Origin of the sequence: Paenibacillus enshidis (genome assembly GCF_042136365.1) — a bacterium.
Lineage (GTDB): Bacteria > Bacillota > Bacilli > Paenibacillales > Paenibacillaceae > Paenibacillus > Paenibacillus enshidis.
Genome location: NZ_JBHHMI010000025.1, coordinates 1 through 57,657, shown reverse-complemented (window position 1 = coordinate 57,657; position 57,657 = coordinate 1). Strand labels below are relative to the sequence as shown.

At 47.5% G+C, this 57,657-nt stretch carries 57 protein-coding genes, 1 tRNA gene, 1 rRNA gene, 1 other RNA gene and 1 riboswitch; of the genes, 14 read left to right on the top strand and 46 right to left on the bottom strand.

All coding sequences use genetic code 11. The features are described from left to right. Positions 1-282 precede the first annotated feature (282 nt). The 14 genes from ACE41H_RS20530 to rpoE form a co-directional block, all read right to left on the bottom strand. Positions 283-549 carry a pro-sigmaK processing inhibitor BofA family protein gene (locus ACE41H_RS20530; protein ID WP_375357427.1) on the bottom strand — a complete coding sequence of 89 codons (267 nt, stop codon included), beginning with the start codon at positions 547-549 and terminating at the stop codon, positions 283-285. Further along, on the bottom strand, positions 546-845 hold the full coding sequence (locus ACE41H_RS20525; protein WP_375357426.1) for a DUF2508 family protein: 300 nt from the start codon (positions 843-845) through the stop codon (positions 546-548). The genes ACE41H_RS20530 and ACE41H_RS20525 overlap by 4 nt, the downstream gene beginning before the upstream one ends. A gap of 237 nt (positions 846-1,082) precedes the next feature. Beyond that, positions 1,083-1,682 (bottom strand): recombination mediator RecR, encoded by a 600-nt coding sequence (gene recR / locus ACE41H_RS20520; RefSeq protein WP_375357425.1) that lies wholly within the window; start codon positions 1,680-1,682, stop codon positions 1,083-1,085. Between the two features lie 27 nt (positions 1,683-1,709). Continuing rightward, entirely contained in the window at positions 1,710-2,021 is a 312-nt protein-coding gene (locus ACE41H_RS20515) for a YbaB/EbfC family nucleoid-associated protein (RefSeq protein ID WP_375357424.1), read from the bottom strand. A 45-nt stretch (positions 2,022-2,066) separates the two neighbouring features. Then, on the bottom strand, positions 2,067-3,803 hold the full coding sequence (gene dnaX / locus ACE41H_RS20510) for a DNA polymerase III subunit gamma/tau (protein WP_375357423.1): 1,737 nt from the start codon (positions 3,801-3,803) through the stop codon (positions 2,067-2,069). Between the two features lie 157 nt (positions 3,804-3,960). Next, positions 3,961-4,227: signal recognition particle sRNA large type (gene ffs, locus ACE41H_RS20505), an RNA gene on the bottom strand. 134 nt (positions 4,228-4,361) lie between these two features. Then, positions 4,362-4,559, bottom strand: a complete 198-nt coding sequence (rpmE, locus tag ACE41H_RS20500) for a 50S ribosomal protein L31 (RefSeq protein ID WP_375357422.1) — start codon at positions 4,557-4,559, stop codon at positions 4,362-4,364. A 107-nt stretch (positions 4,560-4,666) separates the two neighbouring features. Then, positions 4,667-5,944, bottom strand: a complete 1,278-nt coding sequence (locus tag ACE41H_RS20495; protein ID WP_375357421.1) for a radical SAM family protein — start codon at positions 5,942-5,944, stop codon at positions 4,667-4,669. Positions 5,945-5,999: 55 nt separating this feature from the next. Next, complete coding sequence (gene rho, locus ACE41H_RS20490) at positions 6,000-7,325, bottom strand: transcription termination factor Rho (protein ID WP_375357420.1); 1,326 nt, start codon at positions 7,323-7,325, stop codon at positions 6,000-6,002. A 170-nt stretch (positions 7,326-7,495) separates the two neighbouring features. Continuing rightward, complete coding sequence (gene murA / locus ACE41H_RS20485) at positions 7,496-8,749, bottom strand: UDP-N-acetylglucosamine 1-carboxyvinyltransferase (protein ID WP_375357419.1); 1,254 nt, start codon at positions 8,747-8,749, stop codon at positions 7,496-7,498. 208 nt (positions 8,750-8,957) lie between these two features. Next, positions 8,958-9,812 (bottom strand): class II fructose-1,6-bisphosphate aldolase, encoded by an 855-nt coding sequence (gene fba, locus ACE41H_RS20480; RefSeq protein WP_375357418.1) that lies wholly within the window; start codon positions 9,810-9,812, stop codon positions 8,958-8,960. A 284-nt stretch (positions 9,813-10,096) separates the two neighbouring features. After that, entirely contained in the window at positions 10,097-10,489 is a 393-nt protein-coding gene (locus tag ACE41H_RS20475) for a response regulator (protein WP_375357417.1), read from the bottom strand. A 172-nt stretch (positions 10,490-10,661) separates the two neighbouring features. Next, positions 10,662-12,263, bottom strand: coding sequence for a CTP synthase (gene pyrG, locus ACE41H_RS20470; protein WP_375357416.1), 1,602 nt, complete (start codon positions 12,261-12,263; stop codon positions 10,662-10,664). Between the two features lie 378 nt (positions 12,264-12,641). Further along, positions 12,642-13,184 carry a DNA-directed RNA polymerase subunit delta gene (gene rpoE / locus ACE41H_RS20465; protein ID WP_375357415.1) on the bottom strand — a complete coding sequence of 181 codons (543 nt, stop codon included), beginning with the start codon at positions 13,182-13,184 and terminating at the stop codon, positions 12,642-12,644. 396 nt (positions 13,185-13,580) lie between these two features. Here rpoE and ACE41H_RS20460 point away from each other — a divergent pair, with 396 nt between their 5' ends. Continuing rightward, the gene (locus ACE41H_RS20460; RefSeq protein ID WP_375357414.1) at positions 13,581-14,738 is read left to right on the top strand and encodes a S8 family peptidase; all 1,158 of its coding nucleotides are present in this window, start codon (positions 13,581-13,583) and stop codon (positions 14,736-14,738) included. Between the two features lie 66 nt (positions 14,739-14,804). Here ACE41H_RS20460 and argS read toward each other — a convergent pair whose 3' ends face one another. The 3 genes from argS to speE all read right to left on the bottom strand — a co-directional run bounded on the left by argS (position 14,805) and on the right by speE (position 17,919). Continuing rightward, the gene (argS, locus tag ACE41H_RS20455; RefSeq protein ID WP_375357413.1) at positions 14,805-16,484 is read right to left on the bottom strand and encodes an arginine--tRNA ligase; all 1,680 of its coding nucleotides are present in this window, start codon (positions 16,482-16,484) and stop codon (positions 14,805-14,807) included. Further along, the gene (locus ACE41H_RS20450) at positions 16,481-16,906 is read right to left on the bottom strand and encodes a YwiB family protein (RefSeq protein WP_375357429.1); all 426 of its coding nucleotides are present in this window, start codon (positions 16,904-16,906) and stop codon (positions 16,481-16,483) included. Before ACE41H_RS20450 ends, argS begins: the two co-directional genes overlap by 4 nt. 185 nt (positions 16,907-17,091) lie before the next feature. Further along, the gene (gene speE / locus ACE41H_RS20445; RefSeq protein ID WP_375357412.1) at positions 17,092-17,919 is read right to left on the bottom strand and encodes a polyamine aminopropyltransferase; all 828 of its coding nucleotides are present in this window, start codon (positions 17,917-17,919) and stop codon (positions 17,092-17,094) included. A 253-nt stretch (positions 17,920-18,172) separates the two neighbouring features. Here speE and ACE41H_RS20440 point away from each other — a divergent pair, with 253 nt between their 5' ends. Together ACE41H_RS20440 and ACE41H_RS20435 are read left to right on the top strand one after the other, a co-directional pair. Continuing rightward, on the top strand, positions 18,173-20,239 hold the full coding sequence (locus ACE41H_RS20440) for a transglycosylase domain-containing protein (RefSeq protein WP_375357428.1): 2,067 nt from the start codon (positions 18,173-18,175) through the stop codon (positions 20,237-20,239). 46 nt (positions 20,240-20,285) lie between these two features. Beyond that, positions 20,286-21,008, top strand: a complete 723-nt coding sequence (locus ACE41H_RS20435) for a DNA-3-methyladenine glycosylase (RefSeq protein ID WP_375357411.1) — start codon at positions 20,286-20,288, stop codon at positions 21,006-21,008. A gap of 93 nt (positions 21,009-21,101) precedes the next feature. Here ACE41H_RS20435 and ACE41H_RS20430 read toward each other — a convergent pair whose 3' ends face one another. Then, positions 21,102-21,608, bottom strand: coding sequence for a YwhD family protein (locus ACE41H_RS20430; protein WP_375357410.1), 507 nt, complete (start codon positions 21,606-21,608; stop codon positions 21,102-21,104). Positions 21,609-21,730: 122 nt separating this feature from the next. On the opposite strand from ACE41H_RS20430, the gene ACE41H_RS20425 reads away from it, so the two are divergent. The 4 genes from ACE41H_RS20425 to ACE41H_RS20410 all read left to right on the top strand — a co-directional run bounded on the left by ACE41H_RS20425 (position 21,731) and on the right by ACE41H_RS20410 (position 26,053). Continuing rightward, complete coding sequence (locus ACE41H_RS20425; protein ID WP_375357409.1) at positions 21,731-23,695, top strand: M1 family metallopeptidase; 1,965 nt, start codon at positions 21,731-21,733, stop codon at positions 23,693-23,695. Between the two features lie 14 nt (positions 23,696-23,709). Then, positions 23,710-24,540 (top strand): hypothetical protein, encoded by an 831-nt coding sequence (locus tag ACE41H_RS20420; RefSeq protein ID WP_375357408.1) that lies wholly within the window; start codon positions 23,710-23,712, stop codon positions 24,538-24,540. A 241-nt stretch (positions 24,541-24,781) separates the two neighbouring features. Continuing rightward, positions 24,782-24,919: riboswitch (cyclic di-AMP (ydaO/yuaA leader) on the top strand. A 6-nt stretch (positions 24,920-24,925) separates the two neighbouring features. Next, positions 24,926-25,402, top strand: a complete 477-nt coding sequence (locus tag ACE41H_RS20415) for a C40 family peptidase (protein ID WP_375357407.1) — start codon at positions 24,926-24,928, stop codon at positions 25,400-25,402. A 120-nt stretch (positions 25,403-25,522) separates the two neighbouring features. Further along, on the top strand, positions 25,523-26,053 hold the full coding sequence (locus ACE41H_RS20410; protein WP_375357406.1) for a GNAT family N-acetyltransferase: 531 nt from the start codon (positions 25,523-25,525) through the stop codon (positions 26,051-26,053). A gap of 73 nt (positions 26,054-26,126) precedes the next feature. On the opposite strand, the gene ACE41H_RS20405 is transcribed toward ACE41H_RS20410, so the two are convergent. Then, entirely contained in the window at positions 26,127-26,426 is a 300-nt protein-coding gene (locus ACE41H_RS20405; protein ID WP_375357405.1) for a 4a-hydroxytetrahydrobiopterin dehydratase, read from the bottom strand. Between the two features lie 111 nt (positions 26,427-26,537). Then, a complete protein-coding gene (locus ACE41H_RS20400; RefSeq protein ID WP_375357404.1) occupies positions 26,538-26,831 on the bottom strand; it encodes a hypothetical protein in 294 nt (97 codons plus the stop codon). Between the two features lie 217 nt (positions 26,832-27,048). On the opposite strand from ACE41H_RS20400, the gene motA reads away from it, so the two are divergent. Together motA and motB are read left to right on the top strand one after the other, a co-directional pair. Next, on the top strand, positions 27,049-27,849 hold the full coding sequence (gene motA, locus ACE41H_RS20395) for a flagellar motor stator protein MotA (RefSeq protein WP_375357403.1): 801 nt from the start codon (positions 27,049-27,051) through the stop codon (positions 27,847-27,849). Next, complete coding sequence (motB, locus tag ACE41H_RS20390) at positions 27,821-28,666, top strand: flagellar motor protein MotB (RefSeq protein ID WP_375357402.1); 846 nt, start codon at positions 27,821-27,823, stop codon at positions 28,664-28,666. The genes motA and motB overlap by 29 nt, the downstream gene beginning before the upstream one ends. Before the next feature lie 54 nt (positions 28,667-28,720). Here the strand turns inward: motB and rluF are convergent, their stop codons facing one another. Continuing rightward, positions 28,721-29,425, bottom strand: a complete 705-nt coding sequence (rluF, locus tag ACE41H_RS20385; protein ID WP_375357401.1) for a 23S rRNA pseudouridine(2604) synthase RluF — start codon at positions 29,423-29,425, stop codon at positions 28,721-28,723. 381 nt (positions 29,426-29,806) lie between these two features. Here rluF and tadA point away from each other — a divergent pair, with 381 nt between their 5' ends. Together tadA and ACE41H_RS20375 are read left to right on the top strand one after the other, a co-directional pair. Continuing rightward, complete coding sequence (tadA, locus tag ACE41H_RS20380) at positions 29,807-30,268, top strand: tRNA adenosine(34) deaminase TadA (protein ID WP_375357400.1); 462 nt, start codon at positions 29,807-29,809, stop codon at positions 30,266-30,268. A gap of 40 nt (positions 30,269-30,308) precedes the next feature. Then, positions 30,309-30,875, top strand: coding sequence for a GNAT family N-acetyltransferase (locus ACE41H_RS20375; RefSeq protein WP_375357399.1), 567 nt, complete (start codon positions 30,309-30,311; stop codon positions 30,873-30,875). Between the two features lie 80 nt (positions 30,876-30,955). Here the strand turns inward: ACE41H_RS20375 and ACE41H_RS20370 are convergent, their stop codons facing one another. The 5 genes from ACE41H_RS20370 to ACE41H_RS20350 all read right to left on the bottom strand — a co-directional run bounded on the left by ACE41H_RS20370 (position 30,956) and on the right by ACE41H_RS20350 (position 34,237). Beyond that, entirely contained in the window at positions 30,956-32,032 is a 1,077-nt protein-coding gene (locus ACE41H_RS20370) for a hypothetical protein (protein ID WP_375357398.1), read from the bottom strand. Positions 32,033-32,229: 197 nt separating this feature from the next. Then, the gene (locus tag ACE41H_RS20365; protein ID WP_375357397.1) at positions 32,230-32,382 is read right to left on the bottom strand and encodes a small acid-soluble spore protein P; all 153 of its coding nucleotides are present in this window, start codon (positions 32,380-32,382) and stop codon (positions 32,230-32,232) included. Between the two features lie 48 nt (positions 32,383-32,430). After that, positions 32,431-32,607, bottom strand: coding sequence for a hypothetical protein (locus tag ACE41H_RS20360; protein WP_375357396.1), 177 nt, complete (start codon positions 32,605-32,607; stop codon positions 32,431-32,433). Positions 32,608-32,658: 51 nt separating this feature from the next. Continuing rightward, positions 32,659-33,000, bottom strand: coding sequence for a hypothetical protein (locus tag ACE41H_RS20355; protein ID WP_375357395.1), 342 nt, complete (start codon positions 32,998-33,000; stop codon positions 32,659-32,661). A gap of 415 nt (positions 33,001-33,415) precedes the next feature. Beyond that, on the bottom strand, positions 33,416-34,237 hold the full coding sequence (locus ACE41H_RS20350) for a hypothetical protein (RefSeq protein ID WP_375357394.1): 822 nt from the start codon (positions 34,235-34,237) through the stop codon (positions 33,416-33,418). A gap of 157 nt (positions 34,238-34,394) precedes the next feature. Here ACE41H_RS20350 and ACE41H_RS20345 point away from each other — a divergent pair, with 157 nt between their 5' ends. Beyond that, a complete protein-coding gene (locus tag ACE41H_RS20345) occupies positions 34,395-34,772 on the top strand; it encodes a helix-turn-helix domain-containing protein (RefSeq protein ID WP_375357393.1) in 378 nt (125 codons plus the stop codon). Between the two features lie 31 nt (positions 34,773-34,803). On the opposite strand, the gene ACE41H_RS20340 is transcribed toward ACE41H_RS20345, so the two are convergent. The 8 genes from ACE41H_RS20340 to ACE41H_RS20305 all read right to left on the bottom strand — a co-directional run bounded on the left by ACE41H_RS20340 (position 34,804) and on the right by ACE41H_RS20305 (position 45,245). Next, positions 34,804-36,291, bottom strand: a complete 1,488-nt coding sequence (locus ACE41H_RS20340) for a DUF8370 family protein (protein WP_375357392.1) — start codon at positions 36,289-36,291, stop codon at positions 34,804-34,806. A 434-nt stretch (positions 36,292-36,725) separates the two neighbouring features. Beyond that, positions 36,726-37,175 (bottom strand): hypothetical protein, encoded by a 450-nt coding sequence (locus tag ACE41H_RS20335; protein ID WP_375357391.1) that lies wholly within the window; start codon positions 37,173-37,175, stop codon positions 36,726-36,728. A gap of 452 nt (positions 37,176-37,627) precedes the next feature. Then, positions 37,628-38,821, bottom strand: coding sequence for a hypothetical protein (locus tag ACE41H_RS20330; RefSeq protein ID WP_375357390.1), 1,194 nt, complete (start codon positions 38,819-38,821; stop codon positions 37,628-37,630). 38 nt (positions 38,822-38,859) lie between these two features. After that, positions 38,860-39,729, bottom strand: a complete 870-nt coding sequence (locus ACE41H_RS20325; RefSeq protein ID WP_375357389.1) for a hypothetical protein — start codon at positions 39,727-39,729, stop codon at positions 38,860-38,862. A 652-nt stretch (positions 39,730-40,381) separates the two neighbouring features. Next, positions 40,382-41,149 carry a hypothetical protein gene (locus ACE41H_RS20320; RefSeq protein ID WP_375357388.1) on the bottom strand — a complete coding sequence of 256 codons (768 nt, stop codon included), beginning with the start codon at positions 41,147-41,149 and terminating at the stop codon, positions 40,382-40,384. Positions 41,150-41,710: 561 nt separating this feature from the next. Further along, positions 41,711-43,735 carry a hypothetical protein gene (locus ACE41H_RS20315; protein WP_375357387.1) on the bottom strand — a complete coding sequence of 675 codons (2,025 nt, stop codon included), beginning with the start codon at positions 43,733-43,735 and terminating at the stop codon, positions 41,711-41,713. 255 nt (positions 43,736-43,990) lie between these two features. Beyond that, positions 43,991-44,419 carry a hypothetical protein gene (locus tag ACE41H_RS20310; protein WP_375357386.1) on the bottom strand — a complete coding sequence of 143 codons (429 nt, stop codon included), beginning with the start codon at positions 44,417-44,419 and terminating at the stop codon, positions 43,991-43,993. Positions 44,420-44,750: 331 nt separating this feature from the next. Next, positions 44,751-45,245 (bottom strand): hypothetical protein, encoded by a 495-nt coding sequence (locus ACE41H_RS20305; protein ID WP_375357385.1) that lies wholly within the window; start codon positions 45,243-45,245, stop codon positions 44,751-44,753. Positions 45,246-45,434: 189 nt separating this feature from the next. Here ACE41H_RS20305 and ACE41H_RS20300 point away from each other — a divergent pair, with 189 nt between their 5' ends. Further along, on the top strand, positions 45,435-45,662 hold the full coding sequence (locus ACE41H_RS20300; RefSeq protein WP_375357384.1) for a helix-turn-helix domain-containing protein: 228 nt from the start codon (positions 45,435-45,437) through the stop codon (positions 45,660-45,662). A gap of 17 nt (positions 45,663-45,679) precedes the next feature. Beyond that, on the top strand, positions 45,680-45,850 hold the full coding sequence (locus tag ACE41H_RS20295) for a hypothetical protein (protein ID WP_375357383.1): 171 nt from the start codon (positions 45,680-45,682) through the stop codon (positions 45,848-45,850). 662 nt (positions 45,851-46,512) lie between these two features. Here the strand turns inward: ACE41H_RS20295 and ACE41H_RS20290 are convergent. From ACE41H_RS20290 to rrf, 12 genes are all read right to left on the bottom strand, one after another. Beyond that, entirely contained in the window at positions 46,513-46,725 is a 213-nt protein-coding gene (locus tag ACE41H_RS20290) for a hypothetical protein (RefSeq protein ID WP_375357382.1), read from the bottom strand. Further along, a complete protein-coding gene (locus tag ACE41H_RS20285; RefSeq protein WP_375357381.1) occupies positions 46,719-47,780 on the bottom strand; it encodes a tyrosine-type recombinase/integrase in 1,062 nt (353 codons plus the stop codon). Before ACE41H_RS20285 ends, ACE41H_RS20290 begins: the two co-directional genes overlap by 7 nt. Before the next feature lie 136 nt (positions 47,781-47,916). Further along, positions 47,917-48,005: transfer RNA gene (locus tag ACE41H_RS20280), tRNA-Ser, on the bottom strand. Between the two features lie 85 nt (positions 48,006-48,090). Next, a complete protein-coding gene (gene serS, locus ACE41H_RS20275) occupies positions 48,091-49,374 on the bottom strand; it encodes a serine--tRNA ligase (protein ID WP_375357380.1) in 1,284 nt (427 codons plus the stop codon). Between the two features lie 137 nt (positions 49,375-49,511). Next, on the bottom strand, positions 49,512-50,090 hold the full coding sequence (gene pdxT / locus ACE41H_RS20270) for a pyridoxal 5'-phosphate synthase glutaminase subunit PdxT (protein ID WP_375357379.1): 579 nt from the start codon (positions 50,088-50,090) through the stop codon (positions 49,512-49,514). Between the two features lie 16 nt (positions 50,091-50,106). Further along, positions 50,107-50,988 carry a pyridoxal 5'-phosphate synthase lyase subunit PdxS gene (gene pdxS, locus ACE41H_RS20265; protein WP_375357378.1) on the bottom strand — a complete coding sequence of 294 codons (882 nt, stop codon included), beginning with the start codon at positions 50,986-50,988 and terminating at the stop codon, positions 50,107-50,109. A 135-nt stretch (positions 50,989-51,123) separates the two neighbouring features. Then, on the bottom strand, positions 51,124-52,500 hold the full coding sequence (locus tag ACE41H_RS20260; RefSeq protein ID WP_375357377.1) for a D-alanyl-D-alanine carboxypeptidase family protein: 1,377 nt from the start codon (positions 52,498-52,500) through the stop codon (positions 51,124-51,126). 208 nt (positions 52,501-52,708) lie between these two features. Beyond that, a complete protein-coding gene (guaB, locus tag ACE41H_RS20255) occupies positions 52,709-54,166 on the bottom strand; it encodes an IMP dehydrogenase (RefSeq protein ID WP_375357376.1) in 1,458 nt (485 codons plus the stop codon). A 269-nt stretch (positions 54,167-54,435) separates the two neighbouring features. After that, on the bottom strand, positions 54,436-55,533 hold the full coding sequence (locus ACE41H_RS20250; RefSeq protein WP_375357375.1) for an ABC transporter substrate-binding protein: 1,098 nt from the start codon (positions 55,531-55,533) through the stop codon (positions 54,436-54,438). A gap of 76 nt (positions 55,534-55,609) precedes the next feature. Beyond that, positions 55,610-56,464, bottom strand: a complete 855-nt coding sequence (locus ACE41H_RS20245; RefSeq protein WP_375357374.1) for an ABC transporter permease — start codon at positions 56,462-56,464, stop codon at positions 55,610-55,612. Then, positions 56,461-57,210 (bottom strand): ABC transporter ATP-binding protein, encoded by a 750-nt coding sequence (locus tag ACE41H_RS20240; RefSeq protein WP_375357373.1) that lies wholly within the window; start codon positions 57,208-57,210, stop codon positions 56,461-56,463. Before ACE41H_RS20240 ends, ACE41H_RS20245 begins: the two co-directional genes overlap by 4 nt. 371 nt (positions 57,211-57,581) lie before the next feature. Then, positions 57,582-57,657, bottom strand: a 5S ribosomal RNA gene (gene rrf / locus ACE41H_RS25320); the annotation flags it as partial.

Here is a 57,657-nt window from a genome sequence, read left to right as displayed (position 1 = left end):
ACGAACCAAATGGCTTCGCGGATCGGTTTTACGATGTAAAACCTACTCACTCGTTGTTCAGTTTTCAAAGATCAAACACTTGCTTTTCATCATCACCGCATCTCAGCGGCGACTTTAATAATATAACACACGTTCCTCAGATGAGTCAACAACTTTTTTTAAAGAAATAATTTTCTTTATTCTTGCTGAGTCACTCAATGCTCAAAACAACAATGACTAATGTATCATAGATTCATTTTGCCCGTCAACTGCAGTTCTCAGATACTTGCTGACATCTTGATTTCAACTGAGTAAAACCAGCTTTAGGCCATACAGCAACCCCACGCCTGGCAGTCCCAGGATGGCCACCGTCCCTATGGTTACCGGATTAAGAGGGATATGCACCTGGGTAATCCAACCGGAGTAGTTAACGAGATAAATACCGATTGCAGCTATTGCCAAATGTGCACCAAATGCGACCAACCAGCCCGCTCTCGCTTTTTTCTTAACAAGCAAATAAGCCAACAACAGGACAGAGACCGACATGACCACCCACGCTATCGTTTTCATTCCGCTTTCCTCCCTCTGCTCAGGAAAATACCTTCTATTGCTCCCGCTTCATCAGCAGGGAGCCGAAGGCGGTGAAGCCCGCTTTGTTTGGCCTTTTTCAATTGGATCTGGTAGTTCCGCTCAGCCGCTTCGAGCACAAAAATAGCGTAATCAATCTGATCTGTTTCGACAGCTTCTTGAAACATGCGCTCTGCTCTTATCCAGTCCTCACGGGCAGCGCACACATCCGCAAACAGTTCTGTTTGAAATTCGGTGTTATCCAGCCCATTTTGTTTTCTTTTACTCCAGGTCCACACATTGCTCACTCCCAACCAATGTTACTCGGCAATAGTTCCTACCGTCTCTACATACTTATTCGGGAAATGGACAAACTTAGAACCCGTATCTGGACCCGGATCGAAATCATTTTGAAGCGCTCCTGTAATTGGTTCACAAATGCCGCCAAGTTGAAGAATTAGTTCGATCTAAGAGAGTCGCAACTATGCAAAAGGAGTGCCCCAGGTCAACGGACCTTTTGGGACACTCCCCGATCTCTAATTCAATTGGCGCCTTCCTTCAAGCGCCTTGGATAAGGTTACCTCGTCGGCGTATTCCAAATCCCCGCCCACTGGAAGCCCGTGCGCAATACGGGTAACGGTTATATCAAAAGGCTTGACCAGCCGCGAAATGTACATGGCTGTAGCTTCCCCCTCAATATTTGGGTTGGTCGCTAATATCAACTCCTTTACCCGCTCATCACTCAAACGGGTAAGCAGTTCCTTAAGCCGGATATCTTCGGGCCCTACGCCTTCCATCGGCGAAATGGCGCCCTGCAGGACGTGGTAATATCCGTCATACTCCTTCGTTCTCTCCATAGCAACAAGATCCTTGGAATCCTGAACGACGCATATGATAGACGAGTCCCGCGTTTTATCCTGGCATATTCGACATGGATCCGTATCCGTAATATTGCAGCAGACCGAGCAGTAATGGAGATTCCGTTTGACACTCACCAAGGCCTTGGCAAAATCGATCACGTGATCTTCCTGCATGTTCAACACGTGAAAGGCGAGTCGGGCGGCGGTTTTCGGACCAACCCCCGGCAGGCGGGTAAATGCATCGATCAGCTTCGCAATTGGCTCCGGATAGTACAAAGTCTGTTGCCCCTTCGTTATTCTAGATTAGAACAGGCCCGGAATTTTCATCCCGCCTGTAAATTTGCTCATATCACTGTTGGCAACCTCGTCGGCTTTGGTCAGCGCATCATTGACAGCAGTCAGCACAAGATCCTGCAGCATTTCAACATCATCAGGGTCAACAGCCTCAGGCTTGATGGCGATGGACAGGATCTTCTTGTGCCCGTTAGCCTGTACAGTTACCACTCCGCCTCCCGAAGTGCCTTCAACCGTTTTCTCCCCGAGCTGTTCCTGAGCCTTAAGCATCTGCTCCTGCATCTTCTTGACCTGCTTCATCATTTGGTTCATGTTATTCATTCATCATCATCTCCTTAAACTAAACTTTCTTTCATCTAAAACATCTCATTCCTTGATTACGATGAGGTCTTCGCCAAAGAGCTCAATCGCCTCATCAATCCATGGCTCCTTGGACTTTCCCGGCTCATCACCCTCATGCTCAAGCTTGAATTCTTCTTCCGGCTGGGCGTTAGCCCCTTCAATCGCCTCAGACCAATCCCGCTGCATCATTGTAATGAGACGAAACGGCCTGCCAAGCTGCTCGTTCAGCACCTTCTCAATCACCTGCTTGTTGGCCGGCTTCTCGGTCGTCTCCCGGTGAATATTATTTTTGAAAGCCACCAATACGGAATCCTCATACAGCGATACAGGTTCACCATCCATAAACCAGGCATGCACGGTAACCTTCTCTTCCTTAACACGCTGTAAAATCTGGCTCCACTTGCGGGCAGCCTCCAAAAATTCAGGGCTGGATTTCGCGGCTATAAATTCCTTCAGCCGGGAAGGCAGCTTGACCGGTGCCGAAATGCGCGGGGCCGGCGCCCTTGAAGCCACAGGCCGATTCCCAGCGCCCTCTTGTCCAGCTCCACCGGACAGTCCAGCCTGCAAAGCGCGCTCCAGTTTCTTCTCCATCTCCGAGAGCTGCCTCTTAAGTGCAGCAATTTCCGCGCTGTCGGCCGCGGGCACTTGCCCCTCTTGATGGGACGGGGCCTGCTTCTGCTGGATACTGCAAAGCTTCAACAAAGCTACCTCAAACAGAGTCTGGGGCTGGACGGAATATTTCATTTCACTTTGATAGCGATTCAGCGTATCAATCATCTGGAAAAGCTGCTCTTTCGTGAATACGGCAGCCACTTCCTGAAACTGGGCCGGCTCAAGCACTCTTTCCGTCAGCTTATCCGCCTGTGGCACCATTTTGATCATGAGGAGGTCACGAAAATAATACAGCAGATTCTCCATGCATTTATCGGCGCTCTTGCCTTCCTGCATGAAGCCCTCAATCATCTGCAGAACCGTAGCAACATCCTCCTGCTGCAGCGCTAAGGCAAGCTTGCTGAACTGCTCGGAAGCAATGCCCCCGGTCATATCGATGACCTGCCGGTATGTCACCCGTCCGTCCGAAAAGGACGAAATCTGATCCAGCACACTGAGCGCATCACGCATACCTCCGTCGGACAAACGCGCAATATACTGCAGCGCATCGCGATCCGCTTCGATATTTTCCTGTCTGCAAATCAACTCCAGTCGGTCCGTCTGTTCCTCCAGCGACACACGCCGGAAATCAAAACGCTGGCATCGGGAAATAATAGTGGCAGGAAGCCGGTGAGGCTCAGTGGTTGCTAAAATAAACATGACGTGCGGAGGCGGCTCTTCAAGCGTCTTGAGCAGAGCATTGAACGCTTCCGTCGTCAGCATATGCACTTCATCAATGATATACACTTTTTGCCGGACTTCCGTCGGCGCATATTTCACTTTATCCCGCAAATCACGAATTTCTTCAACTCCACGGTTGGAGGCCGCATCAATCTCCTGTACATCCATAACCGCCCCGGCTGTGATCCGCTTACAGGATTCACACTCATTGCAGGGCTCGGTCGCCGGAACACGCTCACAATTCACGGCCTTGGCCAGAATTTTGGCCGCACTCGTCTTGCCGGTGCCCCGGGGGCCGCTGAACAGATACGCGTGGGACGTTCGCCCCTCCCGTATGGCATTCTGCAAGGTCTGGATAATATGCTGCTGTCCTACCATGTCCTGAAACGACTGAGGCCGCCAAGCACGGTACAACGCTATATGTTCCAATTCGCGTTACCCTCTTTCAACATCACTTTCGCGACCTTCGTCGTTACTACATTATACTATATTCCCGTACGAATCTAAACTTTAACATGCCCCGGTTTTTATGCACAAAAAAAACATCCTTTGCCCTCGGCAAAAGATGTTGTGTGTTACTATTAAGCCGTGCACCTGTTATTGATAATTGCGATCCGAGCGGCAAACCTGCGCGGCAACTCGGGCTAGGCCGCCCTCCGGCACATGAGCGGGCTTGCTTATGGCTGCTTCCTTCCGGACCTGACCAGGTTCACAAGTACTCATTGCGGAGGACCCAGCCGTCAACATTGTGCTCAGGGACCAGCCTCACATCGACAATACCGCTAACAGGAATTCAACCTCGCTACAGCGGATTGCGAGTTACAGGGCACCGCTACCTCCCCATCTAGCACGGTGAAAATAAGTATATCTTATGCATGTACAAAAATCAACCGGGATAAAATGGACTCTCCTTCTGAGCAACAAAAAAGACCTCCGCATAAGCAAAGGTCTGTCCACTCACGGTTAGCTGCGTCGCAGCACACCGGATTACATTCCGTATTTTTTCTTAAATCTATCGACACGTCCGCCAGCATCAACAAACTTCTGTTTGCCTGTGAAGAACGGATGGCAGTTGGAGCAAATCTCCACGCGCAGGTTTTCTTTGACGGAGCCTGTTTCAAACGTATTGCCACAAGCGCATGTTACAGTAGTAACGTGGTATTTCGGTTGAATAGCTTCTTGCATGAGTTTCACCTCTTTCCGCCCTGAGCATCTTATCAGCCCAGAGTTATATGGACATATGAACACATTATATCACCCATTGCAGTTATCCGCAACGATTTTCGTTCAATTCAACGTGACATCACCGGCATCTTCGCCCGCGCCTGCCCTGAAGGCGGAACATGGGTATACGATCCGATCACGACATCAGGAAGCTCCTCCCGGTAAATCCCCAGCATCTGCTTCATCCCCAAAACCTCGCCTTGGGCTGGAGGAATAAGCTCCATGTACGCCTCCGGATCGATGTTGAGATTGCGCATTTGAATAAGCTTCAGCTTGGTGCGCTTGGCAAATTCGATCATCGCCTCAATCTCCTCCTCCCGGTCGGTTACACCCGGAAAGATCAGATAATTGATCGATGTATACACTCCCTGCTCGGCCGCGTATTTCAAGGATTTCTCCACATTGGCCAAGGAGTAGGCGCGCGGCTTGTAATACGCATTGTAATGATCATCCAGCGCGCTGATTGTGCTGACCCGCATCAGATCAAGCCCAGCATCTACAATTCCCCGGATATGATCAGTCAACCCGGCATTCGTGTTGATATTGATGTATCCCATATCTGTTGTTTTACGGACTTCCCGGATGGCTTCGATAATGAGCTTGGCCTGCGTCGAGGGCTCACCCTCGCACCCTTGTCCAAAGCTGATGATGGATTCGGGGGTTTTCAGGTGCTCGAGCATAACCTCTACAATTTCCTCCACCCGCGGCCGGAAATTCATACGGGTCTGCGGGGATACGAATCCACTGTCATCCGGCTGCTCGGATATGCATCCGAAGCATCCCGCATTACAGGAGTAGGATACCGGCACACCGCCTTCCCACCGGTTCAGAAAGGTATTCGAGGAGGTCAGGCACTCATAACCAAGCGCACAATTGGACAAATGCTGATACAAGCGGTTGTCCGGATACTGCTCCGTCAGCCGCTGAACACCAAGTCTCACCTGATTACGGTCACAGTTGTCCGGATTCCATTTGCCCGGCTGATCGCTTTGTTCCGCTGTGACGTAAAACGAACCGTCTTTCCACACAACGGCCGAATATCCGAATAACGGAAGGCGGTATTCCTTGTCCGTCTTCACATAACCCGGCAAACAGAGTCGCGTATATCCCTGGGGCAAAAGGGCGCCTACAGCCTGCACGTTTCCCGGCAACGGCACCATTTCCCCCGTATCCGGATTTATGCCTACCGGTCGTGTATTTGGCAGCCCAACCAGAGTAGCCCCATCGGGAAGCGGTATCAACTCATCCTCCATAATTTCGACGATCATATCGGCGCTGCGGGCAAGACCGAACAGCGAAGGATGGTCAAAGACGTTGCCCTTTTCATCAGCGTATACCAAATACATAACGGAACTCCTTTCGTTCCTTCAAGCGTTGCAGCTTTTGAGGTCTGATCATATTTTACCCATTCGTAGTTGCAGTAACCGTAGCTGCCGCCGATCTTGGCGTTCTGCGCTGACCGCTGCTCGATCCCCCCGCCGGAGCAGTAATGTCAAAGGAAGCCAAAAACTCGGGATTGGTTTTGGTGTTGCGCAGCTTTTTCAGGAAGTTTTCCACAAATTCATGGCTTTCCGTCATGTTTTTACGGATGGCCCAGATGGTGTCCAACTCATCCTTATTAAGCAGAACTTCTTCACGGCGCGTTCCCGAACGCCTGATATCAATGGCAGGGAAAATGCGGCGCTCAGCCAGTTTCCGGTCAAGATGCAGCTCCATATTGCCCGTACCTTTGAATTCTTCATAAATGATGTCATCCATACGCGAGCCTGTATCAATCAGTGCAGTTGCCAGAATGGTCAGGCTGCCGCCCTCCTCCACGTTCCGGGCAGAGCCAAAGAACCGTTTCGGACGGTGAAATGCCGCCGGATCGATACCGCCGCTCAGCGTGCGGCCGGAAGGAGGAATGACCAGATTGTAGGCACGTGCCAGCCGTGTAATGCTGTCCAGCAAAATAACAACGTCCTTCTTCGCCTCCACCAGACGCAACGCGCGCTCCAGCACCAGCTCAGCCACCTTGATATGATTCTCGGGCAGTTCGTCAAACGTCGAAGCCACAACCTCCCCTTTCACCGAACGCGACATATCGGTTACTTCTTCAGGGCGTTCATCGATCAAAAGAACAAACAATTCGATCTCGGGATTGTTGGTTGAGATGCTGTTGGCAATTTCTTTGAGGAGTAACGTCTTCCCAGCTTTTGGAGGGGCTACGATCAATCCGCGTTGTCCTAGTCCAACAGGGGCAAGTATATCCATGATTCGCGTAGACAAATTGTTGGGGGAGGTTTCAAGAACCAGCTTGGTCTGCGGATAAAGTGGAGTCAGGGCCGGAAAATGCAGTCGTTCCGCCGCATGCTCTGGACTTTCACCATTGACTGCATTCACTTGAAGCAGCCCGAAGTATCGTTCATTCTCTTTCGGAGCACGGCATTTCCCGGATACCAAATCTCCTGTTCGAAGATCGAACTTTCGAATTTGCGAAGCCGAAATATAAATATCCTCGGCGCTCGGGAGATAGTTAATCGGCCTCAGGAACCCGTAGCCCTCCGGCAAAATCTCCAGGACCCCCTGCATAAACATCAGGCCGCTTTGTTCCGCCTGTGCCCTCAGGATGGCAAAAATCAACTCTTTTTTCTTCAACTGACCGTAATACGGGATTTGATACTGCTTGGCAAGCTTGTATAAATCCGTCAGCTTCTTTTCTTCCAAATCGGAAAGTTGCAGATCCATGTAATAACCACCTATTCAATTAATAAGTCCATTAAGATAAAGGACAAAATCTTCATTCATTTATTATTACCCAAAAAGGTATAAATTATGCAGCAAAAGCGCAGACGCAAGGCCTTTTGCTTCCTTGCGCCAGCTATTGCAGCGTTAATCCGACACCACCTGGTGCACTATCACTCACTCTGGCGCCACACATCCGCTCCCAGCATCCGCAAATTGGATACGAGATGATCATAACCGCGATCAATATATTCAACACCGGTTACTTCGGTAACTCCATCCTCTACCGTGAGCCCGGCAATAACCAGCGCTGCGCCTGCCCGCAGATCGGCAGCTTTGACCTTGGCGGCGTTCAAATTACCGCCCTCGATGATGGCCGAGCGTCCTTCCACACGAATTTTGGCACCCATGCGGACCAATTCCGGCACATGCTTGAAGCGATTGCTGTACACGAAGTCGCTCAGCACGCTTACTCCGCGGGCCTGCGTCAGCAGGCTGGTCATTGGAGACTGGAGATCTGTGGCAAAACCCGGATAGATCAGCGCTTTGACATCAACATGCTCATATGAAGGCGTTCCCTTGACCCGGATGCTCTCATCGAATTCTTCAATGACCACACCCATTTCCTGCATTTTGGCGGTGATGGCCTCCAGATGCTTGGGAATGATGTTGTCGATCAGCACATCTCCGCGGGTGGCGGCTGCAGCTATCATATAGGTGCCGGCCTGAATCCGGTCCGGAATGATGGAGTGGCGGCAACCGTGAAGCTCCGACACACCCTCGATCCGGATCGTTTCGGTGCCAGCTCCCTTGATGACGGCGCCCATCGAATTTAACAGTGTGGCTACATCTATAATCTCAGGCTCTTTGGCCGCATTTTCGATAATTGTAGCGCCTTTGGCCCGGGCGGCCGCCAGCATGATATTAATGGTCGCTCCGACACTGCTGACATCCAGATAGATCTTCGTGCCACGCAGCTCTTTAGCGTGCAAATGAATGGATCCATGCTCGTTGGTGACAGTCGCTCCTAAAGCCTCAAAGCCTTTGATATGCTGGTCTATAGGCCGAGGCTCGAAATTGCATCCTCCCGGGAGTCCGACTACCGCTTCCTTAAACCTTCCGAGCATTGCCCCCATCATATAATAGGAAGCGCGAAGCTTCTTGACAGGGCCGTTAGGCATCGGAATGGATTTGATGGCTGAAGGATCAATGCGCATTTGGCTGCCTTCCCAGGCAACCTTTGCCCCAAGCTCCTCCAAAATCTCGGCATACACCGCAACGTCGCTAAGAAGAGGCAAATTATCCAGTATCACTTCCGACTCCGCCAGAATAGCGGCAGGAATCAAGGCGATTGCACTATTCTTGGCTCCGCTGATGGATACCATGCCCTGCAGTGGACGTCCACCGCTAATCATCAATTTTTCCATAAGCTTTAGGGTCCCCCTACTTCACTTCACAGCTGCAAACATGTTCACATGGAAGTCAATTGGTAACTGAAATGGAAAAACACCGGCTCAGCGGTGTGCTTCCATATCCGTATGATGCCGGACAGCCCCGAAGGGTCTGTCCGTTGTAAAATCTACTGTGTCAGTAAGCTCTGCAGGATAGCAACGGCTTCCTATGAATAATCCTGTCTTACGCCTTGTTGTTGGAACCGAACTCGCGGATTTTGCCAACAACCGTTTGTTTGATCGCATCGCGGCCTGGCACAATGTATTTGCGCGGGTCATAGGCATCAGGCTTGGCAGCCAGAACCTCGCGGACAGCCTTGGTGAACTCAATTTGGTTCTCGGTGTTCACGTTGATTTTGGAAGTTCCGAGAGAGATGGCTTTTTTGATGTCATGAGTAGGAATTCCAGTACCGCCATGCAGAACCAGCGGAACTTTAACCGCATTGCAGATTTCTTCCATTTCCTTGAAGCCAAGGTTTGGTTCGCCTTTATAAGGTCCGTGTACGGAGCCCAGTGCAGGAGCAAGCGTATCGATGCCGGTTTCATTCACGATGCGAACGCAGTCATCCAGCTTGGCATACATTACGTCACCGATAACATCGTCTTCCTGGCCGCCGACCATGCCAACTTCGGCTTCAACGGAAACACCTTTGGAATGTGCGTATTCAACGACTTTCTTGGTTGTCTCAATGTTGGTATCGATCGGGCTGTGGGAATCGTCGATCATAACGGATGTAAATCCGGCGTCAATCGCTTCTTTACATTTTTCAAAGCTGGAGCCATGGTCAAGATGAATGGCAACCGGAACCGTAATTTTCATGTCGTGCAAGAGGCCTTCTACCATTTTTACAACAGTATAAAAGCCGCCCATATGGCGTGCGGCACCCTCGGATACACCAAGAATCACCGGGGATTTCTCTTCTTCAGCGGCTGCGAGAATAGCTTGGGTCCACTCCAGGTTATTGATGTTGTATTGACCTACAGCATATTTCCCTTCAAGCGCTTTGTTCAGCATGTCTGTCATGGATACTAATGGCATGGTTTCATCCTCCTAAGGGGTATTGGGTTTGTCTATGTTTTATAGCCGACATTCACACAGGGCTTATTATACCACATCCCATGTCAAATACTAAACAAGCTTTTACAGGCACAAAAAAGGGCCAAAACGCTGTATTTACCCCCTTCATCCTCTAAAAAACAGCCCTTCACATGTATGCCGGCAAGGCTGCCAGATGCAGGTCTTCGGAATACACCCTTCAATTTATACTTGCAGTTTAACAAAAAATGCAAAAAAACAAAAAACCCTGTGCAAATAACAGGGTTTTACCGGAACGGGTTCGGCTCTTCTTGCCCATCCTTCAACTGACCGTTCACCGCGATGCGCATCTCATCGATATCAAACGGCTTGGTGAAATGCATCAGAGCGCCCAGTTCAGTCGCTTCCTTAATCATATCGAGCTCACCGTACGCTGTCATCATAATGACTTTGATCTCAGGATTTCCGGTTTTAATGTGTTTTAAGATTTCCAACCCGTCCATGCCGGGAATCTTCATATCCAGCAGCACAAGATCCGGTGCCTCATGTTCAACAATTTCCAGAGCGACTTTTCCATTGGCCGCCTGAAAGGTCTCATACCCCTCACTGCTGAACACTTCCATCAACAAAATGCGGATACCGTTTTGGTCATCGACTATCAAAACCTTTTTCTTCTCCAATTTTCTAACCTCCCGGGTCTCGAAAAGCAACAACGGCTGTCCTGAGCAAGCTCCGGAGCAGCGAGCCGTCGATGTAACTGATCATTCAAGGTATTCGCTCTTAATGGGTGAAATCCTTCCCCCGTTCAAAATTGTGGCAAAGAAAAAGCCTCCCGCGGGAGGCCTTCGTTGCTCAAGCTTGGTGCTGCAAGGATGCTTTGACAAATTCACGGAACAGCGGCTGCGGACGGTTCGGACGGGATGTAAACTCCGGATGGAACTGTACGGCCAGAAACCAGGGATGATCCGGATACTCCACAATCTCTACCAAGCGACCATCCGGAGAGGTGCCGGAAATTTTCAGACCGGCTTTTTCGATCACTTCACGGTACTCATTATTAAATTCATACCGGTGACGATGTCTTTCATACACAAGCTCATCATTATAACAAGACATGGCGAGGGAGCCCTCAGCCAGCTTGCACGGATATAATCCGAGCCGCATCGTTCCGCCCAGATCTTCGATATCCTTCTGTTCAGGCAGCAGGTCGATCACCGGGTATTCCGTCACCGGATTAATTTCCGAGCTGTTGGCTCCGTCCAGCCCCGCCAGCGCGCGGGCCACTTCAATGACGGATACCTGCATGCCAAGACAGATGCCGAAGAACGGGATTTTCTGCTCGCGGGCATAGCGGATCGCGCTGATTTTGCCTTCGATCCCCCGATCTCCAAAACCGCCTGGCACCAGAATGCCTCCTACACCGCCAAGAATGCTATCCACATTCTCATCCGTCAGCTCCTCCGCGTTGACCCAGCGGATTTTTACGTCCGCATTGGCAGCAAAGCCGGCATGGGAAAGGGACTCTACCACGCTGAGATAGGCATCATGCAGCGCGACGTATTTGCCGACAATGGCAATTTCCACGGTCGTTTCCAGTCTGCTGATTCGGTCTACGAGCGCTTCCCACTCCGCCATATCCGCAGGAGGGGTAGTCAGCTTCAGATGGTTGACGACAATTTCATCAAGCCCTTCTTCCCGCAGATTGAGCGGCACCTCATACAAAGTTGAAGCATCGCGGCATTCCACCACCGCATTAGGGTCAATATCACAGAAGAGCGCGATCTTCGCCTTCATGTCGGCAGACAATTCATGCTCCGTACGGCAGACGATTACATTCGGCTGAATGCCGATGCTGCGCAGCTCTTTTACACTGTGCTGGGTTGGCTTTGTCTTCACTTCCCCTGCGGCCTTGATATAAGGAATGAGCGTAACGTGGATGTACATCACGTTCTCGCGTCCGACTTCGCTTTTGATTTGGCGGATTGCTTCCAGGAAAGGAAGGCTTTCAATATCCCCTACCGTACCGCCGATTTCCGTAATAACAACATCCGAGCCTGCTTCACGGCCTGCACGGAATACGCGTTCCTTGATCTCGTTGGTGATATGCGGAATGACCTGAACGGTTCCCCCAAGGTATTCGCCGCGGCGCTCCTTGCTAATGACGCTGGAGTATACTTTACCTGTGGTAACGTTGCTGTTCTTCGACAGATTGATATCAATGAAACGCTCATAATGGCCAAGGTCCAGATCCGTTTCCGCGCCGTCATCTGTTACGAATACTTCACCATGCTGATAAGGACTCATGGTGCCCGGATCCACGTTCAGATATGGATCAAATTTCTGGATCGTTACTTTCAATCCCCTGTTCTTGAGCAGCCTGCCGAGCGAAGCAGCCGTAATTCCTTTTCCCAGGGAAGATACAACTCCGCCTGTCACGAAAATATACTTTGTCACTGTTTAAAACCCTCCTAAAAAAAGTCCAGAAATTCAGGCGACATATGATGTTAGCGTAACCCGTTTGCACGGATTATCATCCACAAAGAAAGCAGCGGATCAATTTCCCAACTCCGCCGCCTACCGCTTACATGTTCGGATCAACAGCACCGAGCCGTGCCGTAAAAAACCCTATAAAAAAACAAAAAAAGCACACCCGTTGTGACGGGGCACTTTTAGCACTCTAAATGCACATATTATATAACTCAATCATAAGCCCAAGCAATAGTTTACCCTTTGTTCATACCTCTGTCAAGAAACTTTGGACCACTTCCCAGGCAAGCAGAAAATGGAGCAAAAAGGAAAAGAGGGAGATTCTATCTCCCTCATATTCCGATATTAGTATTCATCTTCTTCCGTCGGCTCATCTTCATTCTCTTCTTCCAGATCTTCCTCTTCCTCGAGGTCCTCATCATCCAGCACGACGTCCTCATCGGTGTCATCATCATCGTCGCCATCGAACAGATCATCATCAGCATCTTCGGAATCATCGACATCTCCGAAATCATCGTCAGAGTCGTAGACTTCTTCCTCTTCCTCATGATAATCTTCTTCCTCATCGTCCTCATCATTGATGATGCGCGGACGCTTGCCGCCTGTAATGGCATCTTCCGATTTATCTACCGGATACCAGCGCTTGAGTCCCCACAGGTTGGTGCCTACACAGGCAAACCGGCCATCAATGTTGATCTCGGTATATAGCTGAGCAATGACATCATTGATTTCTTCTTCAGACAAGCCGCGCAGCTTGGCAACTTCATTCATTAAATCACGGTAGTAAAAAGGCGTATTGGCTGTTTTCAGCACCATGAATGCCAGATCTACCATCGGAATTTCATGGACTTTCTCAGGGTCAATCTTCAAGTTGAGTGGCGTACTCACTTAAGGACACTTCCTCTCACGCGTAATTCACACGAACATTCTAGCCTGCAAACAGCTTTATGCAGACTAACTTATCCATTATCACACCTAAGTAAACCTTATTTAGGCGTAAAATGCAAGTCAAATGCCCCGTTCCGGGAGAGGATTTCAGAATACGGGGGTGCGGGCATGCAAAAAAGGCGGGTTTCCCCGCCTCTGACTGTATCCCCTTTGAAGGCATGCCTTCAAAGGTGATGCGGAAGAGCCTTGTGGCTCTAACAGTATCCTATGTCCGCAGTTAATGAATGACACGATGGGACGCCTATTAATTGTAAAATGGGGCAAGTTTCTCATACAGCTCTCCAGCACTGTTCATACAATAACTCAGTACGGCTCAACAGGGGGGAGCGCTTCTACATGGACTATCCGGGATTTTTGCAGCTATTAAACAAGGCTATTCAGGAGCCTGCCCGCTCCAGACAACCAAAACAGATTATCCGGTTCAATAAAGCGTCTCAATACAGGGAGTGTCTATCGTATTTGCAGAAAATGAAGCCGGGTTTATCCGGGCTGAGGAGCGTTCAGTCCTCCCACCTGATCAGGGCCCTGATCGCCCCGCTGGCCTGCAGAGACCGGCTCGGCAAATACCAGAACGGTGTTGCCATTGAAGAAGACTCACGCATCCGCGTTCACGGCGGGACCGCTCCGCTCTCCGCGGAGACCGTCTCCACTCTCCCTTGGGGAGTCAAAAAAATAAAAGCCCATCAGGCATGGCCTCTGTCTACAGGCTCGCAGATCCGGATCGGCGTCATTGATACGGGCGTCGATTTTCGTCATCCCGACCTTCGGCATTGTCTTGCCCGCGGGGTCAACCTGCTGAACCGGGCCCTTCTGCCGCACGATGATAACGGGCACGGCACCCATATCGCCGGAGCTATCGCAGCTGCCAGCTATGAGCGGGGGGCCGTCGGTGTGGCCCCAGGCTCAATTATCTATCCTGTCAAGTCGTTCGACCATAACGGGTCGGCGTACGTGTCCGACATCATCCTTGCCATTGATTGGTGTGTTCGCAACCGGGTCCATATTATCAACATGAGTTTTGGCATGAAAACACGCAGCAAAGCGTTGCTTGATGTCGTCAATAAAGCTTATGCCAACGGAATTGTGATCGTCGCTTCCTCAGGCAATGACGGCAAAAGGCAGACTATCGATTATCCCGCCCGTTATCCGCAGACGATCGCCGTCGGAGCCACGGACCGTTTCGGACGCATCGCTTTATTCAGTAACCGTGGTCCCCATGTGGATATTTATGCGCCCGGTGAAAAAATTATTTCCTCATGGACCAACAACCGCTACCATGAAATGAGCGGCACCTCCATGGCGACCTCTCATGTGAGCGGCGCTATCGCGCTTTTGCTCGAAAAAAGGCCCGGTCTTTCACCAGGTGAGATCAAAGCGCTGCTGAAAAGGACAGCCTCGCCCATTCGCCGACGGTCAGGCACAGTGTCCAAAACCAACATATTGGGGGAAGTGGATGCCTGCCGGCTGGTTCGGGAAGGCATTAAGCTTAAGTAATATCAAAAACATCCGGTCCGAGGTTTATCATTTCCAGGACCGGATGTCTTGTAATTTGTCTGCCAGTTACATGCGTTCCGGCGCCGTTACTCCCACCAGTCTCAGCACGTTGGCAATCACCGTGCGGACGGCAGCCAGCAATGCGAGCCGGGCCTGCGTCTGCTCCGCATCCTCCGTAATCACCCGTTCAGCCTTGTAGTAGCTGTGGAACATGGACGCCAACTCATATACGTAACGAATCATGCGGTGCGGGGCATAGGATGCCGCCGCAGTAGTCACTTCGTCCGGCAGCTCGCCGATTTTGCGGAGCAGGTCGTATTCATGCTCGGCCTTCAGTCTGGACAGGTTCACTTCCGACAGCGGCAGTACAGTGAGTCCTTGCTCCTCCGCCTGACGGAAGACGCTGCATACGCGGGCATGCGCATATTGCACATAGAAAACAGGGTTCTCATTGGACGTGGAAATCGCCAGGTCCATATCGAAATCAAGATGCGAGTCCATACTGCGCATCGTGAAGAAGTAGCGGATCGCATCGACGCCCACTTCATCCATCAGATCCTCCATCGTAACGGCTTTGCCGGTACGCTTGGACATTTTTACTTTTTCCCCGTTCTGGAACAGGCTTACCATTTGGGCAATCAGCACTTTAAGCTTGTCCGGGTCATTGCCGAGCGCCTCCATGGCGGCCTTCATACGCGGAATATAGCCATGGTGGTCGGCACCCCAGATGTTGATGATGATGTCGTATCCGCGCTCGTATTTGTCACGGTGGTAAGCGATATCCGGCGTCAGATAGGTATAGGTGCCATCGTTTTTGATGAGCACCCGGTCCTTGTCATCCCCATACTTCGTCGTGCTGAGCCAGGTTGCGCCTTCCTTCTCGTACACCTCATTGCGGTCGCGCAGCTCATTCAGCGCCTTGAGCACTTCCCCGTTCTCGTACAGGGAGGTCTCGCTGAACCATGAGTCGAACGGAACCCGGAAACGCTCAAGATCCCGCTTGATTTTATCCAGTTCCTTCTCCAAGCCGTATTCCCGGAAAAAGGACGCGCGATCCCCCGGGCTCATGGACAGGAGGGAGTCGCCTTTCTCTTCGATCAATTCCTTGGCGAAACCGATAATATCCTCTCCGTGGTAGCCATCCTCCGGCATTTCCGCCTGCTGACCAAGCTGCTGCAAATAACGGGCCTCGATGGAGCGGCTCATGTTGTAGATCTGGTTGCCGGCGTCATTGATGTAGTATTCGCGGGTGACCTGATAACCGGCAAAATCAAGCACATTGCAAAGCGAATCACCGACAGCCGCGCCGCGCGCATGCCCAAGATGCAGGCTGCCAGTCGGGTTGGCGCTGACAAACTCAATCTGCACCTTCTTGCCCGCTCCGTCCTGCGTGCGCCCGTAGTCGTCTCCCTGCTCCAGCACGCGGCCGATCACCGGATACAGATAGCTTTTGTTCAGTCTGAAATTGATAAAGCCCGGACCGGCGATTTCCGCGCCTTCAATCGAAGCGGATGCCAGATCCATGTGCTCGATAATTTGTTCCGCGATTTGGCGCGGATTCTTCTTGGCAATACGGGTCAGCTGCATGGCTGCGTTGGTGGCCAGATCCCCATGCTCCTTATCCTTCGGAACCTCCAGCGCAACGGCCGGCAGCTCTTCCCGGCTTACGATGCCTGCCGCCAGAATGGCGGCTTCAATGGCTTCTTTTACTTTCTGATTCACCTGTTCAAGCGGATTGCTGGTCATGTTTCTTGCTCCTCCTGTATCAACAAACTGATCGCGAAATGTCCGGAAAACTCTTCATATACATACAGATCATATGCCCATTCTACACTGCCGGAATGGCCGTGCAGCCGGATATCCAGCTGTCCGGTATCAGTCGACAGCATGAAGTTCATGTATGGTGAACGGTAAAACCCGGGCAGCTTGCTGCCCGGCTTGAAGGTCTGCTCGGACTGGATGTCTCCGTGGCGGATCAGTTTAAGCTCGTCTTTCCCGATTTTAACGGTGGTCCGTGTTGTTCCGCCCTGCGGCCCTTCCTGCGAATCCTCATACCTGACGTAGAGGCTGCCGCCGCGGATCGTCGCTTCCGCGGGAAGCTCCTGCACGACATTCTCACCGTCATGGCGGCTGTGCAGACGGATGCGGACTGGTATGTGCTGCGGCATCGTTTTTTCGGCTCCCATTCTATGCATTCCTACTGTACTACTATAGCCAGTTCCCCGCCGCAATTCAATTCAAACAGCAAAAAACCCTGTCTTCACCGAAGCGCAGGATCAACCTGGCGAGTCGGACAGAGTCAGGGCTATCATGATGGATAATGCGCTGCAGATCCTTAACCGGTCAACAGCTTTTATTTTATCAGGTCCTCCACGAATTTGGGCAAAACAAACGCAGCCTTATGCAGGCGCGGGCTGTAATATTTCGTATCCATTTCAGGAATCTGCGTTTCATCCGCTTCGAGCGGGTCATATTTTTTGCTGCCTAGCGTGAACGTCCACAATCCGCTTGGGTAAGTAGGAATGTTGGCGCCATAGACGCGTACGATCGGGAAAATTTCCTTCACGTCCTGGTTCACCTTCCGGATCAGATCGGCCTTGAACCACGGATTGTCCGTTTGGGCGACAAAAATCCCGTCATCCTTCAGCGCCTCATAGATGCCCTGGTAGAATCCACTCTCGAAGAGCGGGGCGGCGGGGCCGACCGGTTCGGTGGAGTCGACCATAATCACGTCATATTTATTCTTGTGCTCCAGAATATGCATGTACCCGTCGTTGACTAGAACCTCTACATTGGGCTCATCCAGCTTGCCCGCAATTTCAGGCAGATACTTTTTGGAATATTCGATGACTTTGCCGTCAATTTCAACCAGAACGACCTTCTCTACTTCAGGATGCTTGATGACTTCGCGGACCACGCCGCCGTCCCCGCCACCGACGACCAGCACCTTTTTCGGATTCGGGTGTGTGTTCAGCGCCGGATGGGCCACCATCTCATGATAGACGAATTCATCCTTTACCGTAGTCATCACCATGCCGTCCAGGACGAGCATATTGCCGAATTCTTCGGTCTCCACCATGGCGAGATCCTGATATTCCGTTTTTTCATTTACATAGGTCTGTTTAATTTTGGCCGTGATGCCGAAAGAGGGAGTCTGCTTCTCTGTAAACCACAATTCCATCGTTTTACCTTCTTTCCCGTCAGGATTAGTGTTGCACTTATTATCTCACAAATATGATTTTGGCGTCCTTTCCGTATATAATCTACCCTTCCGGGAAGATGAAATCTGCTCTTCTTCGTAAAAAACCTCCCCGCCCCCGTTACGAATGCGGTTCTGTATGAATAGACCCCGGAGGTTTGACAATAATGAATAATCAATAATGACTAGTCAATGGGTAGTCAATATATGTGAGGAAGGTGATCAAATGAGCGGGATGCGGCCCAATTCAACAAGCAAAGGACATGGATTCTTTTTATTTATAAAAGTAGCTTTCGCTACCGCTCTGATCGGGTTGATCGCTGCAGCGGCGCTACTTGTTTATTTATACGGCACCAGTCTCCCCTTGGCGGATACGGACCGCAACTCCCGACTGCTCGATAGCGAGGGACAGGTGATTGCCACTTTCTCGGCTGGCGGAAAGAATTCAATCCCCGTGCCGTTAAACGCCATTTCCAAGGATGTGATCGACGCCACCCTGGCCGTGGAGGACCGCAAGTTTTACAGCCATCCCGGCTTTGATTTTAAAGGCATGGCCAGAGCGGTGCTTGTAAACCTGGAAAATTGGAAAATGGCGCAGGGTGCAAGCACGCTGACCCAGCAGCTGGCACGCAATCTGTATCTCTCCCATGAACGGACCTGGACGCGCAAGGCCAAGGAAGCTTTTTATACTGCCCAGCTCGAAATGAAGTACAGCAAGGATGAAATTCTGGGAATGTATCTTAACGAAGTGTACTACGGGCACGGTGCATACGGGATTGAGGCAGCAGCGCAAATGTATTTCGGCAAATCGGCGGACAAGCTGAATCTGGCGGAAAGCGCTCTGCTCGCAGGCATCCCCAAGGGGCCGACCTACTATTCCCCCTACAATCATATGAAGAACGCCAAAAACCGGCAGAAGATCGTGCTCGACTCCATGGTTGAAACGGGCAGCATCACGGCTGCCGAGGCGGACACAGCTTACGAGCAGATCCTTTCACTCAAGCCCGAGAGCGAACGGAGAAGCGTGGAAGCTGCCCCTTATTTCCGCGATTATATACGGAAGCTGGCCGTGGAGAAGCTGGGAATTGACGAGAAGCTGCTTGAACATGGCGGCCTGAGCATTTATACGACGCTGGATATGCGTATGCAGCAGGCAGCGGAGCAATCTGTCAGCAAGGGGCTGAAGGGCAGCAGCGGACTGGAAACGGCCCTCATTTCCATGGACCCCCGTACCGGTTATATCAAGGCCATGGTCGGCGGGAAAAACTATGTGGAAAATCAATATAACCACGTATTCGCCGCTACCCGCCAGCCCGGATCGGCCTTCAAGCCGATCATGTACCTGACTGCGCTGGACTCCGGCGAGATGACGAGCCTGTCGATGTTCGAGAGCCGACCCACACTTTTCCGGTATGACGACGACCGGAAAACGTACCAGCCGCGCAACTTCGGGGACAAGTATCTCGGAGAGATCGATATGAGACGCGCTATCGCGGCCTCGGACAATATTTATGCGGTAAATACCATTTTGAAGATCGGGACGGAACAGGTCATATCCACGGCTCACAGCATGGGCATTACAAGCAAGCTGGAGAACGTCCCGTCACTCGCGCTGGGGGTATCGCCTGTCAGCCCGTATGAAATGGCCGCTGCCTACTCGGTTATCGGCGGAGGCGGCGTGCAGGTGCAGCCGACCGCCATTCTCCGCATTACCGACGCGGGCGGACGCATCATATACGAGGCTCCACAGCCTGCCGGCAAGCAGGTCGTCAAGCCTGCGGCCGCTTATGTGCTCACCCGCCTGATGGAGGGCGTATTCGAGGAAGGCGGCACCGGAAGCCGCGTGGCCGATCTGATGAAGCGGCCGGTGGCGGGCAAGAGCGGCACCACCGATACCGATGCCTGGATGATTGGCTTTACACCCGAGCTGACAACCGCCGTTTGGGTCGGCTATGACAAGGGGAAGAGCATCACGGCCACGGACGCTCACCGCGCGGCTCCCATTTTCGCTGAATATACGGAGAAGGCGCTGGAGAACGTCCCGCCCAAAATATTCCCCATCCCGGAAGGTGTCGTCAGTGCATACATCGATCCGGATTCCGGCAAGCTCGCTACCGCCGACTGCCCCAGCCGGCGTCTGGAGGTGTTCTTGAAAGGGACGGAGCCCAAGGAAGCCTGCCCAGGGCACGGAGGAAGCACGAAGCCGGAGAACACGGAGATGCTGCAGGACGGCTTGCAGGCGAATGACCGGGAGGAGAAAAGATCCTGGTGGGCTGATTTCAAACGCTGGCTGATGGAATAGGTTATGTTATCATGAGTACAGATCATAAGCAGGAAGAGGTGTACTCGTGAATCAACAGCATGAACAGACAGCGCATTCCCGAACGCCCTTCTCGGGCAACTCGGAGGCTGCCGGCAAGCCCATCCCGCTCACTGCCTGCTTGTTCGCCATGAGTGCGCTGGAAGCGGCCCCGCGACTGCTCGGCCAAACGCTCGTCCGGTTAACGGAGGATGGGGAAATCCGCTGCCGGATCGTTGAAACGGAGAGCTACGGCGGCGCGGAAGACAAAGGAAGTCATGCTTACAGCAACCGCAGGACCGCTCGTACAGAGACGATGTTTCAGCCGGGCGGCGGCGCTTATGTGTATCTCATTTACGGAATGTACCACTGCCTGAACGTCGTGACCGGCGCGGAAGATGATCCGCAGGCGGTCCTGATCCGCGCTGTTGAACCGCTTACGGACAGGGATGCCGCCCTGATGGCAAGCTACAGAGGCGGGGCCCCGAAACGGCCTTACGAGTTAAGCGGCGGACCCGGCAGACTGTGCAAGGCGCTGCGCATCGACAAAAGCCTGAACGGCATCCCGCTGCACCAGCCGTCCGGCCCCCTGTGGCTGGAAGCCGCACCGCCAGCCGCGCCGGACTTCGGCATCATGCGCGGCCCGCGCATCAACATCGATTATGCTGAAGAATACGCCAGCAAGCCTTGGCGCTTCATTATTGAGAACCATGCTTACAATTCTGCCAAGAAAGCGCCTCTGGAATGGTTCAGCAGGTATGGAGAGCTGTAAGGGTGCGCACGGAGCGTCTCAGAACATACGAAAGAGTGCCCCAGGTTAATGGACCTTTTAGGACACCCCTTGTTCGTTATCTATAGTATTTTCTCAGTTCTCAAGCGCCTGTTTTAACTCATCAGGAGAAGCGTTCCACCATTCTTCATTATGGGAAATCAGCAGCTTCTTCAGCGCAGTCTTCTCCTCACCGCCCAGCTCATCCAGCATAAATCTGCGCTTCAGCGCATAATCCATCCGGTTCACATGGTCGGCGAGAATTTTCCAGCCCCGCTTGGCCTCTTCATCAATCAGCATCTCACAGGCCGTCGCGCCACCGTAAAAACGGCTGTCCGCCGTCCGGTCCACCGCTACCCATACGACCCACACCTGACGGCCGTTAGGCACGTCCTCTTTGTTGGCCGAAAATTTGATCCCGCGCTCCACCTTGCTCTTTGCGTGCATGGCTCCAATATCAATCTTCGCTTCACCGCGGTCAATGATGACCGGGGACATGTTGTTCAGGTCGATGGAGCCGGCCCCAAAGCCTTTATGCTTGCTTTTGCTGCTCACAATATTCAAAGCGATTTGCTTCTTGCCGTCAGGCTGATTCTGATTCATAATCTATTCCTCCATATCATTGTCGGCCATTCAACATCTACAAATTATTTTAACTAATAATCTCCCGAAAGCAAACATATACATGCTGTAGATGCTTGTCAACGGGAGGTATCCAAATCAATATGAAGCTACAGCGCGGCAAAACCTTTCTCTGTCTGCTGCTTGTTCTTTCCATCCTGTCCGGGGGAACCGCTGTGTCCGCCCGTCAGTCACCCGCTGCGGCTGCGCCGGAACAGGCCAAGCCTCCGGCTCCCTCTTCCATGCCCCAGGCTCCTGCCGTGCCTTCACAATCCAAGGCTGAGGTTCTGAGCAACCGGGTCGTGGAATATCACATCGATGTGTCTTTGGAAGAAGGGCGGATTCTACAGGGAAAGGAAACCATCACCTGGAAGCATCCCGGACGCAAACCCGTCAATGAGCTTTATTTTCATATGTACCCGAATGCCTTCGCATCGCCGGAAACGACGTTTATGAAGGAAACGGGCGGCAAGCTGCGCAATGACACGATGCCCGCAAACGGCTACGGCTCAATCACACTGAAGGATCTGAAGACAGAGGACGGGCTTCCGCTGATGCACCGCATCCAGTACGTGCAGCCTGATGACGGCAATACCGCGGACCAGACGCTAATGAAGGTCAGGCTCCCCAGACCCGTGAAAGGGGGAGAGAGCATCACCCTTTATATGACCTTTGAAGTGAAGCTTCCCAAAATCTTTGCGCGGATGGGGTATGCCGATGATTTTGTCATGGCCGGGCAGTGGTTTCCGAAAATCAGCGTCTATGAGCCCGCCGGGCGGCGTGACCGTGCTGAAGAGGGGTGGAATCTGCACCAATACCACGGCAATTCCGAGTTTTATGCCGATTTCGGAATTTACAGCGTACGCATTCAGGTGCCCGATTCCTATACTGTAGCCGCCACCGGCTTTCCCATCCGGGCTCCGGTCAGCCAAGGCGGACGGAAAATGTATCAGTTCTATGCCGATGACGTGCATGACTTCGCCTGGGCGGCCTCGCCTGATTTCGTCACCTATGAAGAGCCCTTCTCCACCGCACAGGTGCCAGGCGTCAAGATCAAGCTATATCTGGATTCCTCTCACAAAGAGCTGAAAGCCCGGTATATGTATGCAGCCAAGGCCGCATTGGACAGCTTCAGCAAATGGTACGGGCCCTACCCCTACTCCACCTTGTCCATCGTCGTTCCTCCGCAAAACGCAAACGGCGCCGGCGGGATGGAGTACCCGACGCTGGTTACGGCTTTCGGGGCTGACGATGCTACACCAGGATATAACCTGGAGCGGACCGTGGTGCATGAAATCGCCCATCAATATTTTTACGGCATCGTGGCCAGCAATGAATTTGAGGAACCGTGGCTGGACGAAGGGTTTACATCCTATGCGGAGGATAAATTAATGGAACAGGAATACGGTCTCATCCCGAATATTCCTTTGCAGTCTGGACAGGTCTATGCTCCTCAGTCGTTGACCCGCGAAGCGTGGAAATACAGCTCGCCTGACCACTATGCGCAGAATGCCTACCTGCGCGGCAAGCTGGTGCTGCTCGGGATGGAACAACAGCTGGGGAGCACCAAAATGGACACCCTGCTCCGTTCCTATGTGCGGAAATACCGCTTCAAGCATCCATCCACCCGCGATTTTCAGCGTATAGTGGAAAGCGTGACAGGCCGTTCATGGTCTCCCTATTTCAATCAGTACGTATATGGCAGCCAAATGGCTGATTTTGCGGTAGACAGCATTCAGCTGCGCAAGCTGGAGAATGGCATGTACGAGTCTGCCGTTACCGTGTCCAAAAAGGGCGGCGACGTGCCGGCCGTACCTATCCAAGTAGCATTCAAGGATAAAAGCAGCATACAGAAGACATGGGACGGCAAACAGCAGAAGGTAACCTACCGTTTTCAAAGCAGGTCCCCTGCAGTCTCGGTGGTCATTGATCCTCTTCATACGATCCCTCTGGAGAACAACCACCTGAATAACACACTGCTGGCTGAGCTGCCGGAGAAAACCGAAACACGCTGGCTTCTGGGGATGACCAGGCTGGCTGAAGCTTTGATTAGAAGTCTGTCATGGTGAGGTGTCCGCAGGTGATGAATTCTGTCAAAGAGGGTTGGACGCTCGTCCGCTTGCATTTTTTTATCGTAATTCTGCTGTTTATCTACCGTCTTGCTTGGGGAGTATTCAACTATAAGTACACTGAATCGGGTATCGTGCCTCTGCTGCTGCGCTATCCGGGAAGCGGCCAGAGCGAGCTCAACCGGACCTTATTCTGGATGGAAAGCCAGATTGCATTGGCGCAAAGCTCTTCCGTCCATCTGTATTTGTGGGTTCTGCTTGCGGTCATCGTGCTGCGCATGCTGCTGACCCCGTTGGTCCGGGCGGGTGTATATTACAGCCTGCATATGAAGAGACAGCAGGGGCGGCGCTCCTTTCTCACCGGCATCCGTCTGTTCTGGCGTTCGTCCCTTTTATATTACACGGTTGAAACCTGCCTTCTGCTGCTTCCCGGGTACTGGATTGTACCGCGTCTGCTGCAGACTCTGTCCGGTTCGCTGCAAGAACCGCTTCTTGCCGCCGTCCACCTTCTCCCTTACATCGTTTTATGGGGCATTTTGGCCTGGCTCATCCGTCAATGCGTGATGTACATGCAGTTCGGAACGATCAGCGGGAGGGGCGCATGGTTCTCGCTCGCCTGCTGCATGCGGTGTATTCTCCCCGGCATCGGAATATCCGCAGTGCTCGGAGCATCTGTCATCGTCCTGCTCTCTATCTTTAGCGTCTCTGGCTGGCTGTGGACAGGGTTGCTTGCACTCATCCTTCACCAGACTTATCATTTCATTTCTTCACTTTTTACAATATGGCACACATCTGCACAGTATTATTTATGGAATACTACTTGTGATTCGTTCACCAAGGAGTAAAATGATGCCAGCGTCTGCTGAAAATAATCTCATGTAAATTCTTTTAACATAGTACTTTCGATATTTTTAGTCTCTGTTTTAGCAGAGACTATTTTTTTACAGCTTTTTGCTATGAAACATTTGCCAAACTATGCTTCCTTTGTTACAATAGTCCCTGTGAACTGATAGTAACAACTTTGTAATTATTGCTGTAACCTTTTTAGACAACCTATTCATGAACGATCATATGCTTCAAGGTGCACATCTAGTAAAGCCGAATTCCCGGCACCGGGAAGCGGGGGAACCAGTTTTGGGTGAATTGATCTCGCATCAGAGGGATCATAGGGGAGCCTTCTACCGAACCCTTAAGCTAACTTCGCAGGCGTTGGAAGGGGTTTGTATTTTTTTGAAAAAGAAGCTAGCTATCGCAGCCATGAGTGCAGCAATCGCCTTCGCGGGCCTTTCATTCGGCGCTGGAAGCGTGTATGCGGACTCCAAAATGGACCAGGTCATCCAGGATGCCAAAGGCACCTCTTATAGAGCAGGCGGCACCACGCTGAGCGGATTTGACTGTTCCGGATTTACGAGTTATGTATTTGACCAGCTTGGGCTTGATCTTCCCCGCCAATCCTCCACCCAGTTCGAAGCGGGAACCGCTGTTTCGCGGGATGAAATGAGACCTGGAGACCTGGTATTCTTCAACACGAATGGAAGAGGAGTTTCTCATGTAGGGATTTATGTAGGTGACGGCAGATTTGCCCACTCCTCCTCATCACGTGGTGTCACCGTCAGTTCGTTGGGCGAAAGCTACTACGCTGATCGATACCTTGGTGCCAAACGTGTCATGAGTACATCCACTTACGAATCTGTTGCCCTTGATTAGAAATTATTTACATCATAACTTCAGCAGCTTCGATTCCCGCCGGAATTGAGGCTTTTTTTGTTGCCAAACAGGCTTAACCGAAGTACCCTTTTTAAGAAGGGATACGTAAGGGGGAAAAATATGTCCGCCGAATCAACAAGCTATCAGATCGTTCCGATGAGTGAAGAGCAGGCAGCTGCCATAAGTGAGTGGAAATATAAACCGCCCTATGACATTTATGGCTGGCTGCCTTGGGAGCAGATGAAGGCTCTCGACATCGAATTTGCCAACCCGGAGCTGCGAAGCTCCCAATATGTCGCTGTATTGGATGAGTCAGGTGGCCTATGCGGGTTTGCCCAATATTTTCCCATGGAAGAGGTGACCCGTCTTGGGCTCGGAATGCGGCCGGAATTATGCGGTCATGGACACGGTGCGGAGTTTGTCCGGGCTATCGCTGAGGAAGCCAGGCGCCGTGCGCCGCAAAATGAGATCGACCTCGAAGTCCTCGTCTGGAACAAACGGGCCATCAGGGCCTACCGTTCTGCAGGCTTTCGCATTACCGATGCCTATGAGCGGCAAACTCCGGACGGGATGAAGCCTTTTTATTGTATGGTCTACAATAGCGGGGAAGACGCAGACCCTATACCAAACGCCCTGGATTCAGAGTCTTAGCTCTACCCAGGGCGTTTGCTATTTGATCGCTTATTGCGGTCCGTTGATTTGCCGTTGCAAGGTTAATCCAGGATTAATCCTCCGAACGCATGTGTTCGAATGCTTCATTGTACTGCTGTGCTTCTTTTATATCTACTGCTGTAATCCCGCCTTCATCCCACGAGGTGAGGCGCAGCGTAACCGTCTTGTAATCAATGGTAATAAACGGATGGTGATTGAATGCTTCCGAAATACCGGCTACTTCATCCACGAATGCGATTCCTCTCATAAAGCTGGAAAAGACGTATTTCCGAACAATCCAGCGTCCCTCCTCTAGCTCCCAGCCCTCTAATCTCTCCAGATGAGCCTCTATTTCTTCTAATGTAAAAGGCATAGTATTCCTGCTCCTCTCCGTGATACGGAAGCCGTTCCTGATGTTATTGGGGCCAGCCCTTATGACCGTGTTCATATTACCATGGCTTCGCTGAGAAATCCAATGGCTATGTTATACGAGGGATACGAAGGTCAGCTCCTCTTCACCGATCAGAATGTCGATCCGGTAACGGTTTCGGTCATGAATGATGACACCGCTCCCGACCGTAATAACAGACTCTTCTCCAAGCGCGTAAAAGAGATCCTCGGCCAGCGCTTCCTGAACCTCAGCTCGTTCCGCACTCTCCAGACGCTCCCATTCCTCCTCTTCCATTTCAAAAAAAAGGTAACTGTCCGGAATACGCCCTACTGCGTCCGTCAACTCCTTCAGAATGAGTTCATATTCTCTTCCATGCCTAACACCCATGTGAGCCCTCCACTCTTCTCCATTCCGGATTTGGAATCCTGTTCTCAAAATTGTCATTTAACAGCGTTGTCTTCATTATACCGTGAAATCCCCCTAAAAAAAAAAGGGGCTTTTGTCGATAAATATGGTAGTCCGTTTCACCAAAATACGTTGGAGGGCAAGGATGTCCCCTGGCCGGACCGGATGTTCTACCAATTTCTCATGGACGAGGTGTACAATGCAAATTTCATCAATTATAGGACTTGCACTCGGGCTCATATCCCTGGTTGTCGGCATGATCCTCAAAGGGGCGCCTGTCGTCAATTTGGTTAATAACCCTGCAGCTTACATGATTATCTTTGTAGGCACAGCCGCCAGTGTATTCATGGCCTTCCCGATGTCGGACATGAAGAGAGTACCCAAGCTTTTCAAAATTATTTTCACTGAGCAAAAGCTGCCTGACCGCCAGCAATTGATCACTACATTTATGGAATGGGCCTCCATTACCCGCCGTGAAGGTCTGCTCGCCCTTGAGCCCAAGGTGGAAGAGATCGACAACGCCTTTCTGCGCAGCGGAATGCGGATGATTATTGACGGCAATGATCAGGAATTCGTACGGGATGTGCTTATGGAGGATATCAATGCAACGGAGGAAAGGCACCGGTCCGGTGCGCTGATCTTTTCCCAAGCCGGTATGTATGCTCCGACACTGGGGGTGCTCGGGGCGGTAGTCGGTCTGATCGCAGCTCTTGCCGATCTCAGTGATATGGAGAAGCTCTCTCACGCGATCGCCGCCGCCTTCATCGCCACACTTTTGGGTATTTTTACGGGTTATGTATTATGGCACCCTATGTCGAATAAATTAAAACGGCTGTCCAAAAGGGAAGTCGATATCAAGCTGATGATGGTGGAAGGCCTGCTGTCCATTCAATCCGGTGTATCCACCATAGCTATCAGTCAGAAGCTGTCCGTATTCCTCACTCCTACGGAGCGGGCTCAAATGAGCTCCGATGAGAAGGGAGCGAGCGACAGTGAGTAAAAAAGGCAGACACGAGCCGCATGAGGAGCATGCAGACGAGAGCTGGCTGCTTCCTTATTCCGATTTGATGACCCTGCTGCTCGCCTTGTTCATCGTTCTGTTCGGTATGAGCTCGTTGGATGCCAAGAAATTTGAACAGATGGCGAAGTCGATGAGCTCCGCCTTCAGCGGGGGAAGCGGTGTGCTGGATAATACCTCCGCCAACCCGGTCGAAAATCCCTCCGTGGATATGGGCAAGAATAAGGAAACCGTGCAGGACCCTGTGAAAAGCAAGCCGTCCAGCGAGCTCCAGAAGGAGCTTGCCCGCCGCGAGCAGGAAGATCTGGAGAAGCTCAAACGCCGAATAGACCAATATATCAAAGGAAACGGATTAACCGAGCAGCTGAGCACCAAGCTGAACCAATCCCAATTGATGATTACGATCTCTGATAATGCCCTGTTTGCATCCGGACAGGCGGTCGTTAAGCCTGAAGCCCGCAAGCTTGCTACTTCAATTGCCACTCTGCTGGATGAATTCCCGGATTATGATGTTATTGTCTCCGGACATACGGATAATGTTCCCATTTCCAACAGCAAATATCCTTCCAACTGGGAGCTGAGCGCCGACCGTGCTTTGAACTTCATGCGCATCCTGCTGCTGGACAAGCAGCTCAATCCGCAAAAATTCAGCGCTATCGGCTACGGGGAATACCGTCCAACCACCACCAACTCCACGAATGTCGGACGTGCCAAGAATCGCCGGGTGGAGATTTCCATCATCCGCAAGTATCAGAACGGCACCCAGGTCATCAGTGCAACCTCTGGCGGAAATAACTAAGAGCCACGCCAAAAAAGGGCCCCTGACATCATTGTCAGCGGCCCTTTCCGTATTTTATAACAGCTTATAGTTCAGCATCCGGCCCAGTTCCTCTTTCTCACGGTCCGTTAGATCCCGCCAGGCGCCTGTGCGAAGCGATCCCAGATGAATGTTCATAATGCGTATACGCTGCAGACGCTTCACATCATATCCGAAGGCAGCGCACATGCGCCGGATCTGCCTGTTTTTCCCTTCTGTCAGAATGATCCGGAATACGCTGTCGGATACGCGGGTAACCTCGCAAGGCAAGGTACGCTGTCCCAGAATCTTGACACCGCTGGACATGCCCTGAAGGAAGGATGGCGTTACCGGCCGATCCACCGTTACAATGTACTCCTTCTCATGCTTGCCCTCCGCCCGCAGTATTCTGTTGACGATGTCACCGTCATTCGTGAGCAGAATGAGACCTTCGGAATCCTTGTCCAAACGGCCGATTGGGAAGATGCGCTCCGTATGGCCGACAAAATCCACAATATTCCCACGAACATGAAGTTCCGTTGTACTGGTAATCCCTACGGGCTTGTTCAGTATAATATATACATGTCCAGAGGCTTTACTGCCCAGGGGCTGCCCGTGAACACGGACATCGTCCCCTTCCTCGGCCTGGCTCCCCAATACGGCGACGACCCCGTTAATGGTTACCTTGCCGCTCTCCACCAGCTTATCTGCTTCACGCCGGGAGCAGTACCCCGTCTCACTTATAAATTTATTGATACGCAACTGACTTACACCCCGTTCTGTAATCTCATCCTTGATGACAATTTTAACGTTTTCCCTGTACAAGCACAACCAATGAAGATGTGTCCCCTTTTGACATAGCTTGGATGGCGTTGTTGAGCAAATACCATCATACATCGTATCCACGAGGCACGGAGGGTTCCTCTATTGGGTGTTCGAATGCGGACTGTGGTTGTTATTTTTATAAGGTTTGCCTACAATATAAATAGTCCACAACCTATCCACAAATGCACAGAATTCTACACAGGCTGTGCATAACTCTGTGGGTAAGTATATACTTATCCACAAATTTGTGCACATCATGTTAACAACGGAATGCCTGTTCGCTGGATAATTCAATGATCGAAAGGAGTCTTATCCCCAGTGACAGACGAGCAGCATGAATACTGGATGAACCAGGCCATTTTGGAAGCAAATAAAGCGGAAGCTATCGGGGAAGTCCCCATCGGGGCTATTATTGTAAAAAATGGCGAAATAATCGGCCGTGGTTACAATCTGCGGGAAACCACCCATGACGCAACGGCTCATGCCGAAATGATCGCCATCAAGCAGGCGAGTGAAACCCTGGGCGCATGGAGGCTGCTGGATTGCCGTCTATATGTAACACTTGAGCCCTGCCCGATGTGTGCAGGGGCTATTGTACAATCCCGTATTCCAACGGTGATCTATGGAACAACCGACCCGAAGGCCGGCTGTGCCGGAACATTGATGAATTTGCTGCAGGAGCCCCGGTTTAATCATCGTACCGAAGTCATCCAGGGGGTTTTGCAGCCGCAGTGCTCAGCTCTGTTGACCGATTTCTTCCGTAAGCTGCGCGGGAAATGAATAATCTGTAAGAATAATCTGCAAAAGGAAGGATCTTATCATGTCTTTAACGTTATATAACCACTCGCAAGGTATTTTGCTTCGTCCTCTTCGGTTGGAGGATGCTCAGGCGCTGCTTGAGCTTCGGTGTGCCAACAAGGATTTTCTCGCTCCTTTTGAACCATTGCGGGAGGAAAGCTTCTTCACGCTGGCTGGGCAGCAGCAGTTCCTGATGCAGCGTATCCAGAGCGAGGAGAGCGGAAGCGGCTGCCTGTTCGGGATATTTGCTCTTGAAGATGAGCGTCTTGCCGGGACGATCGCGATCTCCAACATTGTACGGGGAGTTGCCCAATATGCCGATGTCGGTTATATGATGGCACAGCAAGAGCAGGGAAAGGGACATATGACTGCAGCAATCCAGCTGATCGTGCAATATTCCTTCAAAGCGCTGGGTCTGCACCGGCTGCAGGCAGCCACACTTCTGCACAACAAAGGCTCCCAGCGGGTATTGCAGAAAGCAGGCTTTCAGGAGGAAGGCATCGCCCGTAAAATGCTGTGCATTAACGGGGAATGGCAGGACCACCGCAGGTATGCGCTCCTCGCAGAGGACATTTTGCAAGACAACTGATACCCCTAAGCACTGATACATCGATAAGCTCAGAAAACAAGGAACCACCCTGCCTTTGTGAGGCCGGGTGGTTCCTTACATTAATATCCGAGATTCGACATTTCCTGTTCCAGTTGATCCATTGTAATCACCTGGTCGCCGGAAGGGATGCCAATCACAAAGGTTTGCTTCTCATTGATTTTAGTGTATTGACCGCTGCCGGTTACAGAAAGCTTAATGTTCTCCTTCGTTTCCGGATCATTAAAATCAACATTGGCGTTCAGGCTTTGATATACCGGGAAATTATCTGCATTGATTGCTGTGTTCAGATCAAACTGATTTACCTTCAGATATTTCTTCGCTTCTTCCAGATCCTTGGCTACTTCGCCGCTGTTCGATGCCAGCTCGGATTTGAATTTGTCAATTTCGGATTTCTCCACTTGCAGCATATCAGCATATTCTTCTTTGGACATAATATCCAGCACTTTAGGGAGCGCTTTGTTGATAAATGTCGTTGCAGCCTGCTGGAAGTTGTCATTGGTTACTTTGAATTGAACCACCTGTTTGGCGTCGATGCCTTCCGGCAGTGCCGCGTCTTTAGGAGCGATATCCGTGAAATAGGAAGCATCGTATTCTGCCAGGACCGCATCCACCACTTCATTGGAGAATTTCTGGGCTTTAGCCTGATCCATGGAAGCAGGATTAAATTCCGTACCAGATTCCTCCGCAAGCTCTTTCAGATCCAGCACAAGGAATTTGCCTACAATGCTTTCCGGCATCGGGAAGAACGGAATGCTCGGGATTTTGACGTACATTTTATCTTGAGTCATGACCATAGGAATGGAGAACTCCATAGCCATGTCACCCTTTAATTTAATACCAAGAGTCATTTCCGTCTGCATCGGATCTTTCTGATATAGACCATCCAGTGTCATTTCAGCATTTTTCAGCATGTTCACAACCATACCGACACTTGGATCGTTCTGCGTCTCCGTAGACGTAAAGGACAAATCATTGATCGTAAACTTGCTGGTCATTGCGTAGGATGTCATGGTCATTGCTTGTGTTGCTGCTGTTGTAGCCGCTTCCTTCGGTTCCAACTTCTTGCTGCAGCCGACGAGCGCGACTGTCAATACAAGAATCATGGTGAGCGTCAAAGCTGTAATTCTTTTACTCATTACTCTTTCTCTCCCCTCGTTGTTTAACCCCGATGTACATTAACACAAAGAATAAAGAATGCACACATCTTACATGATAACGTAAGTTGTATGTTTTTGAAACACATTTTGGTAAAACTATCGGATAACCGAATACAAAAAAAGCGCCTTAGTCTGCGACTAAGACGCTGATCACATATAGCTCCGCCTTCAGATCACTAGGACCCCTCCGGATTATGGTGGTCCACATGATTGCGGTTTTTGACCTTTTTAGACCCAGACAATGGTTTCTGCATGCCCCGGTCATGGTCCCGGTCACGCTGCTGAGTCTCCTGTGCTTCAGGTACCGGCATGCTTTTCGGCTTGCTCATCATTTCTACCTCCTTTATGCCATCCTGGTGTATGAGTTTAGGCTTTGCTTACATATGGGTCGAGTTCATATCTTCAGTTGCATCGTGGTTCAGAGCATCCTGATGCCGGCGGTCATTTCGGTCCTGCTCAAGCTGCTGAGCGTTATGGCTGTTTACAGGACGCTTATCCAGGCTTTCAATAACATTGGACAGATTTTTATCCATTCCCTTTTTCGATTTGCTCACGAAGATCACCCCCGTCTCAGGTAGCTAGAAATTTCGCGGTCAGGCTCAGGTTCAGACATGTGTCAGCTGCTGAAGCGCCTGGGCGCATTGATGGATATGCCTTGTGTAATCGTCGGCTAACTGTTGTATGATATCCGAACGCTCATCGACGGTTCGCCCTTCGCTTTCCACATCCACCAGGTTCACCTTTACTTCACGGGAGTCCACATAGGCACAAGCAAAATCAAAGGAGTACATCTGTCTTCCTTCCACTTCAATGTGAATGCGCAGCGCTTTGGGATCGGCTTCGTCTGCGGACACCCATGCTTTATCCCCAGGTCCGATCAGGGTCGGCAAGCGCTCCTGCCATGCTTCCACCAATTGCTGCTGGTCGATTTGCAGCTCTCTGTTCATTGCAACACCTCCTCCGCACTGTTAACGTGCGGCAAAGGAGCATCATTTATGCATGAAGCCAACCTGAAAACAACAATAAATGAAATGCAAAAAAGCTACCCGCATCTGCCACAGCAGAACGGATAGCTTATGTATTCATTGTGTAATGGCGGAGAGGATGGGATTCGAACCCATGTGGAGTTGCCCCCTAACGGTTTTCAAGACCGCCCCTCGTTATAAAAGCCCGCCATCCCTTGTACTGACTGAGTTTATGGCACTTTATTGTTGAACCGCTACAGCGGTCTGAGTTATAACGTTTATTTCGGTACATGACCGTTGGATAACTTCATCTTATTATTTTGAAAAGTATGCGTCAAGATGTGATTCGATTGAGAATGAAATAGCTCTCAGCACTTGTGTGGTTACTCTTCAGCATTCACCATTGGCCTCTCTTTACAAGAGCCATATTGCCTTCGCCTTCTTTATACTGATAGCTCGGAATTACCGCTTCCACTATAACATGTTTCTCGCTACTTAAAAGATCGTTGAATAGTTTTTCAAAATCCTTACGTGAAAAGTATAAATTCCATCCATCAGAGTATGTACCGTCGTCAGGTATTATAAAAGTAGAAAAATACGCTTTTTCATCATCAAATCCATAATTAAAGTAATCGTCCAACTCAAGTGTTCCACTGATTACAAATGATTTATCCAAATTATTTGGCATATCATACTGTACAGTCTTTGCATCGAGACTTATCCGATTTTCCTTTTTGAACAATTCAATAGGGCTACTGTCTTCTTCTTGTTCATCCTGTTCAAGTTGCTCGCCCACTACTTTAATCAATAGTGGCTCTAATTTAGTTGCATCATAATTAGAATAATCAAGTGCCTCTTCCCCATAAATTTTTTCGACTTCCTTCAACGCCTTAAAGTATCCTTCGTTATTCTCAACTCCCTCTCCAAAAATTCCGTAAAATAATGATTGCTGATATAGTTCATTAACCGCTTCAACCAATTGAATCTCGCTTTCTGTGGCATCATCTCTACTCTTAACTCTGCCGAATGTTCCAGAAACATGAGCAAATTCTTTTAATTCTCCCTTCATCTCTTGTTCAACATATTGTTTTACTGTAATGACTATTTGCTGCCCTTCATCCCATACTTCCTGACGGATATCTTGTGGGCGATCATGACTTTCTGAACCACAAGCTGTAAGTACGATCAAAAGCAGATAAATAATGAAAATCTTCCTCACTTCAAGTCACCCCACTCCCATTTCTGTTCTCCTATTACTTCATTCCCAACCATAATAATAGTTCTTATAAGTAAAATAATCAACGAAAACTAACTCTATAATTAACTGTTTGCACTATAAAAACTAACCTAACCTTGTCATTAAGGTGGTGGTTATAATGTCTGAGTTTTTATACGCTGTTGGGAATCGAATAAGAGCATTACGTAAACAAAGAGGTTGGACACAAGAGCAACTTGCTGAAAAGGCAAATTTGCACTACAGTTACCTCTCTTCAATGGAGCGCGGGGAAAGAAACGTAACAATCGAATCCTTAGAAAAAATCATCCTAGCTTTAGAAATCAATCCTATGCAAATTTTCAACTTTGCTGATACGAATGTTCTGGAAGAAAGAGCAGATAAAGAAGCGACATTGCAAGCGATCTATGCTCTTCTTCAAGATAGGAATACTGATGAAGTGAAGATGGTTTATAGAGTATTAAAGGATATGCTTAATACATTCAGCGGAAGTGGGCATTCCAAAAACAACAGCACTTAGAGTATATGCTAAGTGCCGTTTTGCGTTCACGCTATCCATTAAGTATTACCTTCTTTTTAATACTCTCAAGTAGCTGTTCTATGCCATCCTTCTCGTTATTTTTGATTGATTCAAGCATTGTGATAATATCTTGATCGTCTAAAGGAATAATGAGTCCTCTATCATCTCTATAAGTGTCAGAACATCTTTGGTAAAGCAAATCTTTATTTTCAATTGTTCTACACATTAATATCCCAAACTTCCCTTTATTAAAAGCAAATCTACTTGACAATTGGTCAATTTCAGGATTAGCAATGTCCTTTCCATAATTTTTACATTCTATAAAGATGTAAGGACAAAAAATTTTATTTATCTCTTGCAGTCTAAAAAAGAACCCTTTCTGAGTTATATTATTCATAACTATATCTACTCTTTTCCTGCCCTGATGTAGTTTTTCTTCAATTGTTGGATTATTAAGATGCGGATAGAAAAGAATTTCCAGTATAGATTTTATGAACTTGTGATATTCCGAAGCTGTTTTTGTACCTATGGGGATATTGCCTAAACTAACTATAAGAGCATCAATAATATTATTTATGTCCTCAAATCCAGTAAACTGCATAATTTCATCATTGGAGAGAGATTTCACTGCTCCTGATGTAGTTTTCCTAAATCTCTCGAATAATTCAGGTTTTCTTTGTGTGTATTTTCTGAGAAAATCTTTTCTATTCTCAAATTCGCCATTTTCAATCCTTTTACTTATATCCTTGTCTACAACCGTTTTAGGAAGATAGTATTCCTCCCTACCGTTTTTATATTTTCTATATCTAACAAGTGCTGACCTTCTTCTTAAATGTTCTTCTCTTTCATTACTTACAACATAATGCCACCCATATTTCTGTGCATTATATTCTGAAATAAATGTTACAATTGCTTTTGGTACTAATAATAACTCACGCTCTTTATAAAAAAGTAATTCATCATTAGATGTAATCCAATCTTCACTAATTGGGTCCCAATAAGGTAACGTCTCACTTGTCGTTAATGGAATATTCCATATTTCACACTGCTCTTTTGTATAATCAATAAGATGTTTCCTAATAATATTTGTAGTCATATCAGAAAGTTTGTCTTTATCAACATCATCTACGAATACTATAATATCTTCTATATTCTGGACGATTCCTGTCTCAATTGCTTTGCTTCTAATTATCTCTTTAATAATATCTGTTGCATTTCCTTCCCCAACACCTCTTCCATTTTTAGTTCCAGTTTTACTTATACCCAAGCATGTTTCTTTTGGTTCAGACATAAATTGGAATAATTCAATCGCTAATTCGTGTTCATCATTTCTAATATATTCTGCTACCTTGGAAAAAAAGTTCTTAATAGTTCTGTTTACTTCAACAGACCAAGGGTCGCTTCTAGTAGAAATCAAATAAGGGTCTATATACATTGGATAATCTTGATCTATGTTTATATCCACAAAATCCAATTGAATTTGTGATACTTCTAAGTTAAATATCTCACTGATCTTCATTAATATCGCCCCTTATAATTTATTAAGAGTAATTACTTGCTATGAATGCTATGGGGATTTATAGACTCACGAATCGATGTAATCAGGTTCTCAACCGAGCCACTAACGTGACATAGTTTCTTCAATTTTTTTGAAAACACACAAAATTAATTTCATTTTAATTGAAAATTTTACCATCAATATTAATCAATTTATTAATCCTACGTGATGAATTATATCCTTTACTACAATGCTAGAAAACAAGCCTTATAATCCTTCCTAATCTCATGTAACGCACCACTATTCGCCTCACTCCATGACTCCAAAATCATCCTTGGATCTGCTTCGATTTTATCCTTTAAGGATTCAATATCATCCTTCTTGGATGCTTCAATGATACTTATCAAATCACCACGATCAAGCAATTTGACATGGTTGATTCGAGACAATATCTCCTATTTAATTTCTTTCATAATTTGAATAAATGGATTGTATCCAGTTACTAAAGTTACAATTGAACTTGCAAGTCCAATTATTATTATCAGGAAGTTCAAAAATTTTACAAACCAATTGTTTGACCATCTCGATAACACTACGTAATTAATAACGCCAGTCCAATAAAGCAGTTGTATTGGTAAAGTAACTACCCATTGAACCCCTTCCCTTAACCATATGAAGGGGTTTTTCAATCTATTTCTAGTAGCATTGTCTCTTTCTGATAAATCTCCTTCATATCTGAGTAAGGATTCTGTAATTACATTTGTAAATCCGTTTAGCCTTTCAAAATCAAAACTTAATGCGTTATAGCTTCGAGTAGTTTTATATGCCTCCCTAATTTGAGGCAATAAGTTGACAAGTATTTGTAGATTTCTGTACTGAAATCGACCGTCAATAAAATTACTCAATACACCAAATATCCCTAAATTCCTTTGCATTTTGGGTGAGTTGACGATAAGCCATTGATATTCTTTATAGTCTATTTGGTTTGAATGAAGGCTTTGTAGAAATGAAAAATAGTGATTTGAAAAGTCATTATAATAGATATTTTCAACCACAACCTTCCGCAAAGAAATTAGTAAATTAATGAAACCCACTACTAAAAGAAAAAGTGAAATAAGAATATACCAGAGCATCTATTTCCACTACCATTTCCGTTTAATTTAAGAATCGTCTAAATTCGTTAGCACTATTTTACCAGGAGTTCAACAATTAAAAATAGATAAGAGGACTCTTTCCATTTAATTCTTTAGTAAATCATACCACGTAATTTATCGATTTAGAACATACTTCTGCTTTTTATAACAATATATGAACAGAGACAGCCATATTGACTGTCCCTTAAACTCATTTCATTTAACTACCCAAATACCGCAAGCGTATTCAAGCCTGTTACTGTTGCCCCACTAAAATCCCACCCTCCAACGGGATGCGCTTTACCAGTCGAACTTGAGAAGGTAAGATAATCTCTATTTCTATGCTGGAGTTTCACATGGTCTAAGCCATTGTAGACACTGAAATATTTATTTCCCTGATAAAACAGCTGTAAATCGCCGTAAGCGCCGCCTATCACCGCATAATTATTAGGGTAATCCTTCTGGTATATTTTCTGAGCAGAAAGGTTTGTTGTGTCGATCAGGGACGCACTGATAAGACCTGACCTGATGTAAGAAGCATTTATATAAAGATTGCCTCCACTCATATACAGTCCTTGATTCGTCCCATTGTTGGTCAAAGCATTAAAAACCGCTGTTTGGTTGTTGTAAACTGCTCCAATTTCAGCAGGAGTAGGCAACCAGTTAGCGCTTCTTGCGCCTACTTCGGTTGCAGTATAGCTTGGCTTACCCACATTCGCCCAGCTAATACTTCCCCCTGTCATATTGATATTACCACTTAGATTCACATTTGATGCAGTCAAATTGCCTCTCAGATCACAATGATAAGGAAATACTCTTCCTTTATATGTTCTGAGTGGTTTATTATCTTTGATTTTTCCTTGACCTTCCACTATTCCATCATTCGAGATAATGTAACAGTACAAAGTCCCTCCTACAGTTTCATCAGCTACATACTCGAAAGACCTATAAATTGCTTCATCTATTCCTTCAAATTGTTCTCTAATCTTTAGACAATGCGCCAATGCTTCACCTTGATTTGCACCCATAGAGTAAATTTGCCCTTTACTGCTGCCTTGCTTTCGAAGCTTCAAATCCTGACTGTTCATAAAAAAATAAGCAGGCTTACCTTGTTCCATCAACAATATCTTCATTACGAATCCAGAATCATCACTAGCACATTTCATATTAAATTCATGAAAGTTGTCTTGCACTGATTGTTCGATAGATTTTAATGTACTTCTTTCGTTCACACTGTTGAATATCCACTCAGCAAGATCAACGTCACCGCTGAAAAAGATCACCTTATCTCCAATTCTTCTGATCTTCTTGTATTTGTCAGTGACAAAATAGAATACTCCATTAACTGATACACTTACACGACTATCTGCGGCTACAAATATTTTGTCCTCGTCAAAATAGCTAAAACACAAACTCATATTACGCTCTCTTCCTTTATTATTGAATTTTTAATTTTTTATTGGCTAGATTTTTCGCCTGTATCTTCCTCTACGAAATCAGCATACACAATGCCTAGATCATCCACTTGCAATCGCACTTTCTGGCAACCACACTCCGAAATTTCAGGCAAAATGGACAGTCTCACGCTTATATCGTCAACAACATTATGCATTGTCACTCCCATGTCAATCACCACAGGCTCAGCAAGCAGCCTGTCACGGCTGATAATAGAAATGGAATTATTACCATCAAATCGACTTATGCCATCACCCAGATTCCCTTTAAAGCTACCCCTAGATAAATCAAGCCCCATTAATTCATTGATTCTGGCTATGCAATTCGCAACACTAGGCGATTCAATAACGATGCCAATTTCCCCACTCCTACTAGCTACAATCGCTATACATGGTTGTGAGCGTCGCTCAATCATCATTTGAGCAGTATTCTCCCCATATGCCTGAGCCTCAATATTATTCAGTAAATACCCTTTGTCACTGTCGATTCTTCCCAATGTGTGACGGTGTTCCAATCTCATGTTCTTCTCCTTATACTTTTTGTAATGGTATATCCAAGCTTCAAGAAACTCTTTCTTGTGAATTATTTCACTTAACATCACATACTTATCTGTGAATTGATGAGGTTTTTGATAATAAGTTTTTTTTCTTTTATCATTTACACGTACTATTGAGTTTTTGCAAGACATTAGTAATAATGCTATCATCTCAACCATTTCATCATTAGATAAGCCCTTGCCGAACTCACCTGATCTTAGTTCTTCTGCTATTCCACTGCAAAATCTCTCCTCTCTGAAACTCCAATTCATACCTCTCTTTTTTAGTAACTCTTGCTTGCTTTCGCTGTACCTGCGTTTTGATGTTTTTCTCATCTTTAAATCTATCCAATTCTCTGTAAAATCTCCTTTTACTCATATTTATAAAGTCATTCATGTAAACGCTTACAAAAGTATCGGGTCAATTATTCATCTTACTATTATTATACCATGCCCAACCCTAAAAATCAACATAAATATACATATATGTTTATATATTAATTTAAAATTCATGCCAATTAGTATGCTATTTCAATATGTTTTAATCACTTCTTTACTATTGCACTGTAGAATTATTACTCTTCACTCACTCCAATCATGCACTGATTAAAAAAGAAAGTACCTACGCTTTATAGCATTGGTACTTTCTTTAGCGATTCTATATTTTTTACTTTTATTCGCCCACCACCAGACCGCAATCAGGTAGTAGGCGAATAACCGATGAATTGTGTTTTAGTTTGTCTTTTGTATTACATCATGTAAGTTTTTCTATCTATTTTGTCTTTTTCCGACTTAACATTAAGTTGATACATAGCTTCCAATATCGAATCTCTACCTCAGATAAATTCAAAATACGCCATAACTCTAGCAAATAAAGCCCAAATTCTAAAAAAATAGTTATCTCCTCCTTGAACCATGCGTGATTCAAGGGTTATTCGCCGTTTAGATATTAACACAATCTTACAATGAAATGCAAGAAAGAAGAATATTAACGAGAAGCTTTATGCCATTCAATTATAGCAACAATTTTCCTTGCACTTTCCAACGCCTTTTCATACGTATCGCATTCACTTGATTTGATTCGTTCAAACTTCACTCCTTCATGTAGAAGCATTGTTGTTCTATCATGCGCTTCTGCTGGTGTTTCAATATGTACTGTATCTCCATCCACTTCAACTACTAGCATTACTCCATCTTTAATGATGAAAAAATCTGGTTCAATTCGTTTATAAGTTAGCCCGCCTTTAACAAACACTGGAAGGGGAGCAAACGAAATACCCAACGACTTTAATGCCTTATAGAAGTGTATCTCTGGCAACGATCTAAATAACAAACCGTCCGATATTCTACTTGCAATGTTGTCTGATCTGACTCTGCCCTGATTGTTAATATGCGAGCCAGCAAGCCAACTTTTCGCTTTTTCTCTCCAATGAGGGTCTTCTGAAAGCTTGGCTGCAATCTCAACATTTCTGTAATAATGCCCTTCTACGGCAACAGCTTTATTGAGTTTATTAGAAATACTTTGTTGAATCGTTTCAATTTCATTCTCTATTTGAGCATAGAGAGCAATAGCAACTTTAAGATACAATGTGTATAAAGCTGTCCCACGGTGATAATTGTCGTAATCGGTTTGTTCCACAGATGACTCAGCGTTTGCTAACACAGCCACTTCTTTAGTCGCACCTTCTAAAGCGAACAACCTGACAATAGTCGCCAGATGTGAGTCACTTTCTTTTATGAAAAAATCCTCCGACAAATAGCATCATCCTTTTACATAAACTACCTTTAGTATAGCACATTTCTTTAACTTGATAAGCTTGACCTTGTAAAAACATATGAGGAACTATGATAAGTTATGAGATAATGTGAGACATTGGGGGATAATATCTCATAAAAGAAAAGATCGTTCTTTAGCGATAGAATGAGATAAGATAATAAAGGGAAATTAGGAAGGGAAAATCTGAAATACTGAGCCTGTCGTGGTGGAACTGTCTCTGGAATTTTCTGTTAAACACTTTCGCGTTTTGATCTAAACATACCCCCTCCCCCTATGCTCAAAAGTGTTACCTAATGCAGCTTAGATCACAGTTTAAATAAAATAGCCAATACCATAGGAATTTGCATTGTTAAGGTATTGGCTTGATATTTTATTACCTTATTTCCCTAAATACCCCTTGAGTACTCCTATCGCTCCAGCGATACAAAACTCAGTTTTTTTCAGCACGACTGTTAATGAATCCTATCGCCAAGATAACAGGTGGCGCGGCACTAGTCAGTTCCATGCAACTTTAGTAAAAAAATTCCCATTGAAGCAATTTTACAATACGTCTTTCAGTTTCCGTTCTTTCCTTTTCATTGTCAATCTAGGAGAAATCACCTGACGGATTTGCTCAACCTGTGGAACACTTTCTGGCATTCCCACTGAATGTAGTAGCTCTTCCACATGAATTATAATTGGATAGCTATTTTCATCACCAACAAAGCTAATTTGAGATTTCAATTGCTTATTCAACCTTGTCTTTATAAGTCCATATTTGTCAAGTAACTCTGGTAGCAAAGCTTTAAGATGACGTTCTTTTATTTGTGTATTATTTAGTCTCGCCAACTCCAGTATTTCTTTTTCAGTAACCCATCCACGTTCTTTTATGAGTTTCAAAGCAACTCGTTCAACCTCTAGACCAATCTTTTCATTCTTTTCGGAAATCCGTTTTCCTTCCATTTTTGGGTAAACTCGATTTGCTTCTTTCTCTCCTAATGTCCTTAATAAAAGATCTCTTCCAAACCCTTTCATGGTAAAACCTTTTTCCACGTATTCTTTTGCCTTTTGCTTGCTGTACATTAAAGACAATTCACCGTAAGAGGGGATAGAATAAAATTGTATCGTTTGCTTCTGTTTCTTTTTTGCTGCCTCATTCTTCGATCTCTGTAACAAAAACTCTGGAATATCTGTATCTTTTATTTTATCAATTAAGCCCAGATAAGCGAATAAACCAAAATGCTTAGAGACTCTCTGTACATCTTTATTATACAAAGTTGCGAGGTACTGGTTGCTAGCAAAAAACACTGGATTTCCATTTGGAGTAGTAAATGCTTCTGTATTTAAAAAATCTTTAGCTAATCCATTGAAAGTGTACAACTCAAGCAAATAGTCTTTTATTCGCTTATAGACTTCTTCATAACCTTCTTCAAAATCCTTGCTCAAAATTAACCGTTGATTCTCTTCGAGTATCCCTTTTTGTTCCTTTTGCCACTCAGACTCATAATATGCAACGTTATAAATACTTCTTAGAAAACCAAGAGCCTTAAATCGATTATAATTTGTCAGCAATTCTGTTATTTGAATGATGGTCTTGCCCTTATCAAGCATGCAATTACTGCTATGACAGTAATAAATGTGATGCCCTGAGTCGCTTACAATAATATTGGCACTTGGATTTTTGTCTTTATGAAAGAGACAAGAAAACTTACCTTCCCCTACTCCTAGGAATGTTGCGAGGTCTTGCTTTTTTATATAATCATAAAAATCATCATGATTATGCAGAGTAATTGGTGTTGCATTTAGTCGCTCCTTTAAAGTAGCTTTTTGTCTATATTTGACTAGTGACCAATTTGGAGTAGTCGGGGTAATATCTGGTTGGCTGATCGCGTTGGGTTTCGGCACAGTAATAAAAGAATCAGTACTATCTTTCTTCTTATCATTGTCCCCAAACCCCTCCGTAACAGATGGCATGACATTCTGGTGAGTCGTCGAGCATGCCCTAACAATTTCATCAATGTCATAACGCACATCGCTTTTTTCCAATATGCTAATCTTAAATTTGTTATTAGAATCTTTACACCAATAGGTATCTGGAACTCGCATCAGATTGCATAACTTTTTAACCGCTTTATCAGCTTTGAAATGTGCAATCAATAGATTCTCGCAAATTTCAAATCGGTCTGCTGTTGCATTATCATTTACAAACCAATAGCAATGTAATCCGTTGCGTGTCTCGATAATACAAGTTGGAACAATAGGAAACGCCCTAATTTCTTCAAGCTTGTTTTCTTTGTATTCTTGGACTACTTGCAATGGATAATACTCTTTATTCATATCCTTCCCACAATCCAAATCGACGAAAACAGCATTTATAGCTGTAATATCTTTATTCGAATAACCTCCGCTGTTGACTACAAAATAAATCTCATTGTTCCTCTCATTTTCATTCCTCAATGAGTCACGCATTTTCAAATCATACTTGCCATGAAAATCAATCAGTTTGTTACCCTTGTGTTTAAAACAACGAAAATTAATTTCCTTTCCTCTAAACAGTTCTTCAAAAAATTGTTGTGTTGTCTCCATAATTCCTGCTCTCCTTTTTCTTATTGTTTTTGTGGCAATAATTTATTAGAACAAAAAAACAGCCCTACGGATTGCTCCTGTAGGCTGTTCTAGTCTTGACAAGATGAGACTTCCTATTGTGCTTTTTTGAGTACGAACTCATATTAGCAGTAATTCCCTGTTATTGAAAAATCACCACTACTATATATAGAGAGATGAAAGAGTTTTATCAAGCGGTTTTGGCAACCACACTACAATAACTTATAGTTCCATTGTCTACACTCTCGGCAATTGAACACCTGGAGCATCCCTAATGATAAATGGCTTGATAATCTCTTTTCCCCCAATATGCGTAAACGGCATCGGCTCTATACCAGTAATACCAGCATCGCTCAGATCAATTATGCATTCATCCTCGACTTCCTTGTGGACAACTGTCTCTTGATCAAACATGATTATGATACCATTACCGTCCTGAGAAATTTTTGCTTTGTACATTGGAAACTCTACAGCCCCGACCTCTGGTAATTCAATGACTTCACCAGTGTCAGACTGTTGACTCATAATACTTATTCCAACAAAGTTGTCTTGCGAGTCATACAGCAATTTGCACTTAATATCTGGTAGCGACTTTTTGTGTTTATGAACATCCTTGTTCTTGAGGTAAATATACATTTGGAAATCATCATGTACAGAGATTTTCATATTTAACCTCCTCTGCTTTGCTAATAGTCTATAATTAACTCGCAAAACATTTGAGTTTCTTCCATCATTCCAATACAGATAGTAACTTCTGACTTACTGCATTTACTGGTATGATACAATGCAAATAAGTAACCTAACAGAGAACGAACGTTCCTCTACTTAAAGAAAAAGTAGACCGTCCTCCCTCGACAAAGGAATGCGGTCTACTTTTCTTGTTGATCGTCACCTAATCGAAGCCAACCGTCTTTTACGCGGTTAGATCATGTGCGGAGTCCGAGATGTGTCGAACATCTTGGCTCAATAGGTATATTACATTATTACCCAATGTCAATCAAGAGTTTATCTTATCGGCTATAGACTCTCTAAATCCCCAACATTCATGGCTGCGCTCGATTGTACCTTGAATCCTCATGTTGTAAATATGAGCATAATCCATTCCAGTATCATTAAGCATTTTAACAACATGATCGCTGATCGGCTCGACAAACAATCTCTCCAAAGCTTTTCTGGCATTTCCTCTATAAATCCGCTCGAACTCGGCCAGTGTGAGATCAGCATGGCTCTTCGCAATCCTGTATTGACGATAATCGCTTATATCAGCAATAAGGCTATCAATGCTCCCGCTCCAGAATTTATTCCATTTTCTAAGATCGGCTTCTGTTTGAAGCAAGAAGTCCAATGTCTCCTGCCATATGTAGTTGATACCGTTGTATTGAAGTAAGTCTAGCCAAGCTTGTTTTGATTCGCCAAGGTTAGATAAGATGGATTCGTAAGTGTCATAGTCCTTTTTATTATTCTGAATGTTGAGTTGTTTAGTATTTGTCATGTTAATTCACTCCTTAGATTGGTTTTGGGCAATAGGAAAGTAAGGAAATGTATATACATTCCTTGAGCAAGATGATATAATCGCTTTACGAATATAGTCATTAAACGTTCATAATCTCTATACTCACTATAAGATTATAGACGTTTAATGTCAATAGTCGATTTCGAATTGTCTTTCGGAGGTATTATCGTGGATAATAAATACACTTTAATTTGCAATTTAAAAACTATTCTCGAACAAAAGAGCATTACTCCATATAGACTCTCAAAAGACACAGGAGAACGGATAGGAACTATTTATAAAATGGTGGATGGTAAAATCGAAGATGCTCGATTTCCAGCGACCTTATTAGCTAGTATTTGTGGCTATCTGGACATTACAATGGGGGAACTGTTTACAGTTACGCTAAATGATTAAGATATGGAGGACGAAGCATGATCTCAGACAAATCACTTGCTGAGCTTGGAGTTGTAAAAAGCAACGCAGGAGTCTTCATTCCAAAGGATTTTTGTATGGTATCTCTGCTCAATTGGTATCAAAGGAAAGATTTTGTATTGACGGACGCTCAGCATGAAGCCATTACGGATTTTTTTATTCCATCTTGAACTTGATTTGGGGATATGTGATGGTAGAAATGAAGAATATCTGAAACAACGGATTGTTGATGAAGATTGAATTTTAGAAGTTTATTTTTTTAGGATTATACCGCGCGCTCCCTCAGCCCTACCAGCATAGTTGTACGCCCACGCTCCCCCATAACCAACATTCCTCTGTCCGACCCTCCCAACGAGTGTAAAACTATGCTGGACGCGCTCTCAGCACTATTCTCACGGGGCAGGATGGTTAAGGAACGGTTGGTTTATTTGATGGTAAATTGAAGTTGGCGGCATGGAGTAGGAAAGAAAAGAAGAAACCTTACTCAAAAAATCGAATAAGGTTTCTTCTGTACTGTTCAGTAAATGAATAGTTGGTCAGAGCCATTGTTTAAGAAACTCCTCAGTTCTAAGGAAATTGACTAACTCTTTTACTTATTAATTTGATGCGCAAGCTTGCATTTTTCCAGCCGCAGATGAAGTAAGGCGGTGTCGAAACTTAATTCCAGCCTATGAATAAGTACGATGATTTCCTCAACTGTTAGTGTATGCAGGGAGTTAGCTTCTTTATAAAGAATCTCTATGATCGCATCAATGACAATTTTACATGAGTTGATTTTATCATGCCAGACGTCCTCTTCACCTACAAGGGGAGTGTTTCGCTATTTCCTCGCTCATACCCTGCCCTCCTCCTCAAAAAATTTAAGGAGAGCTTCTTGCTCCGCTCTTAACCGTTGTATTTCTTGTTTAATAGCTTCGCAGCGTTCAGGAGAGGATTTATCGCCATGCTCAAGAGCAAGCTTGCAATGCGTTCTGGCAATCTCCAGAAGCTTTTGGGCGGCGACATCATCCTCCATAACCAACCATACGGTTCGTGACGTTACCATTGCTCATTCCCTCCGTTCATGAACTTCTCATATTGCTCACGAACATCAGCGGCATCTTGATTAACATAACGGTTGACCATTTCCATTGAGGAATGTCCTAGCAGTCTACGTAGTGAAAACGGGTCGCCTGTTGCCTTTATATAACGAGTTGCAAACGTATGACGGAACGTGTGGGGGCTGATGCGAACACCTGAAATCTTTGCCTTTTTGCCGATAAAACTGATACATCTGGTTGCCCAATTCTTATCTAACGGATGACCGAACTCGTTAAGAAATAAGTTTGGAGCTTGCCCATTGATCTCATGCCAAGCAAGGTAAATAACCAATAGCTCTTGTGTTCTCGCCCCAAAGTACACTGTCCGGGCTTTTCTGGTTTTAGCTGATTCAGCCCGAACAGAGGCGGAGCGATTTTGCAGATCAACTTCCTCTACAAAAATTCTCATACACTCGCCAATCCGCACACCTGTATCGAGCAGGAATGACATTAACAGGGCATCACGCAGTCCAGTAAAAGTTGTTAGTTCACAGCAGTTAAACAGTTTCCGTTCCTGTGCCTTTGAAATCACTTGGAAATCTTCCTCTGGCACTTTCAGCAGTTCAACATTGTCGAACGGAGATTCCTTAATGATTCCCTCGCTCATAGCCCAATTGAACATGGCCTTAACCGTTCTCAGTCTGATGTTAATTGTGGAGGGCTTCAACTTCTGCACCGTCAACATATGAGAAACCCATGAACGGATTACATCGCGATTCGGTACAAAGTTATCAAGACCGTTGTACTCTGATGCCAAGAACTGACGAAACCAGTTCATGTGCTTCCTGTAGTCCTCTAAGGTTCGCTCTGCCGCCCCTGCCGCTTGCCGCGCGGTATAGTAGCGGTTAAACAACTTCTCCAGAGTCAAAGTCGCAGGTCGCGGTTTCTCGACCTCTTGGTGTGTGGGGCGGGACGTTTCCAAGACCGAAGGAGTCAGACGGTCTAATAACCGCTGAGGTATGTCTAAAGAGTTCTTTCTTTGCCCGCGTTTATGGGGTGTTTTGCCTTTGTTTAAGCTCATATTTCATTCCTCCCGTTAGATTTTCGTCCAACGGTCACGAACACAAAAAAACGCACCAGACCGTTGTTCAACAGTCAAGTGCGTTTCTGTCATAAGCGCCGCAATTCTTTTGTGCGGCGGGAGATTTACTAAGTAATGGCGGAGAGGATGGGATTCGAACCCATGTGGAGTTGCCCCCTAACGGTTTTCAAGACCGCCCCGTTATGACCGCTTCGGTACCTCTCCATGTGGTAAATTTGCGTCCCACTTCAAAACTAAAAAGGAAGCGCAACACAAATGATTTTACCACAAATCTAAAATGAAATCAATGCTATGCTTTGCGGGTAATTTTCTCAATCCCGCCCATGTAAGGTTGGAGCACTTCAGGAATACGCACGCTGCCGTCTTCTTCCTGGTAATTTTCCAAAATCGCTGCTACTGTACGTCCAACAGCAAGACCTGAACCATTCAGAGTGTGCAAAAACTCCGGCTTGGCCTTCGGCTCCGGACGGAAACGAATATTGGCGCGGCGGGCCTGGAAGTCCTCGCAGTTGGAGCAGGAGGAAATTTCACGGTACATTCCGCTTTCCGGCAGCCAGACTTCAAGATCATAGGTTTTGGCCGATGTAAAGCCCATATCGCCTGTGCACAGTGCCAGCACACGGTAAGGCAGGCCCAGCAGCTGCAGCACACGTTCAGCGTTCTGCGTCATTTTCTCCAGCTCTTCATAGGAGGTATCAGGGTGCACCAGCTTCAGCATTTCCACCTTGTTAAATTGATGCTGCCGGATCAGCCCGCGCGTATCACGACCAGCGGCACCCGCTTCCGAACGGAAGCATGAGCTGTAAGCGACATAATGCTTGGGCAGCTCCTCGGCCGCCAGGATTTCCTCACGATGATAGTTGGTTACCGGGACTTCCGCTGTAGGAATCAGGTAATATTCGGTATCACGCAGTTTGAAGAGATCCTCCTCAAACTTGGGGAGCTGGCCTGTGCCATACAGGCTGTCTTTGTTCACAATATACGGAGGGAGCATCTCCTCATATCCGTGCTCCGTGCTGTGCAAATCCATCATAAAGTTGATCAGCGCCCGTTCCAGACGGGCCCCCAGGCCTTTGTAAAAGGTAAAGCGCGATCCGGTAACCTTGGCACCGGCCTCAAAATCAAGAATCCCGAGATTCTGGGCGATGTCCCAATGAGCTTTGGGCTCGAAGGAAAACGATCCTGGCTCAGACCATCTGCGGATCTCCACGTTATCCTCTTCAGAAGCCCCGACAGGGACGTCTTTATGCGGGATGTTAGGAATGGACAGTACCAATTCATCAATCTGCTCTTCCAGCTCGCGCACCTGCTCGTCCAATTCCTTGATCCGGTCCGATACCTGGCGCATCTCAACAATGAGATCGTCCGCATTCTCTTTATTCTTTTTCAGCCTTGCCACTTCAGCGGATACGGTATTGCGGCGATTTTTCAAACCCTCGCTTTCCTGCAGCAGCTCCCGGCGGCGGGTATCCAGTACAGGAAATTCACTGATGGATTCCTGATCCTTCCCCCGGTTGCGCAGCGCCTCTTGCACCCGTTCAAAATCATTACGAAGTATTTTAACGTCCAACACGACAATCCCTCCTACACAAAAACCTTGACCTCTGCTCGAAAAATAACGATCCGTTCATGCTGCCTGCGGCCGTGGGCCATCATTCGTTATTCCCTGCACGAGGGTCAAGGTCGATTCGATTACAGATTATTTACTGCCTAATCCTTTTTATACTCACGAACCATGTCGGCAAAATATTGATGAAGCCGGTAATCGTCCGTCAGCTCGGGATGAAAGGAGGAGGCCAGCAGGTGCTCTTCCCGTGCCGTCACGATTTCACCGTTGTATTCTGCCAGGACATCCACACCGGACCCAACCTTCTGAATCAAAGGAGCACGAATGAATACAGCCCGCACGGTCTCTTCGATTCCCGCAATGTCCAGATCGGCCTCAAAGCTCTCCCGCTGCCGGCCAAAAGCGTTCCGGTTGACCGTGATGTCCATCAGACCGAGATGAGCCTCTTCCTGTCCGGCAATTTCCTTGGCCAGTACGATCAGACCGGCACAGGTTCCAAAGATCGGCTTCTTCTCTTCCGAAAATTTGCGGATCGCTTCCATAAAACCGTACTTGCGCATCAGCTTGCCAATGGTCGTGCTTTCTCCGCCCGGGATGATAAGCCCGTCAATCTCATCCAGCTCTTCCGTCCGCTTGACGGCAACTCCCTCGGCCCCAGCCAAACCGATGCTTCTGATATGCTCTGCTACGGCGCCCTGCAGCGCCAGTACTCCGATTTTCATAGACTTCCCTTCTCTCTTACCAGCCGCGGTCCTGCATGCGGTCCTGTGCAGCCAGCTTGGAAATCTCGATGCCTTTCATCGGAGCTCCCAGGTTTTTGGATACTTCAGCAATCAGTTTATAATCCGTATAGTGTGTTGTGGCTTCTACGATAGCACGGGCAAATTTCTCAGGGTTATCCGATTTGAAAATCCCCGAGCCTACAAATACACCGTCTGCTCCAAGATGCATCATCAAGGCGGCATCCGCAGGAGTCGCTACACCACCAGCCGCAAAATTAACGACCGGAAGCTTGCCGTTCTCGTGAACTTCCAACAGCAGGTCATAAGGCACACCCAGATTTTTAGCTTCAGCATAAAGCTCGTCTTTCGACATGTTTTGTACTTTGCGGATTTGGCTGTTAATGAGGCGCATATGGCGCACGGCTTCAACAATGTTGCCTGTTCCCGGCTCACCCTTGGTCCGGATCATGGAAGCCCCTTCGCCGATACGGCGCAGCGCTTCACCCAGGTCTTTGGCACCACAAACGAAAGGAACGGTAAAATCCCGCTTGTCGATATGAAACACTTCATCTGCCGGCGTGAGCACTTCACTTTCGTCAAGATAATCGACACCCAGCGATTCCAGTATCTTCGCTTCAACATAGTGACCAATACGGGCTTTTGCCATTACGGGAATCGTTACAACCTTCATTACCTCTTCCACGATCGTCGGGTCAGCCATACGGGCTACCCCGCCAGCGGCACGAATATCGGATGGAACCCGCTCCAACGCCATAACGGCGGTTGCTCCGGCCGCTTCGGCGATTTTAGCCTGCTCGGCGTTCATGACGTCCATGATGACGCCGCCTTTTTGCATTTCTGCCATACCCCTTTTTACACGCGATGTTCCCGTTTCCATCTCTTATTGGCCTCCTGTTGTATATGGTTTAATCTGTTGATCCGATCGTTTATGAAAATTTCAAAATAATTCAGATTCTAACTCGTTATTTTACCTTACGGTACCCAAATACTCAATATCTGGCGGCTACTTATGTTAGAACAGATTCTTGATGTTGCCGAACAGATCTGCGAAGAAGCTTCCGATGGCCCGAAAGAACATCTTGAACCAGCCCGCTTCCTCCACATTTGCCGCGGTGATCAGTTCAACGGTCTTTTCCTGCGGCTGCTTCATTCCATCTGCCTTGTAGGAATAAGTGACCGTCCCCACCTTGTCTCCCTGCTTAAGCGGAGCCACCAATTCAGCAGCCGGGGTTACATTCGTCTTATGTGTAATCTTCGCATTGGCCGCGTTCTTCGGAACTACAAAGGTGACAGCGTCCTTGGTGACTACCGGTACTTCGGTTTCTTTCCCCTTGGTCACAGGCACCGTCTTCAGATCGTCGAGCTCGGCCTTGGGAGCCACAACCTGCTGCAGCTTGAAATTGTTAAAGCCGTAATCCAGCACCTTCCGGGTTTCAGTAAAACGTGCAGGCTCATTGTCCGCGCCCATAACCACACTGATCAGCGTCATGCCATCACGGACTGCCGTACCCGCGAAGCAGTACTTTGCAGCAGCGGTATGTCCCGTTTTCATCCCGTTCAACCCTTCATAGGCATAAGCCTTGAAGTTCGTAATGCTCTTATTGGATTCAAGCATCCAGTTCCAGTTAACAATCGGATCTTTGTCAGTAGGACGGAACTTGTAATTTTGCAGTGTTGTAAATTGCGTATAATCCGGATGATCACGCACAATATAGCCGGCCAATGTTGCGACATCTCTTGCGGTCATCACGGTCTCGCGGTCCGTATCCGGCTGAAACTTCTTTGGCATATCCGCCTTGTCCAGCCCAGTTGAATTAATGAAATAGGAATCCTTCATCCCCATGCGTTGGGCCGTTTCATTCATCATTTGCACAAAATTCTGTTCGGAACTGGCCACATATTCCGCCAGAGCAACGGTAGCATCGTTGGCAGAGCCTACAGCCATGGCGATATAAAGATCTTTTACCGTATGCTTGTCACCTTGAGCCAAAAAAATACGCGAGCCGACGCTTTTGGCCGCATTTTCACTGACTTCGACCACATCATCCCACTTGATTTTGCCCTGCTTGACCTCTTCAGCGACAATATACTCTGTCATCATTTTTGTCATGCTTGCAGGCGGCAGCGGCTCATCCGGGTTCATGGACAGCAGCACTTGGCCTGTACTCGCTTCTATTAATATAGCTGAACTCAGCGCCAGGTCAGGAGTTTTAATGCCGGATGTACCCACAATCTCCGTTTTTGCCCCCGCAGCAGAGGTAATTACCATAGGATCCAATGAGCTTACAGCTGGCAGAGCAGTCATATACATCATATTGAACAGCACAACAGCAGCAATGCTCTTCTTCAGCAAGCCGCTTTTCTTCTTCCATTTACTTGAGTTTTTCAACGTTAAATAAACTCCTCTCTCACTCAACCCAACCCACTGTAGTCATATTATGAAGGTTGTAGCAATCACTTATCTATTCTATCATACGCTATGACGCAAAAAAAGACAGGTCGGGCCAATTCGCCCAACCTGCCTTCTCTAGCATTTCCCGCATGTTAAGATTATAGAATTTATAATTTCCAGCGGAGCTGAAGCATTCTATTTTTTCTTACAATGAGTAGTTTGGCGCTTCCTTCGTGATTTGCACATCATGCGGATGACTTTCGCGTAACCCTGCGCCGGTGATCCGGATGAACTGTGTATCGTTTCGCAGCTCTTCAACTGTCTGCGTGCCACAGTATCCCATCCCGGAACGAAGTCCGCCGATCAGTTGATGAATCGTGTCGGACAAAGGGCCTTTGTAAGCAACACGGCCTTCAATGCCCTCAGGCACCAGCTTTTTGTCGTCATCCTGGAAGTAACGGTCCTTACTGCCCTGCTTCATGGCCGCCATGGAACCCATGCCGCGGTATACCTTGAAACGGCGTCCCTGATAAATTTCGGATTCACCCGGGCTTTCTTCCGTTCCGGCAAACAGGCTGCCCAGCATAACTGCAGAGGCGCCAGCTGCCAAAGCCTTGGTGATCTCACCGGAGTATTTGATGCCGCCGTCAGCAATAATCGGCACACCGTACTCACGAGCCACGGTTGCACAATCATAAATAGCCGTAATTTGTGGAACCCCGATGCCTGCAATGACACGAGTTGTACATATGGAACCAGGACCGATACCAACCTTGACGACCGAAGCACCGGCTTCGATCAAATCGCGGGTTGCTGCTCCGGTTGCCACGTTGCCCGCAATAATGGTCAGCTCCGGATAACTTGCCCGCAGCTTGCGGACCGCATCCAGAATATTGATATGATGGCCGTGCGCCGAGTCCACTACAATCAGATCCACGCCTGCCTGCACGAGCGCTTCTGTTCGGTCAAACGTATCGGAGGAAATACCGACAGCCGCACCAACCAGCAGACGGCCGTGCGCGTCCTTGGCTGCATTCGGGAACTGGATCGCTTTTTCGATATCCTTGATCGTAATCAAGCCTTTAAGATTGTTGGCCTCATCCACCAGTGGAAGCTTCTCAATCTTATGCTTTTGCAAAATAACTTCAGCTTCCTGAAGCGTTGTTCCTACCGGCGCGGTAACCAGATTTTCACAAGTCATCACTTCGCTGATTTTGATATTGTAGTCATGAATGAAACGAAGGTCCCTGTTGGTCAAAATGCCGACCAACTTGTTATCCTCATTTACAATCGGCACACCTGAGATGCGGAACTTGCCCATGACCTGCTCTGCGTCTGCTACCAGATGATCGGGGGTCAGCGAAAACGGATTGGTAATCACGCCGCTTTCGGAACGTTTAACACGGTCGACTTCCTCGGCCTGCTTCTCTGCACTCATGTTCTTATGAATAATACCGATGCCGCCTTCTCTTGCCATGGCAATCGCCATAGCCGCTTCCGTAACGGTATCCATGCCTGCGCTGATCAGCGGGATATTGAGCCTCACTGCGTCACTTAACCTCGTGGACGTATCTACCTCTTTCGGCAAAGCTTCCGATTTACGGGGTACCAACAAAACATCGTCAAAGGTTAAGCCTTCCTTGCCAAACTTATCTTCCCACACCAGGATTGTCCTCCTTAGAATATGATTAAGTACGCCACGGATGTCTATCCATGACGGACAAAGTAACGTTTTCTGAAAATATATTAATTGCAATCTTAGCAAAGCAGTATAGGGGTGTCAAGCGTTACAACCTTCATGTTCTTAAGGTATATTTCCCATTGAACACATCTGTATGCGACTGATGGACATATGACAAAAAACAACCGGACCCCGGCATAAATCCCGGGGGCCGGCCGATATTCCCTCTTTGGCAGCGCTATGCCGACGCCTTATGGAACAAGGCTTGGCTCGACGTCCTTCAGCAGGCTCAAATCGATATAGGATGAAGCTTCAGGGACAGACGTAATATTTCCGGTTGACTTCAGGTAGTCCATAACACCTTGACCGTTGCTGACACTCAGGAACGTGTCGTCAGCAGCCATGTCGTATACGTTGCGGCTCATGATGTCCGTCAGCTCCGCTTCCGTCAAATGCAGCTCCGGTGCAAGCAATTTGATCGCGTCCTCGCGATTGTCATTAATATAATCTGTCGCTTTATTCAACGCGCGGAGAACAGCTTTAATCGTATTCGGATTTTCCTGCAAAAACGCATCGGTCACTTGGATGGTCGTATGAACGCTCATCCAGTTGACGTCTCCCTTCTTATCCGGCAACTCCGACTTCGTTCCACTAAACAGGAAGTGGCCCCCGGCGTTGATCGCTTTTGTAATGAACGGCTCCCATGCCGCCATCGCGTCAATGTCGCCTTTCTCCAAAGCGACGACCGCATCGCTTGGCGCCAGATTAACGTATTTGATCTTGGAGGCGTCCACGCCAAGCTCTTTCGCCATGTTGTCGATGGCAATCTTGACGTCCGCTCCGCTCGGAATGCCGATCGTTTTGCCCTCCAAATCCTTCGCGCTGTTCAATACAAGGTTCTTGCCGCCAACGACAGCTTGTGTACCAGCGATTTGCGCAAGCGGTGCGACGATCTTCACACCAATACTATTAGACTTCAGAATGATATCCATGAAATTGGTTTGAATGCTAACCGGCGCGCTGCCGCCGGAGACCATCGGACCGATGTCCGGTCCGCTTTCGATCAATTGACTGGTAACGTCCAGCCCTTCTTCTTTGAAATAACCGAGCTTGTCGGCAATAATTTGCTGAGACGAAATTTGGGCGTCCCGTACACCGACAAGCGTAAGCTTGGTCGTCTCCAGTCCACCGCTTTCCGCGGGTGCCGAGGCTGCCGGCGCGGGCGAAGGAGCTTCAGACGGCGAAGGCGCCTGAGACGAAGCACCGCCACCACAGGCGGACACCATAACCGTCAAAATAAGGGATGTTATTAGAGTAAGACCGAATTTAACTTTTCTGTTTTTTGTCATTTCCTCCACCCTCTATCTTCGTATTGATACTGCTGTCTATCCCTTCCGGCCAAACCGATCAACTATGTTGACCCGGCTATTTCTCCAAGGCGTCTCGGATCCCTCCCTTTCTCCAGGACATGACCCTCTTCTCTACCAGCTTCAACAATTGGGAGAACAAGCTGTACTCCAGTCCGATGAATACGATGGCCACAAACATGTTCGATATTTTAAAATAATTGCGGGCATCCACGATAATATAACCGAGCCCGGAGCTCGCTCCCATCATTTCCGATACAATCAATGCGGAGAAAGCGAGCCCCAGCCCTACCTGTGAGCCAACCAATATATTCGGAATGGCTGACGGCAAAATCACCCGGGTGAAAATCTGGCGCTGTGATGCCCCCAGGCTGGTAGCGGAGCGGATAAGCAGCGGATTGACGGATTTCAGGCCATCCAATGTATAAGCGAGCATGGGAACAAATGTCGTCCATGCGATAAGCAGCACCTTCGGAAACTCCCCGATGCCGAACCAGATAATAAACAGCGGCAGCAGCGCCAAGGCCGGAATCGGTCCGGTGAGATTAAGAAGAGGGGATATCCAGAACTCGACATGGCGGAAGCGGCTCATCAACATGGCAATACCGATAGCGGAAACGGTACCGAGGGTGAATCCTTGTAAAATACGTACAGTGCTGGACCAGAGACTCGCGCCGATCATCCCCGTCTCGGCCAACATCCAGGCATTGCGGATGATTTCGGTCGGCGGCGGGAAAAAGAGCGGGTTGAACCATTGAACAGCCATGTTAAACCGCGAAAACAGCTCCCACAGCAGAAAGATGGCAACGTAAGGAATCGCTCCCTTCCACCCGAACGGTTTTCTGACGGTTCGAATCACCGGCTTTCCCGCAGGCTGCACAGAAGGAATCGCCACTGTCTTGATCCGGCTCATAAGCTCGCCTCCTTTACCGTTTCCTCGTCCATCAGCACCGCTTCGATTTCTGTCATGAGCTGTCCGAAGCGGCTGTGGTGAAATATTCTCGGATGATTCATTTCAACTTCCAGCACGGATGCAATCTTTCCATGCTTCATCACCACCACACGATCCCCCAGAGAAATCGCCTCGCTGATGCTGTGCGTAACGAACAACACCGTCGGCTTCACTTCCCGGCAAATCCGAAGCAGCTCCCGCTGCATAACGTCACGGGTCAGAATGTCGAGCGCACCGAACGGCTCATCCATCAGCAGCATATCCGGACCGGCGGCCAGTGCCCTGGCGATACCGACCCGCTGCTTCATGCCCCCGGACAGCTCATGCGGATAATGCTTGGCGTAGTCGGACAAGCCCACCAGTTCCAAATAATGAGCCGCCTGGCTGCGGGCCTCCTTTTTCCCCATCCCCTGCACCTCCGGTCCGAACGCAATATTGTCCAGCACGTTGAACCACGGAAAAAGCGCATGCTCCTGGAACACGACTCCCCGCTGCTTCGAAGGTCCTTTGATCGGCTGGCCGTCCACCGTAATCGTGCCGCTGTCCGGGGCGATAAATCCAGCCACCATATTCAGCAGAGTCGATTTCCCGCAGCCGCTGTGACCTAAAATACACACAAGCTCATGCGGCTTTATAGTCAAATGAATTTGGTCCAGTACAGTTCGGCCATTAAAGCTTTTATTCACCCCATCGATGACCAATTGCATGTTCTGCCCCCCCTTTAAATCGCACCCCTCTGTTGCATGCCTTCGTTGACTTGATGGTAAACGATCATCTTGATTTATGTAAACATTCATAACGCAAAAATTAGATTTTTCGGCATATAACATAAAGAAATTGCTGCCAAACTGTCTTTTTTAACAAAATATAAGCCGAAATAAAAACTATATATAACATATAAATAACATATGAATCATACTCCCCAGCTCATAAATGATTCCCTTTACTTTGACGTACGCAAAAAATCCCTTGACGGTGAAACATCAAGGGAAATGGAAATCTATTATTTAGATTCAAGCAAAAAATAACCAGCCACCGATTTTTTTCGATGACTGGTTATTAATCGTACAAGATTTCTGCCTGGCAACGTCCTACTCTCCCAGGACCCTTCGGTCCAAGTACCATCGGCGCTGGAGGGCTTAACGGTCGTGTTC

Coding starts and splice junctions, on each gene's coding strand:
- ACE41H_RS20530 (WP_375357427.1), bottom strand. CDS start 549: ATGAAAACGATAGCGTGGGTGGTCATGTCGGTCTCTGTCCTGTTGTTG.
- ACE41H_RS20515 (WP_375357424.1), bottom strand. CDS start 2,021: ATGAATAACATGAACCAAATGATGAAGCAGGTCAAGAAGATGCAGGAG.
- rpmE (WP_375357422.1), bottom strand. CDS start 4,559: ATGCAAGAAGCTATTCAACCGAAATACCACGTTACTACTGTAACATGC.
- ACE41H_RS20495 (WP_375357421.1), bottom strand. CDS start 5,944: ATGTATTTGGTATACGCTGATGAAAAGGGCAACGTCTTTGACCATCCT.
- rho (WP_375357420.1), bottom strand. CDS start 7,325: ATGGATCTGCAACTTTCCGATTTGGAAGAAAAGAAGCTGACGGATTTA.
- murA (WP_375357419.1), bottom strand. CDS start 8,749: ATGGAAAAATTGATGATTAGCGGTGGACGTCCACTGCAGGGCATGGTA.
- fba (WP_375357418.1), bottom strand. CDS start 9,812: ATGCCATTAGTATCCATGACAGACATGCTGAACAAAGCGCTTGAAGGG.
- ACE41H_RS20460 (WP_375357414.1), top strand. CDS start 13,581: ATGGACTATCCGGGATTTTTGCAGCTATTAAACAAGGCTATTCAGGAG.
- argS (WP_375357413.1), bottom strand. CDS start 16,484: ATGACCAGCAATCCGCTTGAACAGGTGAATCAGAAAGTAAAAGAAGCC.
- ACE41H_RS20450 (WP_375357429.1), bottom strand. CDS start 16,906: ATGCCGCAGCACATACCAGTCCGCATCCGTCTGCACAGCCGCCATGAC.
- speE (WP_375357412.1), bottom strand. CDS start 17,919: ATGGAATTGTGGTTTACAGAGAAGCAGACTCCCTCTTTCGGCATCACG.
- ACE41H_RS20440 (WP_375357428.1), top strand. CDS start 18,173: ATGCGGCCCAATTCAACAAGCAAAGGACATGGATTCTTTTTATTTATA.
- ACE41H_RS20430 (WP_375357410.1), bottom strand. CDS start 21,608: ATGAATCAGAATCAGCCTGACGGCAAGAAGCAAATCGCTTTGAATATT.
- ACE41H_RS20425 (WP_375357409.1), top strand. CDS start 21,731: ATGAAGCTACAGCGCGGCAAAACCTTTCTCTGTCTGCTGCTTGTTCTT.
- ACE41H_RS20420 (WP_375357408.1), top strand. CDS start 23,710: ATGAATTCTGTCAAAGAGGGTTGGACGCTCGTCCGCTTGCATTTTTTT.
- ACE41H_RS20410 (WP_375357406.1), top strand. CDS start 25,523: ATGTCCGCCGAATCAACAAGCTATCAGATCGTTCCGATGAGTGAAGAG.
- ACE41H_RS20405 (WP_375357405.1), bottom strand. CDS start 26,426: ATGCCTTTTACATTAGAAGAAATAGAGGCTCATCTGGAGAGATTAGAG.
- ACE41H_RS20400 (WP_375357404.1), bottom strand. CDS start 26,831: ATGGGTGTTAGGCATGGAAGAGAATATGAACTCATTCTGAAGGAGTTG.
- motA (WP_375357403.1), top strand. CDS start 27,049: ATGCAAATTTCATCAATTATAGGACTTGCACTCGGGCTCATATCCCTG.
- motB (WP_375357402.1), top strand. CDS start 27,821: ATGAGAAGGGAGCGAGCGACAGTGAGTAAAAAAGGCAGACACGAGCCG.
- ACE41H_RS20375 (WP_375357399.1), top strand. CDS start 30,309: ATGTCTTTAACGTTATATAACCACTCGCAAGGTATTTTGCTTCGTCCT.
- ACE41H_RS20370 (WP_375357398.1), bottom strand. CDS start 32,032: ATGAGTAAAAGAATTACAGCTTTGACGCTCACCATGATTCTTGTATTG.
- ACE41H_RS20365 (WP_375357397.1), bottom strand. CDS start 32,382: ATGAGCAAGCCGAAAAGCATGCCGGTACCTGAAGCACAGGAGACTCAG.
- ACE41H_RS20355 (WP_375357395.1), bottom strand. CDS start 33,000: ATGAACAGAGAGCTGCAAATCGACCAGCAGCAATTGGTGGAAGCATGG.
- ACE41H_RS20345 (WP_375357393.1), top strand. CDS start 34,395: ATGTCTGAGTTTTTATACGCTGTTGGGAATCGAATAAGAGCATTACGT.
- ACE41H_RS20340 (WP_375357392.1), bottom strand. CDS start 36,291: ATGAAGATCAGTGAGATATTTAACTTAGAAGTATCACAAATTCAATTG.
- ACE41H_RS20330 (WP_375357390.1), bottom strand. CDS start 38,821: ATGAGTTTGTGTTTTAGCTATTTTGACGAGGACAAAATATTTGTAGCC.
- ACE41H_RS20325 (WP_375357389.1), bottom strand. CDS start 39,729: ATGAGAAAAACATCAAAACGCAGGTACAGCGAAAGCAAGCAAGAGTTA.
- ACE41H_RS20315 (WP_375357387.1), bottom strand. CDS start 43,735: ATGGAGACAACACAACAATTTTTTGAAGAACTGTTTAGAGGAAAGGAA.
- ACE41H_RS20310 (WP_375357386.1), bottom strand. CDS start 44,419: ATGAAAATCTCTGTACATGATGATTTCCAAATGTATATTTACCTCAAG.
- ACE41H_RS20305 (WP_375357385.1), bottom strand. CDS start 45,245: ATGACAAATACTAAACAACTCAACATTCAGAATAATAAAAAGGACTAT.
- ACE41H_RS20295 (WP_375357383.1), top strand. CDS start 45,680: ATGATCTCAGACAAATCACTTGCTGAGCTTGGAGTTGTAAAAAGCAAC.
- ACE41H_RS20290 (WP_375357382.1), bottom strand. CDS start 46,725: ATGGTAACGTCACGAACCGTATGGTTGGTTATGGAGGATGATGTCGCC.
- ACE41H_RS20285 (WP_375357381.1), bottom strand. CDS start 47,780: ATGAGCTTAAACAAAGGCAAAACACCCCATAAACGCGGGCAAAGAAAG.
- pdxT (WP_375357379.1), bottom strand. CDS start 50,090: ATGAAAATCGGAGTACTGGCGCTGCAGGGCGCCGTAGCAGAGCATATC.
- pdxS (WP_375357378.1), bottom strand. CDS start 50,988: ATGGAAACGGGAACATCGCGTGTAAAAAGGGGTATGGCAGAAATGCAA.
- ACE41H_RS20250 (WP_375357375.1), bottom strand. CDS start 55,533: ATGACAAAAAACAGAAAAGTTAAATTCGGTCTTACTCTAATAACATCC.
- ACE41H_RS20245 (WP_375357374.1), bottom strand. CDS start 56,464: ATGAGCCGGATCAAGACAGTGGCGATTCCTTCTGTGCAGCCTGCGGGA.
- ACE41H_RS20240 (WP_375357373.1), bottom strand. CDS start 57,210: ATGCAATTGGTCATCGATGGGGTGAATAAAAGCTTTAATGGCCGAACT.